The following is a 57,671-nucleotide window of genomic DNA, read 5'->3' on the forward strand; positions in this document are numbered from 1 at the left end:
TCCCGATTGTCAAGTAAAAGTGAAATTATTTTTTAACTTAATTTTTTCACTTTTTCCTGGTAACAGATTGATAGTGAGTGGTTTATTTCTCTTTTTTCAATCTCCCTCATTGTTTGGGAGTGCAAAGATACGAGACGTTAATTAGTTTGTCAAGTAAATCTGAAAATAAATTTTTAGGTTGATTTTCAGGCTGTTGCACGTAACGAGTTGATTGCCAGTGGCTTTCGCTTGTGTTTTCGACTCATTCCCGATGTTTGGGAGTGCAAAGGTAGGTGGATTTTGGCCCGGTGTCAAGCCCTGGTTTGAAAATAATTGGGGCCTTGCCAAACATTATTTGGTAAGGCCCCAATTATCAGCCACTTAACCAATGAAAATTCTTTATACTTTTTTCAACAAATGATTCTTTTTACCCTTTGAGACCAGTATGTAACGGTCTTGAAGCCACTCTAAGTCAACAGTCGCAGCAGGATCTGATACTTTTACTTTATTAATACTGACTGCATTTTGAGTAATTGCCCGTCTTGCCTCACCCTTTGACGCATAAACTTCTCCCAGGCTAGCTACAGATAATAGATCTGTGATGTCTTTACTGTTCGCTAATGCATCAGAAGAAATTTCAGTTTGAGGTACACCTTCAAAGATGACGTCAAATTCATCTACTTGTATGGACCGTAAAGTTTCGAGGGTGGCCTTGCCAAAAAGTACTTCAGACGCTTTAACAGCTAGTTCATATCCAGCTTCTGAGTGTATTCGAGTCGTTACTTCTTTTGCAATTGCCTTCTGAAGGATTCGCAGATGTGGCGCTTCGTTATGCTGCCGCTCCAGTTCTTCAATCTCCTCACGGGTCAACAGGGTGAAAACACGAATTAGGCGGGGACAGTCGGCATCGGTAGTATTAAGCCAGAACTGATAAAATTGGTAGGGTGAAGTAAGTGCAGAGTCTAGCCAGACATTGCCACTTTCAGATTTCCCAAACTTTGTACCGTCCGATTTAGTCACCAGGGGTGTTGTTAGAGCAAAGGCCTGATGCCCGCCCTCCTGACTTTCGGTTCCTCCTTCTTTTCTACGAATGAATTCGGTACCGGTAGTTATGTTGCCCCACTGGTCGGAACCTCCCATTTGAAGGCGCACGTTTTTATGCTTGTAAAGCCAGTAAAAATCGTAGCCCTGCAACAACTGGTACGAGAATTCGGTGAAGGAGATACCCGTTTCAAGGCGCTTTTTGACCGAATCCTTCGCCATCATATAGTTGACGGTAATGTGTTTTCCAGCTTCCCGCAGAAAACCCAGAAAGGAAATTTCCTTAAACCAGTCGTAATTATTAACCATCTCGGCTGAGTTAGCCCCGCAATCGAAGTCAAGGAACTTGGTCAGTTGCTCGCGGATGCCGTTCTGATTACGCTGTAGCGTTTCTTCTGAAAGAAACTCCCGTTCGGCGGATTTACCCGACGGGTCACCAATCATACCGGTGGCCCCCCCAACCAAAGCGAAAGGCTTGTGACCCGCTCGTTGTAAATGAACGAGCAACATAACAGTAGCCAGGTTACCAATATGGAGTGACGCAGCGGTTGGGTCGAAGCCAATGTAAGCCGCTGTCATTTCTTTCTGTAGTTGCTCCTCGGTACCGGGGGTCATGTCGTTTAACATGCCGCGCCAGCGGAGTTCGTCAATAAAATTCATAAGTAATACTAAAGAGTGAACGAGCGAATCTGTGAACAAGTGCAAAGGGATGAACCGGCAACAGGTATGTAAATGTCTGCCTGCTATGCGCTTTCACACTGTGCATTTCGCAAAAATAATGGTTTATGGTATGAGAAGGGACGAGTCCCCATAACTCAGAAAACGATAGTCGTTATTGAGAGCCTCTTCATATACGTATTTCCAGTTGTCGCCAATAAGGGTAGCAATCAGTAAGATGAGGGTTGATCCCGGCTGGTGAAAATTAGTTACCAGCCCTTTACACAACCTGATGCGATAACCAGGCGTTATGTAAATGCCCGTATGCGCTACAACCGACTCTTTGTTAGCGGTTACCAGATAGGTTAAAACAGCGTCAAGCGCAACAGCTACACTTGGCTGTTGATCAACCGGGAGCTGGTATGCATAATGCTGATCGAGTTGAAAGGGATTAGGCTCTTTTTGTACCAGCTTCGCTCCTATCCAGTATAGACTCTCCAGCGCCCGCATAGACGTTGTGCCTACTGCTATTATTGTATCCAGATGATTCAGCAGATTCCTCAAATTAGCCTGAGTGTACACAACTTGCTCCGTATGCATGTGATGCTGCCTGACATCATCCGTTTTTATGGGCTGAAACGTTCCGGCCCCAACGTGTAACGTCAGGTAATCATGATCGATATGCTTATTCGCTAAGGCTTCGAATACAGCCGGTGTGAAATGCAGTCCAGCAGTTGGCGCGGCTACAGCTCCCTCCTGTTTTGAATAGACGGTCTGGTACGTTTCCCGGTCGGTGAAAGTAGCTTCTCGTTTGAGGTAGGGGGGCAATGGGATTTCTCCTGTATACTGAATAAGCTGCGCAAACGTCAATTCGGCGGGTTGCCAGCTTAGCCTAACAGCTGACTGATCATACTCATACCAGGAAGCGGAAAGCGTAACTTCCCCTTCGGGCGTAGAGAACCTCGTTTCCAATGATTCGTTCCGTCTCCAGCGCTTTCTGTTACCGATCATACCCTGCCAAATTGCGGTGCCGGTTGCTTCCATAGCCAGCGAGATTGGCGCAGGCTCCCCACCAGGTTCTGTTGGCAATGGATTCAGCAGGAACAATTCAATAACGGCCCCTGTCGGTTTGGTGAAGTGCAGCCGTGCAGGAATGACTTTTGTATCATTAAATACCAGAAAGCTATTCGACGGCAATAGATCAGGTAAATCCGTAAACCGGTTATGGCTCACGGCTCCCCCCTTACAGAGAAGCAGTTTCGAGGCATCGCGCTGGGGCAGCGGGAATCGGGCAATCCGATGATCGGGTAAGTTGTATTGAAACTCGCTCAACAACAACTCATTCGTATTAGTCATCATCACCGGGTTTCATGAACAAACGGATGGGCAACCACGCCAGTACAGCAATCAGAATAGCCGTACTCAGAGGCAGCAACCAGGCATACTCGACCGCCCGAATCGGACGGTCGGACCGGTTGAGGAAAGAAAGGACCAACAAACCCAGACCAACGATCGTGTTAATAGCCGACATGAGCAAACTGAACCAGTTCTTGAAAATTAAATTCAGTTTTGGTCGGTTGGCTGCCCAGACATCGTGATTAGGCACCGGAAGTTTTTCGGTCGGCACTTTGGCGATCAGCCGCGAAGCCAGATTTATCAGGGTGTTGTTAATGATAAAAATGCCGATGGCCAGATAGAAAATTGTTTCGCGCCCTAGGGTCTGGATAGGTTGATTCTGCTCGTCGAAGCGAACCGCTACCGCATCGGGGTACGAGATATAACTACTGAAAAGAGCGAACAAGAATCCGGCAATGGAGAGAATACGCCATACCCGAATAAAAAAGATACCTGCTTTCATCTAAATACTATACGTGAAACGGGGAACGATTGACTGACAGATTACCCTTCTCGGATACCACGTCATCGTTAGAACCACTTTATGAAATTTACGTCTGACTTTTTCAAATCAGGCCGCAAAGGTAAGGCCCGAACGGGGGAAATCCGTTAGCTTAGCCACTTGTTAAGCATAATGGTTTCGGTAGCGTATGAAGATTTACACAAAAACAGGTGATAAAGGCCAGACGGCGCTAATTGGCGGGCGCAGAGTATCGAAAAGCGATTTACGAATTGATACCTATGGAACCGTCGACGAGTTGAACTCCTGGATAGGCCTGGTTCGTGATCAGCCTGTAAACAATGGTCGTAAGGATTTATTGAAAGAAATACAGGATCGACTGTTTACCATCGGCTCAGAACTGGCCACTGACCCGGAAAAGACCCTCAAGCGGCCGATGCCTGCAATCACCCCCGGGGATGTTACGCTGCTGGAGCAGGGCATGGATAGTATGGATGCGGAGCTACCCGAGCTGCGGGCCTTTGTGCTACCCGGAGGGCATCAGTCCGTTTCCTTCTGCCACCTCGCCCGGACGGTTTGCCGACGTGCCGAACGGCTGATCACTTCCCTCAATGACGAGACGAATGGTAGTGTAGACGAACTCGTTTTACAGTATGTTAACCGTCTATCTGATTACCTTTTTGTGTTGAGCCGTAAAATGGCACAGGAATTGACTGCTGAAGAAGTAACCTGGAAGCCAAGGGTCTGATTTTTAACTGATTGACGTTTTGTATCGATTAACTCAAAAAAAACTTGTCTTGACAACTAAATTTACTCAATCTAATTTTTTAGCTTTGCCTCAGCCAGTTCACAATAGGCTAACTCATTAACCATAAGCAGTTATGACGACGGACGTATTACAAATTGAATTGCGAAAAGCGGAACGCTCTCGTATTCAAGAGGTAGATTTTAACCATCTGCCTTTCGGCAAACACTTTTCTGACCACATGTTTGTGGCCGATTTTATAGATGGTCAGTGGCAGAATCAAATGATTGTGCCGTTCGACAACTTTACACTAAGCCCTGCTCTGTCGTCGCTACATTATGGCCAGTCTATTTTTGAAGGCATGAAAGCGTTCAAGAATGAAGAAGGTCAGGTTTCTCTATTTCGCCCTTACGCGAACTTTGAGCGTATCAACGAATCGGCCCGGCGTATGTGCATGGCCACGCTACCTGAAGAAGTGTTCATTGGTGGGCTGGAAGCGCTCCTGCGCGTGGATGCGGATTGGGTACCCAACACCCCCGAAAGTTCGCTTTACGTACGTCCTTATATGTTTGCAACGGATACGTATCTGGGTGTAGCTCCTTCGAAAACGTACCGCTTTTGCATCTTCACCTGCCCGGTGGGTGCCTATTATTCAAATCCGCCAAAGCTGAAGGTTGAAACCGAATACATTCGTTCGGCACCCGGTGGCGTTGGTTATGCCAAGTGCGCCGGTAACTACGGCGGCTCGCTGTATCCAACCCTGATGGCACAGCAGCAAGGTTATGACCAGTTGATCTGGACCGACGCCCGCGAACACAAATACATCGAAGAATCGGGCACGATGAACATCATGTTTGTTATTGATGGTAAGCTGATAACCCCGGCAACTTCCGATTCGATCCTGAAAGGTGTTACCCGTGATTCCATTCTTCAAATTGCCCGGAGTTGGGGCATGGAGGTAGAAGAGCGGTTGGTATCTATCGACGAAGTGATCGCTGCTATTGAGAATGGCCGTTTAACCGAGGCTTTCGGTGCGGGCACGGCGGTGGGTTCATCACCCTATTCGCTCATCGGTTATAATGGCAAAGATTACATGCTGCCAGAATTTGCACCTGAAGAGTCATTTGCTGTTAAAGTAAAAAACTACCTAGCTGATCTGCGGACCGGCAAAGTAGAAGACACCTTCGGCTGGATGCACCACGTGTAGGCTAGTTGCCAGTATAGAAATACAAAAGCCCCAACCATGCAGTTGGGGCTTTTGTATTTCTATACTACGAGCTCTTACTTTTGATAAACTTTGTGCAGAACGACTTACTGTAAGGATGCCGTTGCCGTGCCGGAAGCTGGCCCAATCTTGATTTTGAGGCCGAAATCTTTCCCTTTCGACACGTCTTTCAACACAATCTTCTCTCCTTGCCGACCTATCCATTGCGTACCACCTTCAGCGGGTTTCGAGGCACCGTAACGTGCCGTAAAATACGTGCCTAATTCTTTCTGGTAATCACTAACCGACTGGCGGCTGTTAAGAAACAGGTCGACATCAATTGCCGATACCTTCGAGTTGGTTTGATAATAAAGTATATCCGCCGATTCGAGATTTTTGAATTCGATAGTGTAACCAACGTGCTCGGCGTCACGCTCAAACGGCTCCCCTTTCTCAGTTGCGTTTACTTTAGTGAACTCATCGCCAAGGTCGACACCCCGCCAATGACTGTCGGGCGTTAAACCCAGATCGGCCAGATGCCCGGTTATAGCAATCGTAGAAGTTGTCTCAGGAGATGATAAGCTTGCTGCCGTGGAATCCACTGCTGTGGAGTCGCTTTTTTTGCGGTCACTGCAAGCCGTAAACACGAGCGTTGACACGCAAACAGCGAGTCCAAGGAAATATCGATTCATATTCGTCTGGTTGGTTGCACAAAAATAAGCATTGAGATGGGTTACTCCTGTTGTATACACAGGCCAGATTTCTGGACAGCAAGGACTTTATTGAGTTTGGTACTTTAGACAGTTGATTTTTGACTTATCTACTCAATAAGTCCTGTAGATGAACCCAAATTATAAAATGTAGTTTTGTAAGTATAACACGCGTTCGCGAAGAGCTACGATTATGCCTATTTCTTTATTTGGTGCCGAGAAAATCCCGTTCGACAGTATACACAATATCGAGAAAAACATTCCCAACATCATTTTATGGGCTGTTCCGGTTATGCTGTTCTTCACAGTTATTGAGATGGCCGTCACCTACTATCAGGAGAAAGAATTCTACGAGAAGAAAGAAACAATTGGTTCGATCCTGGTCGGGCTGGGTAACCTTGTCGTTACGGCCGCGCTGAAACTTGGCTTGCTCTATATGTGCATCTGGATTTACAACCTTATTCCCTGGCGTATGGAGTTGCAGTGGTGGACGCTTATTCCCTGCTACATTATCTATGATTTCTTCAGTTACTGGGCACACCGCGTATCGCACGAACAACGATTCTGGTGGGCCACTCACATCGTCCATCACTCCGGCGAGCATTACAATTTGACGGTTTCCTACCGGCTAAGCTGGATTCAACATTTAAAGATCATTTTTTTTCTACCTGTTGCTTTCATGGGTTTTCACCCGATCATTTTCTTCGTAACCAACCAAATCGCCGTACTTTTCCAGTTTTGGGTGCATACAGAATACATCCGGCGGATGCCCGCCTGGGTTGAGTACATCTTTGCCACGCCATCTAACCACCGCGTACATCACGGCTCACAGGAAAAATATATCGACAAGAACTTTGGCGCGACATTTATTTTCTGGGACCGGATATTTGGCACTTTCCAGCCAGAAGAAGAGCCGGTGATTTACGGCGTTACAACGAATATCACTAATAAGGCGAATCCGTTCTTTATCAATTTTCATGAGATTACCGACATGGTCAGCGATGTAAAAAGGGCAAAGGGATTCCGTAAAAAGTTCTTTTACGTTTTTGGTAGCCCGGTCAAAATTGCGGAAGAGAAAAAAGAAATGGAACGCCAGCAACAGAAAGCAGCGTCTGTGACGGCCTGATTAGCTAACCCGTTTGCCATGCAGCAGCATATCGACCGCATCGTTAAGTGAACCGGCCTGCGTAACCTGTCCCGAGTTGATGAAGAATATTTCGTCTGCGCTCTCAATGGTGTTCAGCCGGTGAGCGATTATAATTCGAGTTGTCCTTTCGGGAAGTTTTTGAAGTATTTCGTCCAGCAATTGCTCCGTAACAGTGTCAATGTTGGCGGTGGCTTCGTCCAGAATGAGGAGGTCCGGGTTACGCAAAACAGCGCGCATAAAGGCGATAAGCTGCTTCTGGCCGAGGCTGATGGCATCCCCGCCGTTCTGCACGGTTGTATCCAGCCCTTTGTCAAATCGCTCGACTAAATCATCCAGATTGGCATTTCGAATTACCTCCACAAGTTGTTCGTTGGAATAATGCTGATACGATTCGTTTCCGTAAAGAATATTTTCGCGCACTGTGCCCGTAAACAGGAAGGGTTCCTGTAAAATGAAGCCAATCTTACGGGTGCGCTCCGCGGTCGTGTACGAGCGAATATCGTTTCCTTCGAGCAGAATAGTTCCGCTTGTTGGGTCGTATAAACGGGCCATAAGCGATGCAGTGGTCGTTTTACCACCCCCGGTTGGTCCAACGAGTGCATAGGTCTTGCCCCGAGCCAACTCGAAACTGATGTCGTGCAATACCTCTTTCCCATCGGGATAACTAAACGTAACGTGCTGAAAGGAAAGCAGGGCTGGTGCTTGTACTGGTTGTTGATTTCCTACCGGTACCAGATCCGTTTGCATGGACAAAAGATGCGAAATACGATCCCAGGCGGCCAGAGCCACCTGAAAGTTGGCCCACAAAGCTGCCAGCTGCCGGAGCGGGTTGTAAAAATTGTTGACGTAAGAGAAAAAGCTGATCAGCAAACCGACCGTAAAATTGCCTGTGGAGATCAAATAGATGCCAAAGGTCAGCACAACAAGCTGACCCAAGTTAGCTGCCATACCAATCACGGGCGTAAACACGTTATTGGCCAACCCCGCCCCAACGGCTGTCTGGTAACTTTGCTGATTGGCTTCATCGAACCGTCTCCGAAAATAATCGCGCCGATTGAACGCAATGATAACCTTGAAGTTGTTCAGATTTTCCTGAATTTCGGCACTCAGATTCCCCACACTCTTGAGGTTAGCGGCATTCTTCTGTTTTACCCAGGCCGACGTTGCCTGCGTGAAAATCCACATTAAAATGGCAGGTGACAGTGCTGCGGCTCCGAGTGGCAATTTGATGAACAATAAAAACAGACTAGCGCCGGTCATGATAAAAATGCTCCCCACAAACTGCATCAGCGACTGCGAAAAGAACTGATTCAGCTTATCGGTGTCATTATTGATCCGGGAAATTAGGTCGCCGGCTTTATTCTGAGTGAAGAAAGCCACAGGCAGTTCCTGCAGTTTATTGAACACCGCGTTCCGGAGTTTGAACAATGTACGCTGCCCAATGCCCCCCATCAGGCGGGTTTGCACGTAATTCGTCACAAAGGCAATAATGTAGATACCCATCAGAATACCCGCGTTCATCAGGATACCCTCATAATCTTTTTTTTGAACGTAGGTATCGATTGTATGCCCAATCAGGACGGGGCTTACCAGCGTCAGGCTTGAGTTTACCAGAATAGCTACCAATGCCAGAATCAGCCGTTGCTGTTCGTCGCTGATCAGTGCCAGCAACTTCCGAAGGGCTTTGTAGGTAGCGTTTTTTTCTTTTTTTGGCCCGATAGCCTGATTAAGATCGTACTTCATACTGGCTGGTGCTGCGTTGGGATTGGTAAATCTGAGCGTACTCGGGGCTGCTCAGCAGAAGTTCGGAATGGGTACCTTTGGCAACAACCTCGCCTTCCATCAGCAAGACTATCTGCTCGTAATCCTCGACAGGAGCGATTTTCTGTGTTACGGACAACAACGTCAGGCCAGGATAATTCTGCTGAACATTGGTCAGGATTTTTTGCTCCGTATTCGTGTCCACGCGAGCTGTAAAATCGTCCAGTAACAGTACTCGGGGGTTAAGTGCCAACGCCCGCGCCAGCATGATCCGCTGCTTCTGCCCACCCGACAGGCTGTTTCCCCGTTCGGAAACAACGGTCTGAAGCTTTTGGGGTAGAGTATCAATGAACTCCGGCAACTCCGCCGTAGTAATCGCCTTTGCCAGCGACTCGTCGGTTGCGGTGTCGCTGAACGCAATGTTTTCGCGGAGACTCAGATTGAAGATGATACTGTCCTGAAAAACGAACCCAACCTGCTGATGAAAGGAGTCTTCATCGTAGTCGGCGATGGGCTTGCCGTCATACAACACGCGGCCTGAACCCGGATTGAGCAGCCCGGTGAGCAGATACAGCAGTTGACTTTTTCCGGCCGCCGTCGGGCCGACGATAGCCGTCCGGCTTCCGGCTTTTACCGAGAACGACACGTTTTTCAACGCCGGTTTTTCACCGTAATAGACCGACACATTTTCCAGATCAATATCGCCCTTCAGTGGGGCAGTCAGTGTTCCGGTTTGGGTGGTTTCTGCGGCCTGTAGTACTTGATTAACGCGCTCATACGAAGCAGAAGCCTGTGCAATGACATTACTCATGAAACCGATTACGACAATCGGGAAAATCAGTAACGCGAGGTAGCTGTTGAAGGCGGCAAAATCGCCCAGCGACATACTGCCCGTTATTACGAAGTGCCCACCAAGAACCAGAATTGTCAGTGCCGCTATATTTGCCGTGAAGCTGATAACCGGAATCAGAGCTGCGAACAGTCGTAAAATGGATAATCCAAGGTCTTTCGCTTCGGTATTTGCCGCCAGAAATTTATCATATTCAAGCTGCTGGGAGTTCAGCACCCGGATAATCGCCGACCCAAGAATACTTTCATTAATGACCCGATTGAGCCAGTCAATCACCTCCCGGCTTCGCTTGAATAACACCCGGACTTTTTTCAGAACCAGATAAAAGGTAACACCAATGATCGGTACAATGGTCAATACCGCCAGTGCCAGTTGCCAGTTGATACTAATCAGTAAAATACTCGCGCCGACAATGATACACAGAGACGAGGCAATGGACACAATGGCCTGCGAAACAAACAGCTTGACCGAATCAACATCCGACGTCAGGTTCGTCAATAACCGCGACGGATTGGTTTGCTGAATGTAGCTGAAACTTTGCCGTGAAATTTTGTCCGCCAGCTTCGTTCTCAAATCCCGCGCAACCCGTTCTGAAGCGTACGTCTGAACAATACTCTGGAGATACGTGAACACAAGAATAAGTACCGAGGCTCCCAGAAACTCGATGAGCATCGTGCGTAGGGCAAACCGCCCGGCGGCATAGTCGTCAATACCGTGCGCAATCAGCATCGGCAGCACCAGGTTGACTCCATTACTGACCAATGCGAGCAGAATCAGCAGGATAATTAGCCGGGAATAGGGCTTGAGCAGAGTCATTAACGGAGACGACGGCTTTTTAGACGGCCCTTTCTTCGACGCAGCGTTATCCATATGAAGTTCTGATGGTGAGGTTCTTTGATGAACAAAGATAGATAATTGCTATTGTAGCGTGTAGTACCATGGCTGAAAAGCCACATACCACACGCTACAACTACGCTTTACACAAAACGGCAATTACTCTTTTTCTGCGGTTGGCTTCGTTATATCGACAATTTTCGTCGGTTTGCCCGTTTTGCGTTCTTCAATCTGTTCAAGCAGTTTCAAGCCCATCAGACCATTAAGTGACCCTTCGGTACCGTTGCCATTGCCGCCATTAATCACAATGTCGGGGATAACGCGAATATGTCCTTTCCCGATCTCTTCGGTGATTTTGAAGCGTGTAAAGTTCTCGTCGCCCATGGCTTTCACCTGTAGCTCGTAAGCTTCGGCCGTGGAGCGACCAATGGCCAGAATTTTCTCGGCTTCGGCGGTACCGGTCTTAGCTATCCGCTCTGCTTCGGCATCGGCTGTCAGTTTAGTAGCTTCCGCATCGGCGGCTGCCTGCCGACGACGAGCTTCGGCATTGGCCTCCGCCCGAACTTTGGTGGCTTCGGACTCGGCGCCAACCTGTAATTTAAGACTACGGGCCTCCCCTTCCGATTTTTTCACGGCGGCATCGGCCGTTCGCTGGGCAATTTCAACACTTTGCTGCGCCTTCACCACTTCGCGCTGAATATCGGCCAGGGCCGTTTCACGTTCCATACCCTGCCGTTTTTCCTGCGCCATCCGTTGCGTTTCGTAGGTCTTTTCTTCCTCCTGCGCAATTTTCCGGTCGGTAAGGGTTTTCATCAGACTATCGGGCGGCACAATGTCGCCGATGAGGGTATCGACGGCATTAACGTTATATACTTCGAGCACCGCACGAATATGTTCGCGAGCCGCTTCCTGCCGTTCTTTTCGGGTACTGAGGAAGGCGATGACGTCTGAATCCTGAGCCGAGTTTCGGAAATAGTTACCGATCGTCGGTTCCAGCACCTGCGACACCAGGTTGGTCATGCTGCCAAAGCGAGCAATCACTTTAGGGGCTTCTACGGATGGAATATGAATGATCTGCGCCACATCGAGATTGAACGGGAAGCCGTCTTTTGACCTTACCGTAATGGTCGAGAGGTTCCGGTCCAGTGCGTGGGCTTCGGTACGGGCGTTGGCCCAGTTCAGCACCAGGTTTGTTGTTGGCACCACCTCTACTTTCATGGTAAAGGTATTGATGGGGTACTTACCCGGCCCGATAGGCTCCATCCAGACGCCCCGAAACCCTTTCTGCACGATATTGCCGTGTTTGAAGGATGCACCGGTAACGTCTTCGCCATCCTCGCCAATGTACGAAATCACGACACCAACGTGGCCAATTGGGACTTCGGTCATAGGAATCTCTTCAATCTGGACCGCCCAGGGATTGATGTAATACGAACCCGCCAGCACCACCTGCGGCTGCAGACCCCGGTTACCTCCGTTCTGCAAAAAATAATCGACATTCTGGAAGTTGTTATGCCCTTCCACATTCTTACCGGCAATCTGGCCGGGTTGAAGGGGAGCACCGTCCAGCGTGGTAATAATGCCCACCATATTTTCCCGAATAACGGTCATATCGGCAACGGTAATCGTAAACGCATAGGGGTTTATCCGATATGTACCCGGCGTCAATACCGATGTCTGCCGACCTTTTTGCCCGCCACTGTTCAGAAACCGCTCGGTATCCTGAAAGTTATCGGATTCAACACGCCGGGCAAGGATGTTACCCGTTGGCAGTTCGGCACCATCGTTGGAGAGAACGAGCCCTATTTTACCTTCAGGAATAACCGTGAACGGCTGCATAGTAATGCCATACTGCCAGGGCCAAAGCCACCAGTATAAGCCCGGTGCCAGGGTTTGCGCCTGGTAACCGGCCTCACCTTTTGTAGCAATGATGCGCCCATCGGGCAAGCCACGGTCGGCACCAACAAGTACATATTTTTTGGTTACCAGACCAATACGGTCTTCGGGCACGATGACCATGCCAAACAGGAAGCGGAGCACTAATTTGTACAGTACAACCGCGAACAGTAACCCGATCAACCAGGACCAGGTAGACATAAAGGATAAAAACTCCATGAATGAAACGGGGTTTTATTGGTTAAGAAATGAGTTAAAGAAACAGTCCGACTATGAGTCGGAAAATGAAGACGGAGCGCCTACATCGGAGTGAGGGATATGTTTGTCAGATTGACGGGTCAAATGTAGAATTCTCTGAATGGGTACGTATCGAAAATTGGATAACCGGTTACTAAATGACTGAATTGTGCAAGGGAATTGATGAGTGGGAAGGCGCTGATACGTTGACAAATACCTTATAGCTCCTGCGCCAGATTGAAGAAGAAACCGGCCTTACCCTGCGCATTTATAGTGCCACTGAAGCGCATGACCAAGTTGTAGAAGGAAACGATATCGAGGCTCATACCAGTACCCATTAAGAGTTTGTTAGCCAGTCGGCTCTGGTATTGTTCAGCTACTGTACTATGCACATAACCGGCATCGCCAAAAGCCGTGATATAAGCGGCTACAGGTACCGTGTTGAATTGCCGTACGTGAAGCCAGTTGAGCTGCTTGCGGACATTGAAAAGCTGATACCGCAAACTATTGCGCCAGATGAACGTCCGTTGTCCATCGACTACGTTGAGTTCATAACCCCGCACCATGTCGTTACCGCTACCCAAACCACGCAGCGTAAAGTAAGGCTGGCGGGCAGGCCAGGTGCTTCGCAGCCGTACACTACCGGCCAGGTAGAATCGTTTGCCCAGTGGCCAGTACCGCGTAGCCGATGTATTCAGATCAAGAAAATGAAAGTTGTCACTAGGCAAAATACCCGATACGCCAATACCTGCCGAAAATAGAGTACCCTGCAAGGGATAAACCACATTATCGCGCCGGTCATATCGGTAAATGTAATTTATGGCCAGAAACTGAAGCCGGGTTTGTCCATCCAGGAAATAGTCGGGGTTTAACCGGGCAATCGTATCGGCGATGGTGTTGCGGACATACCGTGTATCGAGGGTATGGTAATGATAAAGTCCACGCCGGTGCGTCAGAGTTAATGCTGCATACACCCGTTCCCGAAGTACATCTTCCGACTTAACGTAAACCCATTTATCGAACTGGGTACGGTATGGGATTTCTTTGTTTGTTATATACCCAACGTCGGCTCGTAAACCTATTTTCTGTGCCCGGTCGATATACGGTTTGGAATACGACAGAATAGTTCGCTGCAAAAAACCCCTCTCGATAACAACCTGAAGCTTGTCGTTATTGCCCGTTACGTTGCGATAACTCAGGTGTCCGCCGTAAATAACCCGTCGGAAGTCGTGCCCCCGGTCGTACCACCACTCGTTGAAATTGCGGTCGGCCAGGTCGAAGACCGGATAAGCGATGAAATACCACCGCTCTTTCATGGTTACCGTTATGTCCAGTTGGGCCAGTTGAGTCGAGTCCACGGCTGGGGTAAATTCGCTGGTTACGTCGACGGTTACGAATAAGGTCGTGTTATTGATATTGCGCTGATCCCAGGCAATACGGCCGGGCAAATCGGCCAGCCGAACGGAATCCCCCATGTGAAGCGTCATTTCCCGGAGAATGATTCGGTCGCGGGTGCGGTAGTTCCCTTTTAAGTAAACGGCCCGTACAATAGCTTTCTGCGTCGAATCAACAGCCGCGTTGGCTACCACAGCAAAAGAGGGTATCAGAAAAGCCGTGAGCAGTAAAATACGAAGCAGCCACTTTTTCGGAATCATTCTCAAAAGTACGGCTTTTCAAAAAAATAAGACAAGTAAATCTCCGTATGCTGCAAATCAGTACGTATTATTGTTGGCTATTCTCTGAGATCAACAACCATTCTATAAATATAACGCAATCAATGCAAACAGGAAATATTCAAAAGCCGAAAGCAACAGGTAAGCCCAGTTTGAGCTTCTGGCAAATCTGGAATATGAGTTTCGGATTTCTGGGCATTCAATATGGGTTCGGTTTGCAACAAGCTAATATGAGCCCAATATACCGCTATCTGGGAGCCGACGAAGCCTCCATTCCGGGTCTTTGGCTGGCTGGACCATTAACCGGTCTATTGCTCCAGCCTATAGTAGGTGCCATCTCGGACAAGAGCTGGTCGCCACGTTGGGGTCGCCGGAAACCCTTTATCCTGGCGGGCGCATTGGCGGGTAGTATTGCCATGATGCTGATGCCTAATTCGTCCTACATCTGGATGGCTGCCGGACTGATGTGGATGCTCGATGCGGGATTGAATTCGGCCATGGAGCCGTTCCGGGCGTTTGTTGGCGACATGCTCAATGACAAGCAGCGACCTACCGGTTTTGCCATACAATCCTTTATGGTTGGGTTTGGGCAGACCCTGGCGAATCTGATGCCCTATCTGCTGCCCCTGCTGGGTATATCGATGGTTATGTCGGAAGATCAACTGGTGAATGGTATTCCCAACTCCGTGCGTTATCCGTTTTACATTGGGGCAGCGGCAATTCTAATCTCGGTGTTCTGGACAATCCGGACAACGAAAGAATACCCCCCCGTCAACGACAAGTACAAAGAACCACACGTTTTTACCGATGTCGAAAAAAAGTCGATTTCGTTCTGGCACCTGGCGTTAGCCTTGGGAGGGGCTATCCTGGCTTTCTTTTTTGCAGCACGAATTGGCGGTTTAGCGACCGGCTCACTGTGGGGCCTGGGTGTATTTGTGGGTAGCTATCTGTTTCTGATGCTACCTATTTTCAAAGAAGTGCTGGCTTCGCTCTCGGCCATGCCAACGGTTATGAAACAACTGTGGTGGGTTAAATTTTTCACCTGGTATGGACTGCCGCTCATGTGGCAGTACCTATCGCTGGCCGTAGCCCGATACGCTTTCAATGCTCCGGATGCAGTGTCTAATAAAATTGGATTTGAAGAAGGCACAAAATGGGGAGGGCTTTGCTTTGCTATGTTCAGCATTTCCTGTGCCTTTATTTCGTTCTTTATTCCCCGCATTGCCAAAGCCATCGGCAGTGCACGGGCTACCCATGCCCTGTTCCTTACCATTGGAGCGATGGGCTTCTTTCTGACGCTTACCTCTACCGATAAGCTGATTTACCTTGTTGGCATGACAATTATTGGGTTTGCCTGGGGGTCAATTATGTCGATGCCCTATCTGCTACTGGCCAGCGCGGTTCCAAAAGAACGCATGGGCGTTTATATGGGTATTTTCAATGGCTTTATTTGTGTACCACAGTTCATCGGCATGCTCACTGTGCCTCTCTATTACAAACCCATTTTGGGCGACGATCCGCGCAACGCACTGGTATTGGCCGGTATCTGTCTGTTGCTGGCAGCCGCTTCCTGCTTCCTGGTGAAAGAGATCAAAACGACCGACGAAGCAACCGTACCAGTTGAACTAGGTTAAAATAAACGGAATATATTTTCTACGACCCGTAGGCGGCTCTAGTACGATTTTTTTCCACGCCGGGAAAAACCGTAATTCGTACATCGTAACGAAGCCGCCCGCGCGGTCGTAATTCATTTACATGACAACCTCACCCCGCCCCTACGCCCTTCTTTCGGTCGGCGAACTTCTGGCTGATCTGATTGGCCACCATGTTTCGAACAGTTTACTGGACGCGCAGGATTTTCGCCGTTATCAGGGCGGAAGCCCGGCCAACATGGCCACCAACATGGCCCGGCTGGGTAATCCTACAGCCCTGGTTTCCTGCGTTGGTAACGACAACATCGGGCGCTACCTGACCCGCCAGATCGAAGAATCGGGGGTAGATACCCAGTTTATCAGCTACGACCCACTGGCACCCACCAGCATCGTACTGGTTTCCCGAACGGCCGGCACACCCGATTTCGTAGCCTACCGTCATGCCGACTGCCGCATTCATCCCGAACAGCTACCCGATTCGTTGCTGGTACAAGCTCAGTTGTTTCATACGACCTGCTTCGCTTTGAGCCAGCAACCGGCACAGGACGCCATTGTTGATGCCGCCAAACGGGCGAAAGCCGCCGGTTGTCAGGTAACAATCGATACAAATTATGCGCCCAGCATATGGCCCGATCGTGACCAAGCCTGGCGCGTGATTAGTGAGTACTGTTCAGCGGGTGCATTGGTAAAAATCAGCGAAGACGACGCCGAGCGACTTTATGGAGGCCCACAAGCGCCAGATCGGATATTGACTGATTTTCATAAAATGGGGGCCATACTCATTTGTCTGACCCTGGGCCCCAACGGGAGCCTGGTTTCGTACGATGGTGGAGCCAAACAATCACGGATACCGGGCAAAAAGATCGATGTTGTCGATGTTACCGGTGCTGGTGATGCATATTGGGCAGGCTTTCTGACAGCTTATCTGGATGGCTATGCCCCCGGCAACTGCGCCCATGCCGGAGCAGCCTTAGCCAAAATGAAACTTACCCGACAGGGGCCATTGCCGGATAAAGTTGATAGAAAGTTGCTATACGATCAATTTGAGTAAAGTTTACACACAGTCAACTAAACGGGTGAGATTCTTTAAGGATCTCACCCGTTTATCGTTTAATAGTAAAAATTTTAGGCATTTGTATCATATAAGTTAATTGATTACTTTTATTTATAACTCCAACTAATAGTTTATATGAAAAAAAATAATAGAGTGTGGGTTGCTCAGGCAGCCGCTATTACAATTTTAGCCTCAATGTCGATCATTAGCTGTCAGCCGGTAGACGTTGATTCATCAACAAATAAACTAATTTCAAGTGCCAATGCCCGTTTAAGTGCCGGACAGGATTATGTAGACGGTGAATTACTTTTGCAGTTCGAAGAGGGTACGAGTGAGGACGTCAAACAAAAAGCATTTGACAAAGTCAAAGGCATACCCGCCGAAAAGATTCTGACCAAGGCTATGGAGCGGGCCAGTAAAAAAGAAGGACTTCTGGTGGTAAAAGTGAACAAGAATGTGCTGGAAGCCATCGCCGATTTAAATAGTACGCCCGGTGTTGCCTTCGCTGAGCCTAACTTCATCTATACCCACGCGGCAGTGTCCACTGATCCTTATTTTACCAATGGTTCGCTTTGGGGTATGGATGCGAAAAATGTATATGGTAGCCAGGCGTCTACGGCCTGGGCGGCAGGTAGAACAGGATCAGCCTCTGTTGTCGTAGGAGTTATTGATGAAGGCATACAGTTCGACCACCCGGATTTAGCGGGTCAGGTCTGGACAAACCCATTCGACCCTGTCGATGGACGGGACAACGACGGAAATGGCTACGTTGATGATATTCATGGCTGGGACTTTGACGGCAACAATAATACCATCTACGACGGTACCAGCCGCGGTAGTTCAGACGACCATGGCACGCACGTTTCGGGCACGATTGGGGCTAAAGCCAATAATGGTCAGGGCGTAGTTGGTATGAACTGGAACATCACCATTATTTCCTGTAAGTTTCTCGGAAAAAGAGGTGGCAATACGGCCAACGCCGTAAAAGCCGTTGACTACCTGAATGATTTGAAAACACGTCATGGATTAAATATTGTGGCGAGCAACAACTCCTGGGGTGGCGGTGGATTCTCACAGGCGCTTTATGATGCCGTGAACCGGGCAAACACCAAAAACATATTGTTTGTGGCCGCTGCGGGCAACGGTGGAAGCGATGGTGTAGGTGATAACAACGATGTTGTTGCCAGCTATCCGTCGAACATGGATTTACCGAACGTTATAGCCGTAGCAGCCATAACCTCAACGGGAGCTATATCGTCTTTTTCAAATTACGGCGCAAAAACGGTTGATCTGGGCGCTCCCGGTCAGGCGATCTGGTCATCTACTGCGTATAACATCTACGAATCGTACAGCGGCACGTCGATGGCCACACCGCACGTAACCGGGGCTGTTGCGTTGTATGCATCGGTCAAGCCGGGTTCAACAGCCGCTCAAATTAAAGCGGCTATTTTAAACAGCGCCGTGCCAACCTCATCCCTAAGCGGCAAAACCGTAACAGGTGGCCGATTGAATGTCAACGCAGCCCTTTCGTTGTAAGACGGCGGCAAGGCATATTTCTATAAAAGAATAAGCGGAGGTCCATCCTCCGCTTATTCTTTTATACACCTGTCAGTAGTAGCTACAATGAGGACGGCATTAAACGATCAATAGCTGCCAATATACCAACTACGGCATCAGCTTGCTTAACACATAATAATTAGCATCAATGGTTAACGTAGTTTCATTTTTGGCGGGCAGCGTTTTCCATTGAGTTGTTGGCTGGATGCTACTGTAAGGGCCCGACTCGCCCAGACAGACCTTAACGGGCATTGCAAAGCCGGAAACACAATTGGCCCAGCGGTATTGAAAACCACCCGCAACCGGCCGATATTCCAGTACCGGAATTTTAGCAGTCCGCAGATACTGGTCAAATACGGACTTTAAGTTGATCCCTGCCTGCTGGCTCACGTACTGTTCGATCTGGGCCGACGTAACGGTCTTATGGTAAAACGTCTTGTTCAAACCACGCAGAATTTGCCGCCACTTTGTATCATCATTTACCAGTTGCCGAATGGTGTGCAGCATATTGCCTCCTTTGTAGTACATGTCCGATGACCCTTCATGATTCACATTGTACACCCCAATAATTGGGCGGTCGTTGCGGATGTTGGCCCGGCAGCCGATCACGTACTGCGCCCCCGCATCTTTGCCATAGTAATATTCCGTAAAGAGGCATTCCGAGTAGTTGGTAAAACTCTCGTGAATCCACATGTCGGCCACGTCCTTATACGTAATGTTGTTGGCGAACCACTCGTGACCCGATTCATGGACGATGATAAAATCCCAGAGCAGCCCCCAGCCCGTTCGGGAAAGGTCACGGCCCAGATAGCCATTTCGAAAATGGTTGCCGTACGTCACCGAGCTTTGGTGCTCCATGCCCAGGTAAGGCGTCTCGACCAGCTTATAGCCATCCTCGTAAAACGGATACGGTCCAAACCAATACTCAAACGCCTTCAGCATTTTCGGCACCTGTTTAAATTGAGTCCGGGCAGAATCACCATGCTCGGGCAGGGCATAATAGTTTAGTGCAAGCGGACCTTTTTCGCCGGTGTACGTTTCTGACCAATGTTCGTAGCGACCAATATTAAGATTGACGCCGTAATTATTGATTGGATTGACCACATACCAGTCAAATGTGCGGGTATGATCGTTGTTCGTCGTTACCCGTCGAAGTCGACCATTCGAAACGTCGGTCAGATCTTCGGGAACCGTCACGCTGATCGCCATTGAATCCGGCTCGTCGTACATGTGATCTTTACAGGGCCACCACGCGCTGGCCCCCAGCCCCTGGCAGGCAGTGGCAATGAACCAGTTTCCCGACTTATCCCGCGACCAGACTAGCCCGCCATCCCAGGGTGGTCGTTTGGCAACCCGGGGTTTACCCCCGTAAAACACCGTTATTGACTCTGTCTGACCGATTTTTTGCGGCTTTGTCAGCGTTACGAAATACGCATTACCGTCCTGCCGAACGGCCATTGACTGCCCATCCTGCTCAACACGCAGCACTTTTAACGGCCGTTGTAAGTCGACCTGCATGGTCTGACCCGGTTTTAGCACCCGGTATCGAATTAGGGTCGAGCCGGTCAGAGTGCTGTCTGTCGGTTGCACGCGGACGGTTAAGTGATAGAACGCCAGATCCCACCAGGCCCGTTCGGGTGTGATGGAGCCACGAAGCGTATCGTCGTGGGTAAACTCATAACGCTGCGCCGATGCCAGAAGAGGAAGGAGCAGCATAAGGGCGGTCAGGCGGAAAACGAAGATTGGTTTCAGGGTATGTTTTCGCATTGTCGTTCAGTATCGGGTGTTGGGCGATCGGTTGGTATTACCCAGATCACCCGACAGATCATCATTAGCGTGGTCCCGGAGGGCAGTTTTTGAGGAGATAATTCGTATACAAGGTGCGCAGATGCTGGGTTGTCCCTTCCCCTTCGCTGATACCGTGCGAGCGGTTTGGATACGGCATTACCTGAAACTGCTTATTGTATTTGATCAACTCGTTGATAAGTACCTCGGCGTTGTCGTAATGCACGTTGTCATCGCCGGTACCGTGAATATACAGCAGGTTACCCCGCAGATTTTTGGCGTACGTGATCGGCGAACCGGCTACAAAATCCTCCCGGTTTTCCTGCGGAATACCCATGTACCGCTCCTGATAAATGTTGTCGTAAAACAATTGATTACCAACAGCGGCAATAGAAATGCCCGTTTTATAAATGTCAGGGTACTGAAACAACAGGTGTAAGGTCGTGGACCCGCCCCCACTCCACCCCCAAACGGCAACACGGCTGGTATCAATAAAGGCATGTTGAGAAAATAGTTTCTTAGCCCCCATCGCCTGATCGCGGATGTTAATGCGCCCAATTTGGCGGTAGATGGACTTGCGCCAGGCAGCTCCTTTCAGATTGGGTGTGCCGCGGTTATCGAGGGCTACGTAAATGTAACCCGACTTGGCCATGTCGCCCTGGAAAAGCCGGTTCTGGCCAATGGAAAAGTCATCATTTACGGTGCTGCCTGCCGGTTCGCCATAGACGTAAAAGACGATCGGGTACTTCTTTGTACTATCGAAATCAGTAGGTTTAGCCATCCAGCCGTCGAGCGACACACCGTCTTCTGTCTTTAACGTAAAGAAATTAACGTTCGATTTGGCAACGGGCTTCACGCGGGCGGCAATACTTTCGGCTTCGTTGATCGCTTTATGGTCGGGCAGACTTACCCATTCGCGGGCGGGTGGCGTTTGGTAGTTCGTGAACGTATGCTGGCTAAACTTCCCGTTAGGTGAGATCGTATAATTATGCGTTCCAGACTGCCCGGCCGGGGTTATCCGCTCTGCTTTGCCTTTTCCATCCAGACTAGTTCGGTACAGATACCGCTGGTTGGTGTTCTCCGGCGACGCAATAAAGTAAATTTTATTAGTGGGTTCGTCGATGTGGCTAATGGTAGCAATATCGTACCCGCCCGGTGTCAGCAGCGTTTCTTTCTTACCATCCGTTGTCATTCGGTACAGGTGCCGCCAGCCGTCTTTCTCCGAAACCCAGACAAACGATTTACCGTTATCGAGCCACTCCCAGCCGCTTGGATCATCGCGGCTCCAACGGGCTTTACCGTCAATCCAGGCCTTATCCGTTTCGGTATAGATTGGTGTTGCAGACGAACTCCCTGCCTTACAGATGAACAGCTTGCTTTCATTCTGCTTTCGATTCAACTGCTGCACAATAACACTGCCCCCCGCAGGCAACCACTCCATACGGATCAGGTAATGCTGCTGCGAATCGCCGGGGATGTTGAGCCAGGCCGTTGGTGGTACGGCATTCCGGCCGTCCGTTACCGAAACGATCCCTACACGCGTGGGGGAAGGACTTTCGCCTACTTTTGGGTATTCGACCGGAACCACGTGCGAATAGGCCGAATCCGTGGTGTTCAGCATCAGGTAATCCCTGATTTTGGTGGCGTCTACCTGCCAGTAGGCAATCTGTTTACTGTCGGGGCTCCACCGAAATCCGTCTCGGCAACCAAACTCTTCTTCGTATACCCAGTCGAACGTGCCGTTAATGCGTTTACGAGTGCCATCCGTCGTTAGCTGGGTTATTTTTCCGCTGGCTACGTCCTCAACAAACAAATTATGCTCACTTACGTAACCCACCATCCGGCCATCCGGCGACAGTTTGGCGTACATCAGTGATTGGCCGGGGCGTTTTCCGACAGTTCCGGCTGTTTGACCTAGTTGCCGGGCCTGTCCGCTCGCCCGGTTTATCAGGTAGTAGTCGCCTTTGGTGTTGTATCGCCAAACGCGGGCCGTATTCGTGAAGACCAGAACCGACGCACTGTCGGGCGTAAAGTCAAAATCAGCCACCGGCATAGGCTGGTCACTGCCGGGTCGGCGGAGTTTATCTTTTCCCAGCAGAACGGTTTTGCGGCCCGTTTTGATGTCCGTTTTTACGAGATCGCCCTGCTCAACGGCGGCATAGGCAGTGCCATCGGTGGTCCAGTGCATCTGACGGCCGGGCACCTGAGCGGTTGCCTGACCTGTAATAAAGCCAATGAGTAGAGCTGGCAGTACGTTTCGTAACCTAAAAAAATATGGGTTCACAGAATGAAGTGTATGATTGAGGTAAGACACCGTCAAAAATACACCATTTCTGTGAACCCGTCTTATTGAGCGTTTAGGTTTCTCACCTATAAGAAATGGACGCTATTACGACTGCACTGTTTTCTGTTCTTCCGAAACAGAGGCCGGAACAGGCAAGCGATAGCTGCGAACAAGGAAATAAATACCAAGTAATACAGCCGGAATACTTAGGAGTTGTCCAACATTAAGTGGTAAACTATCTTCGAATGGAACCTGGTTTTCTTTCAGGTATTCGTAGAAGAAACGGAGTCCGAAAATACAGATCAGAAAAATGCCGAGCATACTTCCCCGGGGTGTCCGCTCTTTATGCCGGTTCCAGAACCATAACAGGCCGAAGAATAGAACCAGACACGACAGCGACTCGTACAACTGAGCCGGATGGCGGGGTATTTTATCGTACTCATTGTTATTCATAAACACAAACGCCCAGGGCACATCCGTCGGACGACCCACAATCTCGGAGTTCATCAGGTTTCCAAATCGGATGCAGGCTCCGGCCAGTGCCACCACGATAGCGATCCGGTCAGTTACCCACAAAAATGTCTGATTCGTCAGGCGGCTTTCTTTTCGGCGGGAATAGAGCCATAGACCCAGCAAAATACCAATTAACGCACCGTGACTGGCCAAACCCGCGAAGGGCGGGGTGATAACGGTCAATGGGTGATGAAACAACACCTCCGGTTCATAAAACAGGAAATGGCCAAAACGCGCCCCCAGAATGGTAGAAGCAACCATGTAAATCAATAATGAATCGGTATCGGCCAGAGGCTTATTTTCTTTCTTGAAAACATAGCTCATGATTTGCATACCAATCAAAAAACCCAGTGCGAATAGTAACCCGTACCAGCGCACCGAGAATGAGCCAATGTGGAAAATTTCGGGATTAACCTCCCAGATAACGTATTGAAGCATGAGAAAAGAGTGTATTACACGGGATATTGGCAAAGATACAGATTGCGGGAAAGTTTTTGGCTGTTTTCGTGTTTACGTGTTCATGATGAAGTCAATTCTGATTGGGCTGGTCAAAATTTACCAGGCTGCAGTATCTCCTTACTTTCCAAATGCCTGCCGGTATACACCCACCTGTTCGCAATACATGGTGGAGGCCATTCAAAAACATGGGTCCATACGCGGTGGCTGGATGGGCCTGAAGCGAATAAGCCGCTGCCACCCCTGGGGCGGTCATGGCTACGACCCGGTTCCTTAAGAAAAGTTGTCAGTGAGCCGTCAGCCATTCACAGTGCCCTTTCGCTGACATTTTGACCTGTTGTCGAGATTTGCCCGATTTTTGTCTACTCCTCTCCAACGTAGGACGAATGACTTACTCCTCTTTATCACTATGATTGGCATTACTCCCGATAATAAACTGAAACGCCTGATTATAGTAGGCGACCGGGTTTTGATCAAACCCAAAGACCCGTCCGACCGCACCTCCAGCGGCTTGTATTTACCGCCAACGGTTCAGGAAAAAGAACAAGTCCAGTCCGGGTATGTTATTAAGGTAGGTCCGGGCTATCCTATTCCTTCACCAGCCGAAGATGAACCCTGGAAGGAAACCGAAGAGAAAGTAAAATACATGCCGCTTCAGGCGCAGGAAGGCGATGTGGCGCTTTACTTACAACGCAACGCCATCGAATTGCAGTACGAAGGCGAGCAGTATGTCATCGTTCCACAGGGGTCAATACTCATGCTGGAGCGACTGGAAGATTTATAAGAGGTTGTTTGAGTTATCGCTTTGGCCACAACGTGATTAACTCAACCAATTTCTAATAAAGCGGCCGGGAAGCCGCTGGCGTACATATAAACCAGCGGCTTCCCGGCCGCTTTACAGCAAACACTATGCGAGGCTATTGGTTGATATCGTTGACAATCCTGCTAATGGGATTAACCTTTGTTATGGAAAGTGTAGCTAATCAGCAAAAATCGCTCAAAGCGATATTGACCGAGAAGAAAGATCATCGGCGCATTCTATTGGTTTACGGCCGCGACGATGCCCAGCATTATAGCCTCGAACAGCAGGAGGCACTGAACGAAGAGCGAGCTGGTGTTGATGAGCGTGATCTGGACGTGATTGTTCTGGTAGCGTCGCTGGTTCCCGAGCCGGATCGCCAGTTTCTGATGCACGATTACAAACTCAATCCCTCCGATAACTTTGTCGCCTGGCTGATCGGAAAAGACGGCGGTGTTAAGCAGACTTACCACAAACCCGTTGATGTAAAAGAGCTGTTCAGAACCATCGACAGCATGCCGATGCGCAAGCAGGAGAGTAAACAATGACCAGTATTTATGCCAGATTTAAAAGATTAAACAAGCTTGCTGCCAACAACACTTCCGAACGACAACTTTGTCCTCAACTGACCTTTTTTCAGTAGCAATCTTGTTTAATCTTTAAATCTTCTTAGAATCCCGCAGAGCCGCCCGTGGGGTTCTGGCTACTGATCCCCAAACTTGGCGGCTTCTGTAATTCCTTTCCAGGTATCGGTACGGAAAGGTACCGCCGGGAAGTTCTCCTGATTATACAGGTTCACATCGCCATTATCATCTGCCCAACCATACCGAACGGCTACCGGTGCCGCCACTGAATCGGCGTGAACGACCACCGAGTTTCCCTGAATTTCAGCTTTAGCGTAATAAAATTTCCTGTCGGCACCCGCTACTTCAAAGCCCTTCAGATACCCATATTTATCTTTGGCGACAAGGCCACTTCCCACACTGCGAAACGACAGTATCGCACGATTACTATCAATGCTCATTTTCTCGAACATAGGGCCGCGCGAGGCATCACCTTCTTTGGCATAGACAACCCGCATGGCTTCGGCAGCTAAGCGGTTACCAACGTCTAGTTTATTTCTCGGGTGAATATCCGAACGCTCACCAATATCTGACGTTACAGCCATGCCCGTATTGGGCAGTTGAAGAGTCATTGTCTGCGCTTCCCGAAGTTCGGCCCAGTTACTTCCATGCCGGCTATCTCCATTGGCTGCATTGTAACTAGCCAGTTGAACAAACAGGAATGGGAAATCATACCCCCAATGCTGACGCCAATCCTGAATCATGAGCGGAAACGTTTTCCGATACTGGTACGCCCGACCTGCGTTTGACTCGCCCTGATACCAGATCGCACCTTGAACAGCATACGGAATAAGCGGGTTAAGCATGGCGTTGAAAAGCTGGGTGGCATACGTATTTGGTCCCGGTTTATAAGAAGAAGCAAACACATTAGCGACCCGGTACTTCCATTTACCGGCCAGCGGAATCAGAAGTCCATCGCCTGATAGGTTAAGCTTTTGGGGCTCACCCATAAGGCCGCCACTTCCACCTGTGTCTGTTACGCGGACGGCTACTACATTCCGGCCCGGTTTCAGCAATCCTTCGGGTAGTACATACGCGCGGGCACCTCTCCCCTTGGTACTGCCCACCAACTGCCCATTAACAAAAGTCGAATCGTTATCGTCGACTGAGTCCATATGCAGCGTTACTTTTTGCAGTTTACTGCCCTCAGGAACCATAATCTCCTGCCGAAACCACACCACGCCATCCAGCGTCGGTAAGCCGCCCCACTCCCAGTCGCCGGGCATGTTCATGGCTTTCCAGTCACTATCATTAAAGGTGGCACTGGCCCACGTTTGCTCTTCAGTGGCGGTTGGTAACCCACCCTGCTGCGTTTTCAACAAGGCCTGCGTGCGAGCAGCACCACTTTTTATGACCTCTTCGTCTGTAGCGGGTAATTTGGCGGCTACTACCTTCAGTTCGTCATGCTGGTTCATGGCCTCCCGGCTGGTCCAGGTTTCGGAGTGCGTGCCGCCCCAAGAGGTGTTGATCAACCCGATCGGAACGTTCAGTTCTTTCTGCAGTTGTTTGGCAAAAAAGTACCCAACAGCCGTAAACTGGGGAGCGGTTGCCGGTGTACATACACTCCAACTGCCTTCGATATTTTCTTTGGGTGTCAGGCTGAGGTCTTTTTTAACCAATAGCTGCCGGATGTTGGGGTAGTTGGCCAGCGGGATTTCCGTTTTGGCGTTGGCTGCTGCCGCCAACGGCCACTCCATGTTCGACTGCCCGGAGCAAATCCAGACCTCACCCGCCAGTACATCATCAAACGTAACAATATTCTTCTTACCCTTAACCAGCAGTTGATACGGACCACCTGCTTCCATAGGATCGAGGGCAACACGCCATTTTCCATCCTTACCTGCTTTTGTTGCCCTGGTCTGATTGGCAAGGGTTACGGTTACTTTTTCACCGGCGTCGGCCCAGCCCCACACCGGCACCGGCTTTCGACGCTGCAAGACCATATGGGAACCGAAGACGTTTGGCAAACGAACATCCGCAAAGCCCGTTTGTGCGGCTAAAAGACATAAAAAGAGGAAACGTCCTGTTAAACGATTCATTTGTAATAGGCAGTTAAAATAAGTAATGGCACAGACCACAAGTATAGTGCTAACTTAAAAGACAAAGTTTTACTTTTATCCTTATTGCCGAATAAAACTTCCGCTCAGGCATGACACCCGAACGCATACTCATTACCGGAGCTACCGGCAATGTGGGTCAGGCAACACTGACCGAGCTTATGAAACACCCGGACAAGCAAAAATTTACGGTTGTAGCCGGGTTACGTTCGCCAGGCCAGTCAACGGAAAGGTCGAACCTGGAGGCTGACGAAATCGTTGCCCTCGACTTCGAGAAGCCAGCCACGTTCCATACAGCCCTGGCGGGTATAAGTCGTATCTTGCTGGTTCGCCCCCCTCAATTGGCCGACGTCGACAAGTACTTCAGCCCCTTTATCGACGCTGTGAGACGGGTTAACATCAGGCAGGTAGTCTTTTTATCGCTGCAAGGGGTTGAAACTAATCCGGTAACCCCCCACCACAAAATTGAGAAGCTGATTCGAGAAGCGGGGGTACCGTACACGTTTTTACGGCCGAGCTTTTTTATGCAGAATCTGAGCACAACGCATCGGGAGGAAATCAGGTTGGGGCATGAAATTTTTGTACCCGCTGGTCACGGCCGAACCAGTTTCATTGATGTGCGGGATATTAGTGCTATTGCGGCTTTGGTATTGACGGGAGAGCCGAGCGAGTTTACCAACAGGGGCTATGAGCTCACCGGCTCCGAAGCGTTGACATACAGCGAAATAGCGCGGATTTTGACAGATATCCTCGGAAGAAAGATTACGTACGCCAACCCATCAATTCTGGGTTTTATCTGGCAGAAATGGCAGAAAGAAAAGCTCCCCCTAGGCTTTACCCTGATTATGACGGCCCTGTATACCGTAGCGAAACTAGGCAAGGCGGGCGGGCTCACCTCCGAAACAGAGAATTTGCTTAAACGCCCGCCAATAACCTTCCGGCAGTTTGCCAGCGATTTTCGCGATGTATGGATCTAGCGAATGAATCAATTAAAGTCGCGACGCTTTCCCGCGAACGTCCAGCGCATTTCCCAGCTTTCGTTTTGTTGAAAATGTATACCGGAGCGTCATGCCATAACTCATACCCGTACCAGAGCCGGAAAGCTGCGCCTGTTGAACAGCCGTACGATTAATACTATACGTAACGTCGGTTGTTAAAGCGCTTCCAAGTCCCCAGAACCGGCGAACCGAAAAGCCCAGGTCGACAACTTTGCTCAAGCGTACGTTGTATTCGGCACCCACTTCGGCCAGAGCCGTTAAATTCATATTGGTGTTCGTCTGGCTGGTCAGGCGGAGGGTATCGGGAGTTTCGCGACGCCCATAATAACTATAGCCTAGCAAGGAGAAGCGGCCTTCCTGCTGGCCCGTGTTGGGGACAACCCACAACCCGCCACTCAACCAGAAACCCGACCGAAGCCAGGGCTTATTTGTCGATAAAACAAGTCGCTTTCCGCGTAAAACAAAGGCGTTACGAGCGTTGCTATAGCGGAATACCAACGGGGAGTTGGCACTCGTTACCGAAACCTGCGTGTGAATGGGCATCCGGGCGTATCCGGCTTCCACAGCCCATCGCTCACGATAGACCCAACCAACCACCGCACCCCAACCCGGCTTGCCTACTAAATCACTTTCAATAAGTCCGTTTAAGGTATTATCGAGTTTGGCACGGTCTGTCCGGATAAATCCTTCCACAGAAGCATACCAGCGGCTTTTTATGTAGGGGCCGCCGTAACGGGTGAGCAACCGGTCATATTGATGACTTCGCTCCGGCAATCGGTAATAGTCCGTTACACCCTGCCCAAAAGCAGGCATAACAGCTAAGCCGAGCAGTATATACAGCAAGTAGCGTTTCATCATCTGGTATCCGTTAGAGCGTTTTACAAATAACGTGATAAACGTTTGTTTGTTAATCACTTAGGCGCAATTTAATTAACAAAAGGTTATTAAATGGAGTAAAGGAGATACGCAAAGTGAAGATTTAGCGTTTAGAGGACATATCGCAAAAATTAACTAGCTGTTTTATAGCTAGTTAACAAAAAAAACGGGTCTCACTTAAAAGTGAGACCCGTTTTTTTGTTACTCGTTTATTCCTGACCGTTTTCTCAGCCATGCTTCATAACAGGCACCGAAATAGTCATGTTATCCCAGGCAATGGAAATACTACTGTTCGCAGGGGTGATCGTCAGTTTTTCGATGGGCGTTTTGTTCATCGAAACAGGTACTTTAACCATGGCGACATCCGTACCTTTAACTTTGTCATAATCGTACGCTCCCCACTGGCCCAGAGTGCCGTTTAGAATCACACTCCACTCTTTTTCGCCGGGAATAGTGAACAGTGTGTAAGTGCCCGCTTTGACCATCTTGCCACCAAACATAACATCGCTCTTGAAGGTCACTTCTGTTGCGTCGTTTGCGCCGGTGCGCCATACTTTACCATATTTCTCCAGGCTGTTCGAGCCATCGGCTCCAAAAATAACCCGACCTTTCTTAGAGGGTTGACCATAAACCACTTTGATGTTTTTGTCTGGACTTTCGACCGTCACTTTTGGGCTTGCAGGTGCTTTATTGTCTTGTGCCTGTACAACCGATACCATGGCAAACAGGAAAGTAAAAAGGGCAAGTAGATTCTTCATGTGCTAATGAATTGGATTGATTTATCGTTTATTACTCCATAAACGTTACAAAGTAAACGATAGTTTTCTGAGATCGGTACATCTACTACCAGAACGTTGAGGCCGGATACACGTATTGTTTGCCTATGATTTAGAAGCTATACTTAAGCTACGGGCTGTGTTTTGGTAGTGATTGAACTCTTAAAAAGCATAAAATTCAACCCACTATTACTAATCCAATCCAAAAGCAGGTAATTTTAAGGGTATAATCGTATGTAAGCATACTTTTTTCAACTTGTTTAGCCCTTATGGCAACGACCTACTTTAGTAAACGCAACCTTCAGTTTCTCCTGCACGATGTCTTCAAAGCCGAGGAGCTAGCCAAATACGACTATTTCAGCGCGCACGACCGCGAAACATTCAACCTGGTGCTCGACTCGGCCACGTACATCGCCGATACGCTCATGCACCCTTACCTGAAGGATGTCGATAAAAATCAGCCCGAATTAAAAAATGGGCAGGTTACGGTACACCCCAAGGTAAAAGAGTACTTAAAAGCCGTGGGCGAAGCCGGACTCATTGGGGCAGGTTTTCCCTTTGAGCACGGTGGGCAGCAACTGCCGGAGATGATCAGTTCCTGCGTTGGGTTCATTCTGATGGCAGCTAACAACGGTATGATGTATACGGGGCTGACGTCCGGTGCGGCTCACCTCATCACGTCCTTTGGCTCACCCGAACTCAGCGAAACGTATGTACCCAATATGCTCGCCGGTACCTGGCAGGGAACTATGGCTCTGACCGAACCACAGGCAGGTTCGTCGCTTTCCGACGTAACGACGTCTGCTACTCCACTGCCCGATGACCTGTTCGGGCAGGGAGCCTATAAAATTAAAGGGCAGAAAGTGTTTATTTCCGCGGGTGATCACGATGCCGTCGATAATATCATTCATCTGATGCTGGCTCGAATTGACGGTGCACCCAAAGGCACGAAAGGGATCTCGCTGTTCGTGGTGCCCAAATACCGGCCCGACGGCAACGGTGGCTTCGTCGATAACGACGTGACCTCAACGGGCGTATACCATAAAATGGGACAGAAAGGCGTACCCGCCATGCACCTGACCATGGGTACCAACGACGATACCATCGGCTATATCGTTGGCCAGCCGCACCAGGGTTTGCCGTATATGTTCCAGATGATGAACGAAGCACGCATTGGGGTTGGAATGACGGCTGCCGCCATTGCCACAGCCGCTTACCATGCCGCACTGGAATACGCTAAAGAGCGTCCACAAAGTCGGCGTCTTAATCAGAAGAACCTGCTCGATGCGCCCCAGACGCCCATTATCAACCACCCCGATGTTCGGCGGATGCTGCTTTTCCAAAAAGCTGTAACGGAGGGTTCGCTTTCATTGCTCATTGAAGCGGCCCGTTTGTATGACCTCAGCGAGGTTGCGGAGGGCGAGGAAAAAGAAAACGCCTTTCTGCTGCTTGATTTGCTGATGCCGGTAGCAAAATCCTACCCATCTGAAATGGGCGTACAATCGGTAAGCCAGAGTTTGCAGACGTTTGGCGGCTATGGCTTTACGGAAGACTTCCCCGTCGAGCAGTTGTATCGCGACATCCGCATTACGCCCATTTACGAAGGTACAACGGGCATTCAGGCCCAGGATTTATTAGGCCGGAAGATGACCATAAAAGGCGGCAAGGCGCCCCAGCTTCTATTTGCCGAAATAAGCAAGCTAATTGCCGAAGCCAGCACCTTCGACGACCTGAAACCCTACGCCGACCAACTAACGGCCGAACTCAAACGCACGCAGGAGGTCCTGGGTAGCCTGATGCCCCACGCTCTGAACGGTGATATAGAACGCTACCTGTCTGACGCTACTCTGTTCCTTGAACTGTTCGGGATTGTGGTCGTTGCCTGGCAGTGGCTAAAGCAAGCCGTGGTAGCCAAGCAGCTGTTACTCACGCAGAATCCGCAGGGCGATGATCTGGTCTTCTACGAAGGGAAGATTCATACGATGAAGTTCTTCTTTCACTACGAAGTCCCCAAAACGCTGGGTTTAGCCGTACGGCTTAAAGACCCGGAAGTCCTTACCATTGTTACCGAGAAGGAATTAGCGCTGTAAAGCTAATGGTCCAGGTACAAGCTCATCCGTTACATTCCTTTAGACGGCAGGAAATGTAACGGATGGTTTTTTTATAATAATACCGGGCAAAACTATGTTTTTTATCATTTTACAAACGTCTGCGTTTTAGAACCTTTACCTTTGCGGCTTCAATCGCCCGCGTTCGTAATGCCGCTGATTGCCCCATCAAGTTATGAGCCGCCTACCCGATTGTGGAACGGCCACCTGCAAACCATCATTCCCTCGCTCTTTCGCAAGGTACAGGTTACCTACGTCCGCGAACGCATCGAAACACCGGATGATGATTTTCTGGATCTGGACTGGGGTTTTTCTTCAGGAGTTGGGAGTGAGGAGCAAAAAGTGAGGAGGGCTGACGCGTCAGAAACTGCTCATTTTTCGCTCCTCACTCCCAACTCCTCTCTTGTCATTCTTTCCCACGGGCTTGAGGGTAGTTCGGGTAGTGGGTATCTGGCGGGCATGGTTCGGCATCTGACGAAACATGGGTTCGACTGCCTGGCCTGGCATTACCGCTCCTGTAGTGGTGAACTGAACCGTCAGCAACGGTTTTACCACATTGGCGAAACGGGCGATTTACACTTCATCATTCAGCACGCTATCGCAAAAGGCTACCAGACAATTTACCTCATGGGGTTTAGTGCTGGTGGTAATGTCACCTTGAAATACGTTGGTGAACAGGGACAGGCACTGCATCCAGCCGTTAAAAAGGCAGTTGTATTTTCCGTACCAGTTCACCTGCTGGGCTCGGCCCGGCGGCTCGAACAATGGGATAGCCTCGTGTACAATTACCGGTTTAACCGAACGCTTAAACGGAAAGTATTGCAGAAAGCATCGCTAATGCCGGGCGTTTTCCCGATTGACGCAGTGACCAAAGCCCGTAGTATTCGCGAATTTGATAACCTGTTTACTGCGCCCATGCACGGTTTCAGGGACGTAACCGATTACTACACCCGCAGCAGTTCATTACAATTTATACCCACCATTGCCATTCCGACGTTGCTCGTAAATGCCAAAAATGACCCGTTTCTGTCACCCGAATGTTTCCCGGAAGCATTGGGCCGGGAACTCCCCAACGTATGGATGGAGTTTCCAGAGCAAGGTGGTCACTGCGGCTTCCCATCCCGAAAGCAAGGTATTCAGGGAACGTACTGGTCGGAAGAGCGGGCGTTGCAATTTTTGACAATCACGAACTAAAGACCATACTTGTTGTATTCGTTACACCCATTGCCCCACGTTTAGTTGGGGATAGCTAATTCATCTGATGCTCACCAAACCACTCGAACAGACGTACTACATCATCGATTTTGACAGCACTTTTACAAAGGTTGAAGCGCTTGACGTGCTGGGCGAAATCTCACTCACCGGTCGTCCGGACCGTGATGATGTGTTGAATGAAATTAAGGTAATAACCGACCGCGGCATGTCGGGCGAAATTTCGTTTACCGACTCTCTCAAGTTACGGCTGCACCTGCTGAAAGCCCACAAAAGTCAATTGCCCGTTCTGATCGAAACATTGATGGGAAAAATTTCGGATTCCTTTCAGCGGAACAAGCAATTTCTGTCCGAAAATGCCGACTCGATTTACATCGTTTCCAACGGATTTAAAGAGTTTATCGTACCGATAGTTACCTCGCTGGGCATTCGGGCGGAGAATGTATTTGCCAATACGTTTGAGTTTGATGAAAGTGGGGCGATTGTTGGCTTCGACCCGCAAAATCCACTATCGGCAAACGGTGGAAAGTCGCAGGTAATTCGGAACTTGAATCTCGATGGTGAAGTGTATGTCATTGGGGATGGCTACACTGATTATGAAATTAAAGCATCCGGGCTGGCAAATCGCTTTTATGCCTTCACGGAAAATGTACTGCGCCCGCGTGTTGTCGAACATGCCGACCACGTGGCACCTTCACTCGATGAGTTTCTGTACCACAACAACTTGAGCCGCAGCCAGTCATACCCGAAGAGCCGCATTAAAGTGCTGCTCCTCGAAAACGTTCATCCAAACGCTATTCAACTCTTTGAGCAGGAAGGATTTAACGTCGAAATTCGCAAAGGAGCACTGGATGAAGATGAACTGATCGAAGCCATTCGTGACGTATCGATCCTGGGCATCCGCTCCAAGACCAACGTAACAGCCCGCGTGCTGGAGCATGCCAACAAGCTGATGACCGTTGGTGCGTTCTGCATCGGTACCAATCAGATCGACCTCGATGCCTGCACAGATAAAGGTATTGCGGTGTTCAACGCCCCTTATAGCAACACCCGCTCGGTGGTGGAGCTGGCCATCGGCGAGATCATCATGCTGATTCGGAGCATTGTGCCCAAGAGCAACATGATGCACAAAGGCGGCTGGGATAAATCGGCGAAGAATAGCTTTGAAGTACGGGGTAAAAAACTCGGCCTGGTGGGCTACGGCAACATTGGAACGCAGCTATCGGTGGTGGCCGAAGCCCTGGGCATGGAAGTGTATTTCTACGACGCCGTCGATAAGCTGGCGCTGGGTAATGCCCGCAAATGCAAATCGCTGGACGAGCTGCTGTCTATCGCCGATATTATCAGCCTGCACACCGACGGCCGGAAGGAAAATAAAAATTTGATCAGCTACCGGGAGTTCGGGCTGATGAAAAACGGCGTTATCTTCCTGAACCTGTCGCGCGGCCATATCGTGGATATACCGGCACTGGTCGACGCCATTGAACGGGGTAAAGTTGCCGGTGCAGGTGTGGACGTATTCCCGCAGGAGCCAAAGACGAACAACGAAGAATTTATGAGTGCGCTGCGTAACCAGCCCAACGTTATTCTGACGCCCCACATTGGCGGCAGTACAGAAGAAGCGCAGGCCAATATCGGCAACTTCGTACCGGGAAAACTGCTCGAATACATTAACAATGGCAGTACGTACGGCAGTATAAACTTCCCGGAGCTGCAACTTCCACTGTTAAAAGGCGCCCACCGCCTGCTGCACATTCACGCCAACGTTCCGGGTATTCTGGCAAAAATGAACACCATCTTCGCCAAGTATCACATCAACATTCACGGCCAGTACCTCAAAACCAACGAGAAAATCGGATACGTGATTACCGATGTGGCCAAGGAATACGCCGACGAAGTTGTGGAAGAACTCAAAGGCATCGACAACACAATCAAGTTCCGACTATTATACTAAAAGAGCGAACGAGTGAAAGAGCGAACGAGTGCTCTTTCACTCGTTCGCTCTTTCACTCGTTCAAAAATGAAAAATACCTACTTTACGCCTGGCCCGGCCGAGTTATACCCAACGTTTTATCAACACCTGCAAACGGCTATGGACGAACAGATTGGCTCGATTTCGCATCGAAGTCAGCAGTTTCGGGACATTTATAAGTTTGCGGATGAACAACTGCGGACGTTACTGAGCATTCCCTCAACGCATGGTATCTTCTTTACCGGCTCGGCTTCGGAAGTATGGGAACGGGTATTGCTCAACTGCGTGGAGCACGAGAGTTTTCACCTCGTGAATGGATCGTTCTCTCAGAAATTCTACGATTATGCCAACGCGCTGCACAAACACGCGCATGTGCTGGAAAAACCCTTCGGCGAAGGATTCGATGCCGCTGATGTAGACGTTCCTGCCTATGCGGAACTGGTTTGCCTGACCCATAACGAAACGTCGTCGGGTGTGCAGATGCGAACGAGCGAAATGCATAAACTGAAGCGGAAGTATCCAAAGAAGTTATTTTGCATAGACACCGTTTCATCAGCCCCCTACCCCGACCTTGATTTTAACCTGATCGACTCGGCGTTTTTCTCGGTTCAGAAAGCATTTGGTATGCCCGCCGGTCTGGGCGTCTGGATTGCCAGCCAGAACTGTCTGGCCAAAGCTGAGCGTCTGGAAAAGAACGAGTCACTTACGATTGGTGCGCACCACACGCTGCCCACGCTCTGGAAGCACTACAAAACGTTCGAAACACCCGCCACACCCAACGTTCTGTACATTTACATTCTGGGCAAGATTGCGGAAGATTTTAACCGGATTGGTATAGACACCATGCGGAAGCAGACGGAAGAGAAGGCCCGGATGCTTTATAAATTCCTGGAAACTTCTGACACCTTGTCTCCTTTTGTGAGTCAGGAACGCCATCGCTCGCAGACGGTTATCGTGGCAACCACCGGAACACCCGACAAGCCGAAATCATCAGCCGATCTTATGGCTGCCACAAAAGCGGTTAATATGATTGTGGGCAGTGGGTACGGTAAATTCAAGGATTCTCAAATTCGGATTGCCAACTTCCCGGCGATTTCCATCGAACAGGTAGCAGCATTAATTGAGGAGTTGAAGAAATAGTACTACTGGCGCCCGGCAGCTTTATAAAACGCCTTTTCCGGATTGGGAAGGGCGTTCTTTTTTTGCGCGCTATTCCTAAATGGCAAACTGTATAAACAAACCTTATGGGGGTTGTATGGTTAATAGGACAGTATTGAAAGGATTATTAACTCAACGACGATGAAGAAACTACTTACAACCTCAACACTCCTGATGGGCCTGATGATTACGGGCATGGCTCAGAATAGGCCCGACTCATCCAAGGAAGAAAAACCGCTGGTTGACGACAAAACGAAACAGGAAGTTCGTGAGAAAGCCAACGAAGCGGGTGAGAAAATGGAGGAAGAAATCGACAAATCCATTAGTTATCAGCAGGCGAATCAGTTAAGCTGGTTCCAGCCAAACAACCTTTTTCTGGGTGGTGGCCTAGGCATGGGTGCTACCGACGGGAAGGTTTATCTGGCCTTCAATTCACGGATCGGCTATTTCTTCCAGCCGGGCTTCGCAGCAGGACTACGCTATGATGCCGACCGGCTGGTGGGCAACAAATACCATGCTCGTCAGGTGGGCGCGTTTGCACGATACTATCCTTTCCGTACGCGGATCAGCAGCTTCGTTGGTGCCAGCTTAAACAGTGGTCGGGAGTTTTCGGAAAACGTTCCTGCCGATACCAAGTACAAGTACACGAGCGTTGGCCTTGAAATTGGTGTGATGGCCTGGATTCTGCACCGCCTGGGTGCCGAGGTTTCGTACGAAAGCAGCTTTTACAACAAAATTGACCCAACCGTTAGCCGGGGTAAAGGGGGCCGCCTGAAAATTGGTGTAAACTACTATTTCGGGCGTGTAGCCGGAAAAGGTGTTAAGCTAGCGCGGTAAAAAACACTAAAAAGCCATATCGGCAGGTTTATCAGCATTTCATTTTACGAAAAAGGACAGGTTATCAGTCGACAAAAACGGACTGATAACCTGTCCTTTTTTTGTACGCTCGAGTCGGTACAAAACGGCTTTCCAACACATAAACACGGAATGCGTTCCCTGCCTGTATATCAGTCAAATCTCGTATAAAGTAAAGCTACCGGGGTTGTTTCTTTAGTGGCCATGAAGAATCTGAAAAAACGACTTAAACAAGGCGAAACGCTCAACGGCTGCTGGCTGAATCTGGGCAGTCCGCTCACCGCCGAAATCGTTGGACAAGCCGGTTTTGACTGGGTACTCATCGACCTCGAACACGGAGCCGGTTCTGAGAAAGATGCCCTGTATCAGCTACAGGCCCTTGAGCATACCAAGGCCGGGGTTATTGTTCGGGTAGAAAGTGCCGAAAGCCAGCGGATTCATCGGGTACTCGACATGGGCGCTGAGGGAATTATGTGCCCCAAAATCTCCTGCCCGGCCGAAGCACAAAAAGTCGTAAATGGGCTTCACTATCCCCCGTATGGCAGCCGTGGAGTGGCCAAAATGGTACGGGCAACGGGTTTTGCCCAAAACTTTAACCAGTATTATGAAGAGTCGCGGGATACGATTCTGGGGGTGGTGCAAATTGAAACGGTCGAAGTGCTGAATCACCTCGATGAAGTGGCAGCTATGGACGGCGTCGACGTGCTGTTCATCGGCCCCGCCGACCTATCGATGGAACTGGGCATTTTCGGACAATTCGATCACCCCCGGTTCAAGGAAGCTTTGCAGGAAACGGTCAATGCCGCCCAGAAAGCGGGCAAAGCCACCGGTATTCTGTTCTTTAATCCTGACGATTACCAGCGATACCATGACCTCGGCATCCGGCTGATCGCCTGCGGAGCCGATGCCACCTTTGTTGCCGACGGTGCCCGGAACCTGGCTAAAAAGCTGGACGGGTTCAGAGCCGTTTACAGATAAGAATTTGAGTAGACTACCCCCTCCTAACTTTTACCTTTTCCTGAATGACTGACCCCTTACTTATCCTGGTCTTAGGCGTAATCATTGTCGTTGGCGGCATCATTGGCCTGAAGCTCCACCCCTTTCTGGCGCTCTTACTCGGCGCTTTCGTCGTGGCGTTATTAACCCCGGCTTCCGCCATCGAACAATTCGCGCTGGCCAAGGGTACCGCGCCTGCAGCCGCGCTGGCCCTGTCTAAAAAAGGCATTGGCGAACGCATCGCCACCGAATTTGGCAACACCTGCGCTAAAATAGGCATCCTTATTGCCATGGCCGCTATCATCGGCAAATGCATGCTGGAGAGCGGTGCCGCCGAACGGATAATCCGTTCAGTACTGCGGCTGACGGGTATTGAAAAGGCCCCCATTGCATTTCTGGTGAGCAGTTTCTTTCTGGGAATACCTGTATTTTTCGACACCGTCATTTTCCTGATGATGCCCCTGGCCAAAGCCATGACCCTCCGAATCGGCAAAAATTACCTGTTGCTCGTCCTCTGCGTCATGGCGGGTGCCGCTATGGCCAATTCGCTGGTCCCCCCCGCACCGGGGCCCTTATTTCTGGTCGGCGAAATGCACATTCCCATCGGCATGATGATGGTTGGCGGCACCATCGTTGGCCTGTTTACCATTACCGCCGGGTATTTCTTTGCCCTTTGGGCGAACAAAAAATGGCCGATTCCGCTGCGTGATTCGCTGGATGCCCGGCTGGTCGATATTGAAGCTATCGCGGCTAAAGAGACAATGCATCTGCCCGGGCTGGGATTATCCCTGCTGCCGGTCTTGATTCCACTGGTGTTTATCTGTGCCGACACTGCCCTCACCGCCATGGCAACGCCCGGCACACCGCTGACGACCTCGCCTTTGGGCATGAAGGTGGTGAACCTGATCAAATTTTTCGGGGATAAGAACATCGCCATTATAACCGGTGGCATTGCCGCCCTGCTTGTGCTGGCCCGAGAGAAAAAGGGGAGCAAAGAGGGGCTTTCTCCGTTTGTTCAGGCAGCGTTACTCAGTGGGGGCGGTATTATCCTGATTACAGCTGCGGGGGGTGCCTTTGGCGGTATGCTCCAGCAAACGGGCATCAGCGCCCGCATTGCCGATATGACCAAAGAGTATCAGATGGCGCTGATTCCAATGGCCTTTTTCATCGCGGCCGTCGTCCGAACGGCGCAGGGATCGGCTACGGTGGCCCTGATTACGGCATCGGGTATTCTGTCGGGGATGGCCGGTAATGCGAACCTTGAATTTCATCCCCTCTACCTCGGTCTGGCCATTGGCTGCGGCTCGAAACTGGTGCCGTGGATGAACGATGCCGGCTTCTGGATTATCTGTAAGCTCAGCAACTTAACGGAGCAGGAAGCGCTCAAAACCATCTCGCCCCTGCTGGTGGTCATGGGAATTACGGGCCTCTTCATTATTATGATTGGAGCCCAACTGTTTCCACTTGTTTGACAAAGCTTCTATCTGCCGAACCTATTTTTTTCACGAGCAAGTCAGTCTAAACCTGTTTACGCCAATGAAACGTAAAAGCTTTATTAAAGCCCTGACGGCCGGTTCCGTGGGTGCTGCCACGTTCGGTGCCGAGTCGGTAACGGCCGGACACGCGGGTCAAAAACCTGAACGTCCGAAAAAAGTATTGATGAAAGCGGGTTGCCAGTCGGGTGGTACGACCATCGAGAATCTGGAGTTTAAAGCCAGGCATGGTATTTTCAATATCGACGGGGGCGCACCCAAAACCATTGCCGGGAAAGGCTGGGATCTCGATGACTCCATGCGCAAGCGGGACACCTGCGAGAAATACGGCATTAGCCTTGACGCCTATCACTTTCCGCTGGCATCTTCGGGCATCGATAAGGCCGAGTACCCGAATATCATGCTGGGCAAAAGCCCCGAACGCGACCGGGAAATCGAGATTCTTCAGCAGATGATTCAGGTGGCCGGAAAGACGGGCATCAAGGTACTGAACTATAATACAACCATACTACCGGTATTGCGTACGGGTAAAACGGTTGATCCGAAGCGGGGCAATGCCATTTACAGCACATGGAATTACGAAGAAGCGTTGAAGCAAAATGCGCCCAAAACTGTAGCCGGTGACGTATCCATCGAGCAGATGTTCGAGCGTATCACCTACCTCCTGGACCGCCTTCTGCCGGTCGCTAAAGAGTATAAGGTCAAGCTGGCCAACCACATTGCCGATCCGCCAACACCCATCGGCTACCGGGGTATCAGCCGCTGGAACAGCCCGGACGTGTTTAAGGGTATTCAGCGGTTTGCGAAACTGTACGATAGCGAATACCACGGTTTCAATTTCTGTATCGGCTCCATTGCCGAAGGGCTGAAAGACCCGAAAACCGAAATTATGCCGATTATTAAATGGGTGGGTGAGCGAAACCAGATTTTCAACGTTCATTTGCGGAACATTAAAGGCGGCTGGAACAACTTTCAGGAAGTGTACCCTGACAATGGCGACATGAATTTCCTGCACGTTGTTCGTGCCCTGCGCGATGTGGGCTATTCCGGCATGGTTATGCCCGACCACGTACCGCACCACGCCGATCAAGCCGCCGATTTACAGGCTTTTTCTTTCTGTTACGGCTACATTAAAGGGCTGTTGCAAACCATTACCGACGAAGCACTCTAACACGTTACTCAAAAATGCATACCAGAACGGGTCCAAAAATTAATCAGATCACCATTACCCCCATTGCCATTGTCGACCCTCCCCTGCTGAACGCGGCCGGGCTGCACGCACCCTATGCCCTGCGAACTATTGTCGAGATTATTACGGACGACAACATTTCGGGGATCAGTGAAATACCAGGAAATGCCGCCATTGATGCCTCCCTGAACGAATCCAGAGAACTGCTCATTGGCCGGGATGTCTTTCAACTCAACGAAATCAGGCAGGTGCTTATAAACCGGTTCGGGACGGAGAGTGCCGCCCAACGCGGAGAAGCCCCCTGGGACCAGCGAAAACTGGTGCATATTTTCAGTGCCATTGAGGTGGCCTGCCTCGACATTATCGGGAAAGTTACGGGGCGTCCGGTTGTGGATTTGCTGGGCGGGAAGATGCGGGACCGGGTTCCTTTTTCGGCCTATCTCTTTTACAAATACGAAGGTGCTGGCGGGCCGCTGGAATTTGGTACGGACCCGGCCGCGCAGGGATGGGCAGCCGCCCGGCAGGCCAGTGCCCTCAACCCCACCGAAATTGTGGCGCAAGCCAAAGCAATGTGTGCGGAGTTCGGGTTCCAGTCTATCAAACTTAAAGGCGGGGTGTTCGAACCGCAGCAGGAAGTCAATGCGATGTTTGCTCTGTACGAGGCTTTTGGCCCGGACGTTCCCCTGCGCGTGGACCCCAATGCCCTTTGGACCGTTGAAACCGCCATTAAGCATGGGCGTCAGATGGAGCCGATTCTCGAATACCTTGAAGATCCGGTTCGGGGGCAAAAAAACATGGCGGAAGTCCGAAAAGCGGTAAAAACGCCCCTGGCAACGAACATGTGTACAACCTCATTCGAGGATATTCCCGACAGCATCGCCCTCGGCTCCGAAGATATTATTTTGAGCGACCACCATTTCTGGGGTGGCCTTCGGTCGTCTATGACACTTTCGGGAATTTGCGAGACGTTCGGGCGCGGCATGTCGATGCACTCCAATAGCCATCTGGGCATTTCACTGGCGGCAATGGTTCATCTCGGCGCAGCCCTCCCCCGGGTACCCTATGCGCTCGACACACATTACCCCTGGCAATCCGATGAAGTTATCACCGCCGGACGCTTTACGTTTGAGGAAGGGGCCGTGCCTGTCCCCCAGGAACCGGGTCTGGGCGTCGAGCTGGACCGCGAAGCATTGGCCCGACTGCACAAGAACTATCTAACTTGCGGGCTAACCAAAAGGGACGATGAAATAGAAATGCAGAAAGTACAGCCGGGTTGGAAATTTCAGTCAGTACGCTGGTGAAGTTGTAGTACCGACCGTCGAACCGTCGAACCGTCCCGGTCGGTACTACTGGGCTTTCAAAAACTCCAAATGGTGCTGCGTGTGGATGCTCGTGAAATAAAGCATTTCCCGCACCGATAATTTGCCAAGAACGGGATGTGGAATACAGTAATCGTCCTGTTCGTGAGTGGACCAGCTTTCAGCGGCCCGAATCAAGTCAATGTAAATTCCCTCAAATCGCTTTACCATATCCCTGCGCCCGATCTGAACATCTTCTAATCGGGGCGACATACTCCCGGGCGCTTTCACTCCCGTACGCAATATAGTCTTATACCTTAATGCAACTTCGTCATAGCCTTTGGGTGACGTTTCCGGCTTTCCCCATTGCCTGAATACGTCACGCGGCCCCGCCAGAAGCCGGGCTACCGGACGGGCCGACAAATACAGGTGCTGCATGACTTCAGCCACAGACCATTTCCCATTGGCTTGTGCCATAAACTGCTCGTCGGAGAGTGAATCAGCCCACTTTATAAACGCTGCGTAATCCTCTCGCAGTTAATCCTGAATATTGATTTCCGGTGCTTCCATACGGTATTTTCAAATAGCGGAGTGATCGGTTATTGAACAACGGGCGTAGCCACCCGTCACACAAAAACAAATATATAAACACTTACTTATCAGGCGATTAACGATCAAATTAATTCACTTATCAGGGATTCATCCTGCTCATTTATCTGTTATAAATGCAGATGGTTGAGTTTGTTTAAAACGTGCCATTTTACCCTTTCTACTCCGTTATGATACCTGAACTAACCGCAACGCCCGTATCCACTTCCATTCCTGAACCACTGACAAGATCGGCCCGCCTTTGGATGCCCAAGCGGGTCATCTTCACTGCCGATGCTCTTACTGAACCCTTTGGTCAGGCGATGTACGAGCGAATCTCAGCCATCGATCTTCCTATCGAAATTGCCAAAAATAACCGGATTACAGGCTTGCGGGGCGCCGACGAACGCGAGACGTACCGTAACGCCAAGAACACCCTGGCTATTGTTAATGCCCCTCCCGGCGCATTTAAACTTCAGCCCATTCCGCCCTCTGCCGACTGGCAGATGAATCTGGCCGAAGGGTGTCCGGCCCATTGTCAGTATTGTTATCTGGCCGGTAGCCTTTCCGGACCGCCTGTTGTGCGGGCCTACGCCAATCTGCCTAAAATGCTGGCTCATACGGCCACGTACGAAGGTACTTATCCACCTAATCGCACCTGGCAGAGTTCGGCAACGGGCTCCGATGGTGCAAGCCGCCCGACTACCTTCGAAGTGAGCTGCTATACTGATGTTTTAGGGATCGAGCACCTGACCGGGAGCATGGCCGAGTGCATCCGGTACTATGGCACACGGGAAATGGCGGAATTACGTTTCGTCACGAAGTACGACCAGGTAGATAGTTTGTTAAGCCTGCCCCATAACGGCCATACCCGCGCCCGCGTCAGTCTCAACGCCGACGCGATTGCACGTCGTCTCGAAGGGGGAACAGCCTCCGTCGAAGCCCGACTTCAGGGTATCCGCAAGCTGGCAATGCCTAAAGAACAGGGTGGTGGCGGCTACCCCATCGGGCTGGTCATTGCGCCCATCATGCCCATTCCGGCCTGGCGCGAACATTACACCGCCCTACTTGATCGAATAGCCGAAGTACTGGACTTTGCTCAGGGTGGCGAAGCGGTCGATATGAATGTTGAGTTCATCAGCCACCGTTTCACCCCCGGCTCGAAAGACATACTGTTACAGTGGTACCCAAACACCTCGCTGGATATGGACGAGGCCACGCGCTCCGAGAAGCGGAATAAATTCGGGGGCACTAAGTACGTGTACCGGCCCGAAGAGATGAAGGAAATGAAAGCCTTTTTCTACGCCCAATGGACGAAGCGTTTCCCCAAAGCGCCGATTTTGTATTGGACCTGAATACTGAGCTTGTTCGTAGAACTGGGGACTAGGTTTTAAACGCCACATCTTGGAGATATGGCGAGACTGTTTGAACTTTTATTTTTCAAGATGATTTAGGCGTTTTTTGTCATTCCGACGCAGGAGGAATCTTTAGTAGGGACAAAAAACTAACCTACTACCGAAGATTCCTCCTGCGTCGGAATGACAAAAGCCCTTATTACCAACCATCTATAAAAGTTTAAACAGATTTGTAGTTTAAACTACTGTTCTTTGATCTTTCATTACCAAACTTTTGCCTGCTGTACTTCCGGCTTGAATAACTTTTGTCCCGGCTTCACGTTGAAAGCCGCGTAGAACGGGGCGAAGTTAGTGAGTGGTCCATTTACCCGAAACTTATCCGGCGAGTGCGGATCGGTAGCCACCCGAACACGTAACGATTCGTCACGAACTTTGGTCCGCCAGACCTGCGCAAAGCCCAAAAAGAACCGCTGATCGGGTGTAAAACCGTCGATTTTTTCGTTGCCCTGGCCTTGCTTGGTCAGTTTGAATGCCTGATAAGCAAGCGTGATACCGCCTAAATCAGCGAGGTTCTCCCCCAGGGTCAGGCGACCGTTCAGGTGCAGGTTATCCAGCACCGTGAAGTTGTTGTATTGATTGACAACGGCCTGCGTTTTTGTATTGAATCGCTCGGCGTCGGCTTTGGTCCACCAGTCGCGCAGATTACCGTTGGCATCGTACTGGCGTCCCTGATCGTCGAAAAGGTGCGTCATTTCGTGGCCGATGACCATTCCAATAGCACCGTAATTGATCGCGTCGTCGGCGTCTTTATCGAAGAACGGGAATTGCAGAATACCCGCCGGAAAAACGATCTCGTTGTTTGTGGGATTGGCGTAGGCGTTTACCGTTGGCGGTGTCATCATCCACTCGGCCCGGTCGACGGGTTTGTTGATTTTGGCAAAATCCTCCTTTACCTGATGGATGTATGTTTGTTGTACGTTGTTGTAAAAATCATCGCGTTTTATCGTCACGTCGGAATAATCTTTCCATTTATCCGGGTAGCCGATTTTCTTTACAAACCGGTCCAGTTTAACCAGCGCTACTTTTTTAGTTTCCGGTGCCATCCAGTCCAGCTTTTCGATCCGCTCCCGATAGACTTTTTGCAGGTTGTTCACCAGGGTGAGCATGCGCTCTTTGGCTTCGGCCGGGAAGTACTTCTTCACCCATAACTGGCCCAGCGCTTCGCCCAGACCGCGGTCAACAAATTGGGTAACCCGTTTCCAGCGGTCTGCCTGTTTAGGTTGACCATAGAGCGTACGGCCATAAAACTCATACTTGGCCTGTTCGAAGGGCTGGCTGAGCAGTCGGGCATTCTCGTCCAGCAGATCAAAAACCAGTTTGTCTTTCAGTTCACTGATAGGCAACGTTGGCAAGGCTTTATCCAGCGCTTTATAGTAGCCGGGCTGGCCCACCAGCACCGTATCAACGCTGGTCAGTTTCATGGCATTCAGCAGCGTCCTCCAGTTGAGGTTCGGCATTTGTTTTGTCAGATCAGCAACGGCAAGTTTGTTATAATTCGCCACCGGATCACGTAAATCGGCCTGCTCCTTATGCGACTGGGCAAGGGCCGTTTCAAGAGCTAAAATTGTGTTGGCTTTCGTTTTGGCCGAAACCGAATCTACACCCACGAGCGTAAACAATTTGGCCACGTAGTTAAGAAAGGCCGCCCGGATCTTCTTCGTCGACTCATCGGTTTTGGTGTAGTAGTCTTTTTCGGGTAAACTGAGCCCCGCCTGACCAAAGTTGATTCGGTTCATGTCGCTCTGCCGGTCGTCGGCACCTACATAATACCCGATGAACTTCCCTCCCGGATTACTCGGGCTGGACGCCAGGTAATTCAATGCTTCTTTATAATCTTTTAACGACTCAATTTTAGCCAGTTCGGCTTTCAGCGGCTCGTAGCCGAGTTTATCAATTGTTGTTGTATCCAGTCCACTGGCATAAAAATCACCCACCTGCTGTTCTATGCTTCCAGCCTTGGCGCCTGCCTCGGCGGCTTCGGTCAGGATGGATTTCGTTTTTTGCAGATTCTCCTCATACAAGGTATTGAAAGAGCCCCAACCAGTCTGATCGTCAGGTATTTTCGTTTCTTTCACCCACTTCCCATTGGCATAGGTAAAAAAATCATCGCCGGGGCTAACGGTGGTGTCCATTCCAGACTTGTCGAAAAATGATGTCCGGCTCGTGGTTTCTTCTTTGTGCTGACAGGCGGCCACAGCGACTATAGAGAGCGCCGTCAACAGAATTTTTGGGATGGTGTTCATACAGGGTTTGTAAATGCAGTGGAATTGGTAATTTTGAGTGTAAATATAACTATCTCGTACAGGTCGACTCCACTCATCAACGTAAATACGGTTATCAATTATACACGCGTAAACAACGAATAAACTATGAAGACCATTCTGCTTACCAGTCTACTCGTCGCTGTCTCTTTTGGCGTATTTGCCCAATCGGAGGTCAGTTACCACGGTAAAAAAATTACAGCATCGGGTGCCCTCCCCGCCACGGAATTGGCCACCAAAATGGCGGATAAGAAAGAAATGCCGGCCAAAGTGGAAGGCACTGTCGAATCGGTTTGTAAAGTAAAAGGCTGCTGGATGAAGGTTAAAACCGGCGACGGACAAACGATGCGTGTAACCTTTAAAGATTACGGTTTCTTCGTTCCCAAAGATATTGTCGGCAAAACCGTTGTTGTAGAAGGCACTGCCGAAAATACGACAACCCCCGTTGCCGATCTCCGTCACTTCGCCCTGGACGCGGGTAAATCCAAAGAAGAAATTGCGAAGATCACCGAGCCTGAAAAAGCCCTGACGTTCGTGGCCGACGGGGTCATTGTAAAAAAATAAGAAAAAATAACGGTCGGTTTCCAACCCTTCTTGAGAGCATGGCGTCTTTGTCTTAAAAATTGCAAGGAATATGCTACACTCAATGAAATGGTTTTCTGGCTTTCTCGTGGCTGGAACAATTCTCTTTTCGGCCTGTAAATCCAACGAAACAACCCCGACGGATTCTATTTCGCTGGCTCTGCATCAATCAGGCCGCCTTGGCTCTGATATCGTTGTGCGGGCCGACTCGATTCAGGATAGCCGCTGCCCCGCAGATGTTAATTGCATCTGGGCCGGGCAGGCAAAAGTTAAATTACTACTAAAAAAAGACTCAGATTCAACTGCCGTCCGGCTCTCTCTGGGAGCCGACCCCGGTAATGCCAATAAACGGCCTGACTCAACAACGGTGTCGTTAAAGAGCGAAACCTACAAAGTGATTTTACGAGAAGTAAACCCTGCTCCAACGCTGAGTAATGAAAACCAGCCTAAAACAGCCGTTGTGCAGGTGACAAAAATTTAAGTGTTCTCGGGGCGTTTTCGTACTTTAAGGGCTGCAACCTATCGTTGCAGCTTTTTTTGTACCCTACTAACTTCATTTATGAAAAAAATGTACCTGCTGGCTGGCTTGTCGCTGCTGGCCGCTCCCCTTTTTGCCCAACGCACCCTGATCCACTGCGGAAACCTGTTTGATGGCATCAACAACAACCTCCAGCCGCAGATGACCGTTGTCGTTGAAGGCAACAAGATCACAGCCGTTCAGAAAGGCTATACATCCCCTGCCGGGCAGGATCGGGTGCTGGACATGAAATCGAAAACGGTGTTGCCCGGCCTGATCGACATGCACGTACACCTCGAAAGCCAAACCCGGCGCGGTGGGGCTATTGACGGATTTACGAAAAATCAGGCCGATATTGCCTATCAGGCCGCTCAGTATGCCAAAACCACGCTGATGGCCGGTTTTACCACGGTTCGTGACCTGGGTGGGTCTGGCGTAAACGTGTCCCTGCGCAATGCCATCAATGCCGGACTGGTGGATGGCCCGCGCGTACTAACCGTTGGCAAATCCATTGCCACCACGGGCGGCCATGCCGATCCAACGAACGGCTACCGCAAAGACCTGATGGGCGATCCCGGTCCGATGGAAGGTGTCATTAATGGTCCTGAAGATGCTCGCAAAGCCGTTCGGCAACGGTATAAAGATGGGTCCGACCTGATCAAAATAACCGCTACCGGGGGCGTCTTGAGCAATGCCAAAGATGGCTCCGGTGCCCAGTTTACGGAAGAAGAGGTGAAAGCCGTTGTCGATGCGGCTAAAGATTACGGCTTTCCGGTGGCGGCTCACGCCCACGGTGCAGAAGGTATGAAACGCGCTATCCGGGCGGGTGTCCAGACTATTGAGCACGGCACACTGATGGATGACGAAGCGATCGAGTTATTCAAAAAATACGGCACCTATTACGTTCCAACCATCATCGCCGGGAAGACAGCGGCCGATTCAGCTCGTCATTTTGGTTATTACCCGGCGCTGGTAACGCCCAAAGCACTGGCCATTGGACCGAAAATTCAGGCGACGTTTGCCAAAGCGTACAAAGCGGGTGTCAAAATTGCCTTTGGTACGGATGCTGGCGTCTATATCCACGGCTACAACGCCAAGGAGTTTGAGTACATGGTTGAAGCGGGGATGCCCCCCATCGAAGCAATCAAAGCGGCCCTAATGACCAACGCCAAACTGCTCGGAATGGACGCCCAGATTGGCTCCATCGAAACCGGCAAAATGGCCGATATCATTGCGGTGAGCGAAAACCCCATCCAGAATATCAAAACCCTTCAAACCGTCCAGTTCGTTATGAAAGACGGCAAGGTGTATAAGCAGTAGAGAGGAAAGGAACAAAGGGGAGAAAGGATTTTTATGCTTTTCTCCCCTTTGTTCCTTTCCTCCTTTATCCCTTTCGAATCAATTCGCTCACCCGTTCGGCTTCTTCATGCTGGACCCAGTGGGAAGCCTTTTCGAGGAAGACCAGTCGACCGTTATCGCAGAGGTCGATGCTGGGCTGAGCCATTTCCCGTTTCAGGAACTTGTCGCGGGTGCCCCAGATGAGCAGGGTTGGGACAGTGACCCGGATGGATGGGCGACGGGCGGGTGGTTTTCGGAGAGACGCCCGGTACCAATTGATCATGGCCGTAACGGCTCCCGGCTGCGACCAGGCCGCTTTATACTGCTGCAAGTCGGCCCTTCGAAACGTACCCGGCCGACTGCTGCTCAGCAAGGTACGTGCAAACATAGACCAGTTTCCGGCGCTTGAGAGCGTTTCGGGCAACCAGGGCAGTTGAAAAAAACCAATGTACCAGCTGCGCATCATTTGCCCGAGGTTGCTACTGGCGTACCGCTTCATCACAATGGGATGCGGTACGTTCAATACCACCAGCCGTTCGACGCGCTCCGGATGCGAAACGGCGGTCCACCAGGCTACGGCAGCTCCCCAATCGTGCCCGACAACTACCCCTTTTTGCCGACCAGCGGCATCAATCAGACCGATTACATCGGCCACCAGCGTATCCAGGCCGTAGGCGTCGATACCGTTTGGTTTTTCACTCAGGTTATAGCCGCGCTGGTCAGGTACCCAGACACAGTAACCCGCTTCGGCCAGCGCATCGATCTGATGTTTCCAGCCATACCAGAATTCCGGAAAGCCGTGTAACAGAATGATGAGCGGCCCATCGTCCGGTCCGGCCTGCACCACATGCAACCGAACCGGCGAAGCACCCTTGATATCGACAAATGTGTGCGTCATTGATTGTCGTTAAAACCCAAAGTACTGCTCCGCATTGCGGTAGCAGATGTCCTGCACGATCTGGCCTACCCAGCCAACGTCGTTCGGCAGTTCTCCATTTTCGATGTCGTTGCCGAAGATGTTGCAGAGAATGCGACGGAAATATTCGTGACGGCTGTACGACACAAAACTGCGCGAATCAGTAAGCATCCCTACAAACGCGCTGATGAGGCCCATATTCGACAGGGTATTGATCTGCTTCTCCATCCCATCTTTCTGATCCAGGAACCACCAGCCGGAGCCAAACTGTACTTTGCCCCGCACCGACCCGTCGTTGAAATTGCCGATCATAGTCGCCATCACTTCATTGTCGGCCGGGTTCAGGTTGTACAAAATCGTTTTAGCGAGTTGATTGCGATCGTCCAGCCCACCCAGAAACCGGGACAGGGAGGCCGCCTGTGGGAAATCGCCGATACTGTCCCAACCGGTATCCGGGCCAAGCTCGCGCAGCCGACGAACGTTGTTGTTGCGAAGTGCCCCGAGGTGAAACTGTTGGGTCCAGCCTTTAGCGTGGTCCCACTCGGCAAACTGCACCAGCATGAACGACTTAAATTTCAGTACGTCAATCGGTGAAACATCGACCCCGCGCAACAAGTGATCGAATATTCGCTGCACATCGCCCTCTTTGTAAGGTTCGGCGTAGACCATTTCCAGGCCGTGGTCGGACAGGCGGCAACCCATCTCCCCAAAATAATCATGCCGCGACTTGAGCGCGTCGAGGTAGTGCGTCAGGTTCTGAATCTCCCGGTTTGTAACGACAGCCAGCTTCTGGATATAGCCCCGCAACGATGACGGGTCATCAGCAGCCATGGCTTTGTCGGGCCGGAAAGTGGGCAGCAATTTTACATTAAAGTCACTCTGCGCAATTACTTTATGGTGTTCGAGGGAATCGAGCGGGTCGTCGGTCGTACATACAACGCGTACGTCGAAGTGCTTAAGCAGCGCACGGGCCGAGAGGTTGGGTAACTGTTCGTTACACGAATCGTAAATTGACCGGGCCGATGCCGGATTCAGCACCTCATTGATGCCAAACGGGTTTTTCAACTCCAGATGCGACCAGTGATAGAGCGGGTTACGAAGGGTGTACGGAATCGTTTCAGCCCATTTTTCAAACTTCTCCCAATCAGAAGCCTCACCGGTGCAGTACTGCTCAGGGATGCCGTGGGTACGCATGGCCCGCCACTTATAATGGTCGCCATGCAGCCAAAGCTGGGTCATGTTCTCAAATTGCCGATCAGCAGCAATCTGGTCGGGAGGCAGGTGGCAATGGTAGTCGATTATCGGCATTTGCCGGGCATACTCATGATAAAGCCGACGTGCTGTTTCGGTTTGAAGCAGAAAGTCGTCGGACAGGAACGTAGGAGCGGGAGCGAGCGTGTACATAGTTACCAAAGTAAAAGCCGGGTCGTTTCTCCCGGCTTTGCGTTATTATTTTGTGATTTAAAAGCCACGTTTGGGCTTGTTGGTGGCTACCGTCGGCTCCTGCAAGGTAAATAAAATATTTATGTCACCGTCAGTTCACGGATTACTCTCCCGCCGATAAGCCGAGCATAAGTCCCCGAATCTCAGCCAGTCCGCGCAGGCGTCCGATAGCCGTGTAACCCGGATTCGTTCGCTTCCCGGAGGTCAGGTCGTCGAGCATGCGGTGGCCATGGTCGGGCCGGAAAGGCATCCGGGTATCCTGCCGGCCTTCGGCAGCACGTCGTCTCTGTTCGGCGAGCAGCGCCCGCGTTACGCCCACCATCGGTACATCGCCTTCGAGGTGATTAGCTTCCTGGAAACTATGCCGACCGGGTTGATTGTCTGCGTCGCGCTGGGTACTGCGCAGGTGAACAAAATGAATGCTGGGTCCCAGCCGCTCAACCATCCCCACCAGGTCGTTATCAGCCCTGACGCCGTATGAGCCGGTGCAAAAGCAAAGCCCGTTGGCGGGTGAATCGGTAGCGGCCAGCAACGCACGGGCGTCGGCCTCGGTACTCACAACGCGGGGCAGCCCTAAAATCGGATACGGCGGATCGTCGGGGTGGATGGCCAGCCGGACGCCCGCCGATTCGGCCACGGGTACGATCTCGCGCAGGAAAGCGTACAGATTCTGGCGCAACTCCTGATCACTAATGTCTTTGTAGGCATCCAGCGCATCACGAAACTGCTCGACGGTGTAACTCTCCTCCGAACCGGGCAACCCGGCAATGATGGTACGCACCAGACGCTTCACCTGAGCATCGGTCATGCCATCGAGTTTAGCACGCGCCTGTTTTTTCTGCTCGTCATTGTACAGATATTGGGCACCCGGCCGCTGAAGGATGAACAGTTCGAAAGCCGCAAACTCAATAGCATCGAAACGAAGCCCCGTTGAGCCATCAGGCATGGGAAAGTCGAGGTCCGTACGTGTCCAGTCGAGTACGGGCATAAAGTTGTAACAGACCGTGTCGATTCCAGCCTTTGCCAGGTTGACGATAGACTCTTTGTAGTTTTCGATGTACTGCCGATAGTCGCCGGTGCGGGTTTTAATCCCCTCATGCACCGGAATGCTTTCGACAACCGACCAGGTAAGTCCCTTTTCTTCGATAATCGCTTTCCGGTCCAGAATGTCTTCCAGCGACCATACTTTTCCATTCGAAATTTGGTGGAGGGCAGTAACGATACCGGTAGCACCGGCCTGTCGGACATCATTGAGCGATACGGGGTCATTCGGACCGAACCATCGCCAGGTTTGTTCAAGCATTATTTTGGTAGTAAAGTTAATAGTGTTCCTGTAGTAAGGGTAAGTTGTTCGCTGGTGAACAGGTCACATAAATCGACACGAATAGCTGATTTTATTACTTATTACCTGTCAACTTCTTACTTACTACTTTACCACTTACCGACTAAGTAAGGTAAAAAAGCACTTCCCTCGCCTTTTCTCCCCAAAACTCCTGGTTGTTTTGCAAATGCCAACCCCTTCCGGCCGCTTTCGCTGGCGTATTGTAGCCTTACTGTTTCTGGCAACGACGATCAACTACATTGATCGGCAAGTGTTGTCTTTTACCATGACAGACGAAGTCTTTCGGAAGGATATGCTGGATATTGCGCCCGATGCTGTCCTGACCAAAGAGGCAACCGATCGATTTAAAATACTTTACGGTGACATTGATGCAGCGTTCAAATTTGCCTACGCAATTGGATTTCTGCTGGCGGGCTGGCTTGTTGACCGCATCGGTACGAAACGGGGATTCTCGCTCGGCATACTGGTCTGGAGCATTGCCGGCGTTCTCACGGCTTCCGTCAATACCATTGCCGGATTAAGCTGGATGCGGGCGTTGCTGGGTCTGGGTGAGTCTGCGAATTTCCCTGCGGCCATAAAAACCATTGCCGAGTGGTTTCCCCGACGCGAACGCTCCTTCGCCAATGGCCTTTTCAATGCGGGTACCAACGTGGGCATCATTCTAACGGCCCTCGCCGTTCCTTACCTTATTTTGCAGTTTGGCTGGCGCAGCTCTTTTTTGGTGACGGGTGTGCTGGGCTTCGGCCTGCTGGTGTTCTGGTGGCTGATCTACAGCAAACCCGAGCGGCATCCGAAGCTCTCCGCCGAAGAACTGGCTTACATCCGGGCAGATGCCGAGAAAACCCCGCCCCTCAAAGTCTCCTGGAGCCGTTTGCTGAGCTATAAACAAACCTGGGCTTTCGCCGTCGGGAAACTTATGGCCGATCCCATCTGGTGGTTCTATATGTCGTGGTTGCCCGATTTCTTTAACTCCAACGACGCCCTCGATGAAAAGCTCGACCTCAAAAGTTTCGGGTTACCTTTCCTGATCATTTACGTCGTCTCCGACGCTGGCAGCGTTTTTTTCGGCTGGCTCAGTACTCAGTTTATGCGTTGGGGGTGGTCGGCGAACCGGGCCCGTAAAACGACCCTGCTTATTTGTGCCCTGTGTGTTGTCCCAATTTTCTTTGCCGCTCAAACCAATAGCCTGACTACCGCCATTGCGCTGATTGCACTGGCAACGGCTGCTCATCAGGGTTGGTCGGCAAATATGTATACCTTCGCGTCGGATCTATTTCCAAGGAACGTCGTGGCATCGGTAACCGGTATTGGTGGTATGTTCGGAACCGTTGGCGGAATTCTGCTGGCGTTACTGGCGGGCCGAATCATTACCGCTTTTGGTTACCTGCCCATGTTTATCATTGCCAGTTGCTCCTATCTGATAGCCCTTGTTATTATTCATTTGGTTTTGCCCAAATTAGAGCCTGTAAAAACCGAGGAATTGATGGGCGATTACATGATCGACAGCAAACGATAACCCTGACCCATTCTTTGGTTGCTTTATCTTTTTAACTAGCACGCATGAAAATAATCACCTTTGGCGAAGTCATGCTTCGGCTAAGTCCTCCCGGCGTTGACCGTTTTGCCCAAACAGACAGACTGAACATGCATTTTGGGGGTACGGAGGCCAATGTGGCTGTTTCGCTGGCACAGTTTGGTATGCAATCGGCGCATGTCACCCGTTTCCCTGACCACGCCCTGGGCCGGTCTGCGGCAGGCTATCTCCGTAAGTATGGCGTTGATACGCAGCACATCCAGTATGGCGACGGCCGCCTTGGCCTGTATTTCCTTGAAACAGGGGCCGGAAGCCGGGCGAGCCAGATCATTTACGACCGGGTAGACTCTGCTTTCGCCCGTATTGGGGCGACGGCAATTGACTGGGAAACCGTTCTGAGTGGTGCGTCGTGGTTTCACTGGACGGGCATCACCCCGGCCTTGTCGCAAGGGGCAGCAGATTGCCTGCTCTCCGGAATTCAGACCGCTAACCGAATGGGGATTCCTGTTTCGGCCGATATCGTTTACCGCAGCAACCTGTGGCAGTATGGCAAAACACCCCAGGAAATTATGCCCGCCCTAACCCAGGGCTGTACGCTGATTCTGGGCAGCAAGAGCCTTTTTTCGGACCTCTACGGGGTTGTCGGCAGCACATTCCAGGAATCAGGCCGGGCGTTGATGGAGCACTTTCCCAAAGTGAAGTACATCACCGATACCAAACGACGGTCCATTAGTGCATCACACAACCAGTTGGCAGCCAAGCTATTCGATGGCGAAACCGTTTACAAATCCAGAAACCACGACATCCGGTCTATCATCGACCGTATTGGAACGGGCGATGCGTACATGGCAGGGTTAATTTATGGCTTGCTGACCTTCAATGACCTGCAGCGTTCCGTTGAGTTCGGCGCAGCTGCCTCCGCGTTGAAACACACCATTCCGGGCGATGCCAATCTGGCTACTGTTTCGGAAGTTGAGACATTGGCCAATGGCGACAGTTCTGGAAAATTAAAACGATAAGCAGTCATTTCGTGCTTTCGATAAATTACCGCCTGCGGTTAACGATGTAGTTCGTATTATTGCTGAATTATGATGAGTCAAGTAAAAAAAGTCAACTTAAGTTAACAGTAAATCCGTCTGACTGATGACCGCAGACCAGATTGCAGCACGTCCAACCATGGCTAAATTAACCCGTTCAACCCATCCAGCACCTGTTTACCCAGAAAAAATTCTTCAGTTTGGTACGGGCGTACTCCTCCGGGGCTTACCTGATTACTTAATACAAAAGGCAAATAGCGAAGGTCGATTCGAAGGATCTATCGTAGTCGTGAAGTCGACCGATAGCCAGACGAATGAGTTTTCGGATCAGGATAACCTCTACACGGTAGCAGTTCGGGGTGTTCAAAAGGGGCAGACAGTGGCCGAAAACACCATTGTCTCGGCCATCAGCCGGGTGCTTGCCGCGCAAACCCAGTGGAACGATGTGCTGGTACTGGCTCGGAATCCAAAACTACAGATCATCATTTCCAACACGACTGAAATTGGTCTCAATTACGTCGAGGAAAGTATTTTTCAGCATCCCCCCCAGTCGTTTCCGGCCAAGTTAACGGCGTTTCTGTACGAAAGATTTCGCAGCGTTGGCGGCTCAAAAGCGAAGGGGCTGGTTGTTATCCCGACAGAGCTGGTTACCGATAACGGGCTAAAACTGCGGGAGGCCGTCGAAAAGCTGGCTCAGTTCAACGAGTTAGGCAAGCTCTTTACCAAATGGCTTAAATTCCACGTTCGGTTCTGTAACTCGCTCGTCGACCGGATCGTTACGCGCCCTACGGAAGAAGATAAACTGGCTCTTGAAAAGGAAACTGGCTACGAAGACGACCTGCTCACCTTCACGGAACCTTATCACCTCTGGGCTATTGAAGGTGATGACCGCGTTCGGCAGACGTTGTCGTTTGCGGGTCCGTCAACTCCACAGATTATCATTGACGAGGATATCAATTTTTATAAAGAACGGAAGCTTCGGGTGCTGAACGGTACCCATACGTTAACCATGCCGTTGGGGTATCTGCTCGGGCTGGAAACGGTAGCCGATGAAATGCGCCACCCGGCCATGAGCAAATTCGTTGACCAGTTGATGCTCAGCGAAATTGTGCCAACCGTTCCTGACTACGACATTCCGGGTATGGACAAAGCGGCCGTCGCTCAGTTCGCCCACGACGTTCTGGACCGATTCCGCAACCCGAATCTGGACCATTTACTGTTGAATATTTCGCTTCAGCAAACAGCCAAGATGCAGGCCCGTAATGTGGCTACGCTGCAACGCTATTATGAGCAGTTCAACACCGTGCCAAAACTCATGGCCTTTGGCTTCGCGGCCTATCTACTGTTCATGAAAGCAGTTCGGGAAGAGAAAGGGCAATTCTTCGGGGAAGTCCCTCTACCGGGCGGTGGCGTACTCAACTACCCGATTCGGGATGATAAAGCGGGTTATTTCTACGGCGACTGGAAAACTGTAAAAGAAGACGATTCGGCCACGGTAGACGCCTTTGTGAAGAGTGTATTGTCTGATACTACTCTTTGGCAGGCTGATCTGACCACACTGTCTGGTTTCAGTGAAGCCGTTGCCAACGACCTTAACGCGCTACTTACGGATGGTGTCGAAAAAAGCCTGGACCAACTGATCGCCTAGCGATCAGTTAATTCTTGGACGCAAAAATGCCCGCCGGACAAAAGCGTCCGGCGGGCATTTTTGCGTAAGTTGTTTTTTTCTGATCGCGCTACAAAAACGCCCGAATCTTTTCAGCCGTTGCGGCTAGCTCATCCTGGGTCGGTTTGAGTTTATTATGAAAATTCATGTCGGCCATGGAGTTGAGCGGAATCAGGTGGACGTGTGCGTGCGGCACTTCCAGACCTACTACTGCGACTCCAATGCGGAGACAAGGAACTGCCTTCTCAAGAGCAGGAGCTATTTTTTTAGCAAACGCCATAAGTCCGGCATACAGATCATCGTCCAGATCGAAAAGATAGTCGACCTCTTTCTTTGGAATAACCAGCGTATGGCCCGTGGTGGTAGGCATCACATCCAGAAACGCCAGATAGTCGTCTGTTTCGGCAATTTTGTGCGCCGGAATTTCACCAGCCACAATTCGGGAAAAGATAGAAGGCATACGTACGGAATACTATACAATGAAGATGCTGGATGAATAATGCAAAGTACGGGTTAGCCGGTATTCTTCATTACTCATTTTACATTATCCATTAATTTACCGGGCTATTTCCATTACTTCAAATTCCAGCACGCCAGCGGGGACTTTAATCTCGGCGGTGTCGCCAACCCGTTTTCCCAGCAAGCCTTTGCCAATGGGCGACCCCACCGAGATGCGGCCAGTTTTCAGGTCTGCCTCTTCTTCCGAGACGAGGGTGTAGAGCATTTCAGCAC

The 57,671-nt window shown here is 50.5% G+C and carries 47 protein-coding genes (1 of these 47 running past the window's edge); 26 read left to right on the top strand and 21 right to left on the bottom strand.

Annotated elements, in window-relative coordinates; translation table 11 throughout:
* Positions 1-378 precede the first annotated feature (378 nt).
* The 3 genes from tyrS to ACYVJM_RS27335 form a co-directional block, all read right to left on the bottom strand.
* Entirely contained in the window at positions 379-1,680 is a 1,302-nt protein-coding gene (gene tyrS, locus ACYVJM_RS27325) for a tyrosine--tRNA ligase (RefSeq protein ID WP_461151398.1), read from the bottom strand.
* A 123-nt stretch (positions 1,681-1,803) separates the two neighbouring features.
* Positions 1,804-3,033 (bottom strand): S-adenosylmethionine:tRNA ribosyltransferase-isomerase, encoded by a 1,230-nt coding sequence (locus ACYVJM_RS27330; protein WP_461151485.1) that lies wholly within the window; start codon positions 3,031-3,033, stop codon positions 1,804-1,806.
* Complete coding sequence (locus ACYVJM_RS27335; protein ID WP_461151399.1) at positions 3,026-3,535, bottom strand: hypothetical protein; 510 nt, start codon at positions 3,533-3,535, stop codon at positions 3,026-3,028. The genes ACYVJM_RS27330 and ACYVJM_RS27335 overlap by 8 nt, the downstream gene beginning before the upstream one ends.
* 187 nt (positions 3,536-3,722) lie before the next feature.
* Here ACYVJM_RS27335 and ACYVJM_RS27340 point away from each other — a divergent pair, with 187 nt between their 5' ends.
* Both ACYVJM_RS27340 and ACYVJM_RS27345 read left to right on the top strand, forming a co-directional pair.
* On the top strand, positions 3,723-4,280 hold the full coding sequence (locus ACYVJM_RS27340) for a cob(I)yrinic acid a,c-diamide adenosyltransferase (protein ID WP_461151400.1): 558 nt from the start codon (positions 3,723-3,725) through the stop codon (positions 4,278-4,280).
* A 133-nt stretch (positions 4,281-4,413) separates the two neighbouring features.
* Positions 4,414-5,484, top strand: coding sequence for a branched-chain amino acid aminotransferase (locus tag ACYVJM_RS27345; protein WP_461151401.1), 1,071 nt, complete (start codon positions 4,414-4,416; stop codon positions 5,482-5,484).
* Between the two features lie 104 nt (positions 5,485-5,588).
* Here ACYVJM_RS27345 and ACYVJM_RS27350 read toward each other — a convergent pair whose 3' ends face one another.
* Complete coding sequence (locus ACYVJM_RS27350; protein ID WP_461151402.1) at positions 5,589-6,173, bottom strand: hypothetical protein; 585 nt, start codon at positions 6,171-6,173, stop codon at positions 5,589-5,591.
* A 211-nt stretch (positions 6,174-6,384) separates the two neighbouring features.
* Here ACYVJM_RS27350 and ACYVJM_RS27355 point away from each other — a divergent pair, with 211 nt between their 5' ends.
* Positions 6,385-7,317, top strand: coding sequence for a sterol desaturase family protein (locus ACYVJM_RS27355; RefSeq protein ID WP_461151403.1), 933 nt, complete (start codon positions 6,385-6,387; stop codon positions 7,315-7,317).
* Here ACYVJM_RS27355 and ACYVJM_RS27360 read toward each other — a convergent pair whose 3' ends face one another.
* The 4 genes from ACYVJM_RS27360 to ACYVJM_RS27375 form a co-directional block, all read right to left on the bottom strand.
* Positions 7,318-9,081 (bottom strand): ABC transporter ATP-binding protein, encoded by a 1,764-nt coding sequence (locus ACYVJM_RS27360; protein ID WP_461151404.1) that lies wholly within the window; start codon positions 9,079-9,081, stop codon positions 7,318-7,320.
* The gene (locus ACYVJM_RS27365; protein WP_461151405.1) at positions 9,065-10,819 is read right to left on the bottom strand and encodes an ABC transporter ATP-binding protein; all 1,755 of its coding nucleotides are present in this window, start codon (positions 10,817-10,819) and stop codon (positions 9,065-9,067) included. The genes ACYVJM_RS27360 and ACYVJM_RS27365 overlap by 17 nt, the downstream gene beginning before the upstream one ends.
* A 123-nt stretch (positions 10,820-10,942) precedes the next feature.
* On the bottom strand, positions 10,943-12,898 hold the full coding sequence (locus ACYVJM_RS27370) for an SPFH domain-containing protein (RefSeq protein WP_461151406.1): 1,956 nt from the start codon (positions 12,896-12,898) through the stop codon (positions 10,943-10,945).
* A 236-nt stretch (positions 12,899-13,134) separates the two neighbouring features.
* Positions 13,135-14,571 (bottom strand): BamA/TamA family outer membrane protein, encoded by a 1,437-nt coding sequence (locus ACYVJM_RS27375; RefSeq protein WP_461151407.1) that lies wholly within the window; start codon positions 14,569-14,571, stop codon positions 13,135-13,137.
* Positions 14,572-14,693: 122 nt separating this feature from the next.
* Here ACYVJM_RS27375 and ACYVJM_RS27380 point away from each other — a divergent pair, with 122 nt between their 5' ends.
* The 3 genes from ACYVJM_RS27380 to ACYVJM_RS27390 all read left to right on the top strand — a co-directional run bounded on the left by ACYVJM_RS27380 (position 14,694) and on the right by ACYVJM_RS27390 (position 18,831).
* Complete coding sequence (locus ACYVJM_RS27380; RefSeq protein WP_461151408.1) at positions 14,694-16,223, top strand: MFS transporter; 1,530 nt, start codon at positions 14,694-14,696, stop codon at positions 16,221-16,223.
* A 121-nt stretch (positions 16,224-16,344) separates the two neighbouring features.
* Positions 16,345-17,292 (top strand): carbohydrate kinase family protein, encoded by a 948-nt coding sequence (locus tag ACYVJM_RS27385; RefSeq protein ID WP_461151409.1) that lies wholly within the window; start codon positions 16,345-16,347, stop codon positions 17,290-17,292.
* A gap of 138 nt (positions 17,293-17,430) precedes the next feature.
* The gene (locus ACYVJM_RS27390) at positions 17,431-18,831 is read left to right on the top strand and encodes a S8 family peptidase (RefSeq protein WP_461151410.1); all 1,401 of its coding nucleotides are present in this window, start codon (positions 17,431-17,433) and stop codon (positions 18,829-18,831) included.
* 129 nt (positions 18,832-18,960) lie between these two features.
* Here ACYVJM_RS27390 and ACYVJM_RS27395 read toward each other — a convergent pair whose 3' ends face one another.
* From ACYVJM_RS27395 to lgt, 3 genes are all read right to left on the bottom strand, one after another.
* Complete coding sequence (locus ACYVJM_RS27395; protein WP_461151411.1) at positions 18,961-20,619, bottom strand: M1 family metallopeptidase; 1,659 nt, start codon at positions 20,617-20,619, stop codon at positions 18,961-18,963.
* Between the two features lie 64 nt (positions 20,620-20,683).
* The gene (locus ACYVJM_RS27400) at positions 20,684-22,825 is read right to left on the bottom strand and encodes a S9 family peptidase (RefSeq protein WP_461151486.1); all 2,142 of its coding nucleotides are present in this window, start codon (positions 22,823-22,825) and stop codon (positions 20,684-20,686) included.
* A gap of 201 nt (positions 22,826-23,026) precedes the next feature.
* The gene (gene lgt, locus ACYVJM_RS27405; RefSeq protein WP_461151412.1) at positions 23,027-23,872 is read right to left on the bottom strand and encodes a prolipoprotein diacylglyceryl transferase; all 846 of its coding nucleotides are present in this window, start codon (positions 23,870-23,872) and stop codon (positions 23,027-23,029) included.
* 85 nt (positions 23,873-23,957) lie between these two features.
* Between lgt and yidD the strand changes: the two genes are divergently transcribed.
* From yidD to ACYVJM_RS27420, 3 genes are all read left to right on the top strand, one after another.
* Positions 23,958-24,167 (top strand): membrane protein insertion efficiency factor YidD, encoded by a 210-nt coding sequence (gene yidD, locus ACYVJM_RS27410; protein WP_461151487.1) that lies wholly within the window; start codon positions 23,958-23,960, stop codon positions 24,165-24,167.
* A 132-nt stretch (positions 24,168-24,299) separates the two neighbouring features.
* On the top strand, positions 24,300-24,674 hold the full coding sequence (locus ACYVJM_RS27415; protein ID WP_461151413.1) for a co-chaperone GroES: 375 nt from the start codon (positions 24,300-24,302) through the stop codon (positions 24,672-24,674).
* 182 nt (positions 24,675-24,856) lie between these two features.
* Positions 24,857-25,237 carry a DUF4174 domain-containing protein gene (locus tag ACYVJM_RS27420; RefSeq protein ID WP_461151414.1) on the top strand — a complete coding sequence of 127 codons (381 nt, stop codon included), beginning with the start codon at positions 24,857-24,859 and terminating at the stop codon, positions 25,235-25,237.
* Positions 25,238-25,392: 155 nt separating this feature from the next.
* Here ACYVJM_RS27420 and ACYVJM_RS27425 read toward each other — a convergent pair whose 3' ends face one another.
* Entirely contained in the window at positions 25,393-27,351 is a 1,959-nt protein-coding gene (locus ACYVJM_RS27425; protein ID WP_461151415.1) for a sialate O-acetylesterase, read from the bottom strand.
* A gap of 110 nt (positions 27,352-27,461) precedes the next feature.
* Between ACYVJM_RS27425 and ACYVJM_RS27430 the strand changes: the two genes are divergently transcribed.
* The gene (locus ACYVJM_RS27430) at positions 27,462-28,346 is read left to right on the top strand and encodes an SDR family oxidoreductase (RefSeq protein WP_461151416.1); all 885 of its coding nucleotides are present in this window, start codon (positions 27,462-27,464) and stop codon (positions 28,344-28,346) included.
* Positions 28,347-28,358: 12 nt separating this feature from the next.
* On the opposite strand, the gene ACYVJM_RS27435 is transcribed toward ACYVJM_RS27430, so the two are convergent.
* Both ACYVJM_RS27435 and ACYVJM_RS27440 read right to left on the bottom strand, forming a co-directional pair.
* Positions 28,359-29,225 (bottom strand): hypothetical protein, encoded by an 867-nt coding sequence (locus ACYVJM_RS27435; RefSeq protein WP_461151417.1) that lies wholly within the window; start codon positions 29,223-29,225, stop codon positions 28,359-28,361.
* A 245-nt stretch (positions 29,226-29,470) separates the two neighbouring features.
* The gene (locus ACYVJM_RS27440; protein ID WP_461151418.1) at positions 29,471-30,001 is read right to left on the bottom strand and encodes a DUF2911 domain-containing protein; all 531 of its coding nucleotides are present in this window, start codon (positions 29,999-30,001) and stop codon (positions 29,471-29,473) included.
* Between the two features lie 287 nt (positions 30,002-30,288).
* Here ACYVJM_RS27440 and ACYVJM_RS27445 point away from each other — a divergent pair, with 287 nt between their 5' ends.
* The 9 genes from ACYVJM_RS27445 (at position 30,289) to ACYVJM_RS27485 (ending at position 42,303) form a co-directional block, all read left to right on the top strand.
* Entirely contained in the window at positions 30,289-32,109 is a 1,821-nt protein-coding gene (locus tag ACYVJM_RS27445; RefSeq protein ID WP_461151419.1) for an acyl-CoA dehydrogenase, read from the top strand.
* 168 nt (positions 32,110-32,277) lie between these two features.
* On the top strand, positions 32,278-33,321 hold the full coding sequence (locus tag ACYVJM_RS27450; RefSeq protein ID WP_461151488.1) for a YheT family hydrolase: 1,044 nt from the start codon (positions 32,278-32,280) through the stop codon (positions 33,319-33,321).
* A 67-nt stretch (positions 33,322-33,388) separates the two neighbouring features.
* The gene (gene serA / locus ACYVJM_RS27455; protein WP_461151420.1) at positions 33,389-35,293 is read left to right on the top strand and encodes a phosphoglycerate dehydrogenase; all 1,905 of its coding nucleotides are present in this window, start codon (positions 33,389-33,391) and stop codon (positions 35,291-35,293) included.
* 66 nt (positions 35,294-35,359) lie between these two features.
* Positions 35,360-36,451 carry an aminotransferase class V-fold PLP-dependent enzyme gene (locus tag ACYVJM_RS27460; protein WP_461151421.1) on the top strand — a complete coding sequence of 364 codons (1,092 nt, stop codon included), beginning with the start codon at positions 35,360-35,362 and terminating at the stop codon, positions 36,449-36,451.
* A 159-nt stretch (positions 36,452-36,610) separates the two neighbouring features.
* Positions 36,611-37,306 carry a hypothetical protein gene (locus ACYVJM_RS27465; RefSeq protein WP_461151422.1) on the top strand — a complete coding sequence of 232 codons (696 nt, stop codon included), beginning with the start codon at positions 36,611-36,613 and terminating at the stop codon, positions 37,304-37,306.
* Between the two features lie 222 nt (positions 37,307-37,528).
* Positions 37,529-38,302, top strand: a complete 774-nt coding sequence (locus ACYVJM_RS27470; protein ID WP_461151423.1) for an HpcH/HpaI aldolase family protein — start codon at positions 37,529-37,531, stop codon at positions 38,300-38,302.
* Between the two features lie 44 nt (positions 38,303-38,346).
* The gene (locus ACYVJM_RS27475) at positions 38,347-39,792 is read left to right on the top strand and encodes a GntP family permease (protein WP_461151424.1); all 1,446 of its coding nucleotides are present in this window, start codon (positions 38,347-38,349) and stop codon (positions 39,790-39,792) included.
* 64 nt (positions 39,793-39,856) lie between these two features.
* A complete protein-coding gene (locus tag ACYVJM_RS27480) occupies positions 39,857-40,984 on the top strand; it encodes a mannonate dehydratase (protein ID WP_461151425.1) in 1,128 nt (375 codons plus the stop codon).
* Positions 40,985-40,998: 14 nt separating this feature from the next.
* Positions 40,999-42,303, top strand: coding sequence for an enolase C-terminal domain-like protein (locus ACYVJM_RS27485; protein WP_461151426.1), 1,305 nt, complete (start codon positions 40,999-41,001; stop codon positions 42,301-42,303).
* Between the two features lie 45 nt (positions 42,304-42,348).
* On the opposite strand, the gene ACYVJM_RS27490 is transcribed toward ACYVJM_RS27485, so the two are convergent.
* Positions 42,349-42,837: a DinB family protein gene (locus ACYVJM_RS27490; RefSeq protein ID WP_461151489.1), complete on the bottom strand. Its 489-nt coding sequence runs from the start codon at positions 42,835-42,837 to the stop codon at positions 42,349-42,351.
* 242 nt (positions 42,838-43,079) lie between these two features.
* Between ACYVJM_RS27490 and ACYVJM_RS27495 the strand changes: the two genes are divergently transcribed.
* A complete protein-coding gene (locus ACYVJM_RS27495) occupies positions 43,080-44,243 on the top strand; it encodes a spore photoproduct lyase family protein (protein ID WP_461151427.1) in 1,164 nt (387 codons plus the stop codon).
* Between the two features lie 263 nt (positions 44,244-44,506).
* Here ACYVJM_RS27495 and ACYVJM_RS27500 read toward each other — a convergent pair whose 3' ends face one another.
* On the bottom strand, positions 44,507-46,546 hold the full coding sequence (locus tag ACYVJM_RS27500; protein ID WP_461151428.1) for a M13 family metallopeptidase: 2,040 nt from the start codon (positions 46,544-46,546) through the stop codon (positions 44,507-44,509).
* A gap of 126 nt (positions 46,547-46,672) precedes the next feature.
* Here ACYVJM_RS27500 and ACYVJM_RS27505 point away from each other — a divergent pair, with 126 nt between their 5' ends.
* From ACYVJM_RS27505 to ACYVJM_RS27515, 3 genes are all read left to right on the top strand, one after another.
* On the top strand, positions 46,673-47,128 hold the full coding sequence (locus ACYVJM_RS27505) for a DUF4920 domain-containing protein (RefSeq protein ID WP_461151429.1): 456 nt from the start codon (positions 46,673-46,675) through the stop codon (positions 47,126-47,128).
* A gap of 82 nt (positions 47,129-47,210) precedes the next feature.
* A complete protein-coding gene (locus ACYVJM_RS27510; protein WP_461151430.1) occupies positions 47,211-47,627 on the top strand; it encodes a hypothetical protein in 417 nt (138 codons plus the stop codon).
* A 78-nt stretch (positions 47,628-47,705) separates the two neighbouring features.
* Positions 47,706-48,983: a metal-dependent hydrolase family protein gene (locus ACYVJM_RS27515; protein ID WP_461151431.1), complete on the top strand. Its 1,278-nt coding sequence runs from the start codon at positions 47,706-47,708 to the stop codon at positions 48,981-48,983.
* Positions 48,984-49,047: 64 nt separating this feature from the next.
* On the opposite strand, the gene ACYVJM_RS27520 is transcribed toward ACYVJM_RS27515, so the two are convergent.
* The 3 genes from ACYVJM_RS27520 to uxuA form a co-directional block, all read right to left on the bottom strand.
* Positions 49,048-49,899: an alpha/beta fold hydrolase gene (locus ACYVJM_RS27520; protein ID WP_461151432.1), complete on the bottom strand. Its 852-nt coding sequence runs from the start codon at positions 49,897-49,899 to the stop codon at positions 49,048-49,050.
* A gap of 9 nt (positions 49,900-49,908) precedes the next feature.
* Positions 49,909-51,321 carry a glucuronate isomerase gene (gene uxaC / locus ACYVJM_RS27525; protein WP_461151433.1) on the bottom strand — a complete coding sequence of 471 codons (1,413 nt, stop codon included), beginning with the start codon at positions 51,319-51,321 and terminating at the stop codon, positions 49,909-49,911.
* Between the two features lie 142 nt (positions 51,322-51,463).
* Positions 51,464-52,663: a mannonate dehydratase gene (uxuA, locus tag ACYVJM_RS27530; RefSeq protein ID WP_461151434.1), complete on the bottom strand. Its 1,200-nt coding sequence runs from the start codon at positions 52,661-52,663 to the stop codon at positions 51,464-51,466.
* Positions 52,664-52,868: 205 nt separating this feature from the next.
* Here uxuA and ACYVJM_RS27535 point away from each other — a divergent pair, with 205 nt between their 5' ends.
* The 3 genes from ACYVJM_RS27535 to ACYVJM_RS27545 all read left to right on the top strand — a co-directional run bounded on the left by ACYVJM_RS27535 (position 52,869) and on the right by ACYVJM_RS27545 (position 56,921).
* Positions 52,869-54,218 (top strand): MFS transporter, encoded by a 1,350-nt coding sequence (locus ACYVJM_RS27535; protein ID WP_461151435.1) that lies wholly within the window; start codon positions 52,869-52,871, stop codon positions 54,216-54,218.
* A gap of 44 nt (positions 54,219-54,262) precedes the next feature.
* Positions 54,263-55,255, top strand: coding sequence for a PfkB family carbohydrate kinase (locus tag ACYVJM_RS27540; RefSeq protein WP_461151436.1), 993 nt, complete (start codon positions 54,263-54,265; stop codon positions 55,253-55,255).
* Between the two features lie 157 nt (positions 55,256-55,412).
* Positions 55,413-56,921 (top strand): tagaturonate reductase, encoded by a 1,509-nt coding sequence (locus ACYVJM_RS27545; protein WP_461151437.1) that lies wholly within the window; start codon positions 55,413-55,415, stop codon positions 56,919-56,921.
* 88 nt (positions 56,922-57,009) lie between these two features.
* Here ACYVJM_RS27545 and ACYVJM_RS27550 read toward each other — a convergent pair whose 3' ends face one another.
* Both ACYVJM_RS27550 and greA read right to left on the bottom strand, forming a co-directional pair.
* Entirely contained in the window at positions 57,010-57,399 is a 390-nt protein-coding gene (locus tag ACYVJM_RS27550; protein WP_461151438.1) for an HIT family protein, read from the bottom strand.
* 96 nt (positions 57,400-57,495) lie between these two features.
* Positions 57,496-57,671: the 3' end of a transcription elongation factor GreA gene (gene greA, locus ACYVJM_RS27555; protein ID WP_461151439.1), read on the bottom strand. The gene runs 298 nt beyond the window's last position; 176 of the gene's 474 nt are visible here — the last part of the coding sequence; its start codon lies off the right edge, out of view; its stop codon occupies positions 57,496-57,498.

Source organism: Spirosoma pulveris (assembly GCF_054781875.1).

What these genes read in the sequence shown, in the direction of transcription:
- ACYVJM_RS27415 (WP_461151413.1), top strand. Translation starts at nt 24,300, where the DNA reads ATGATTGGCATTACTCCCGATAATAAACTGAAACGCCTGATTATAGTA.
- ACYVJM_RS27520 (WP_461151432.1), bottom strand. Translation starts at nt 49,899, where the DNA reads ATGACGCACACATTTGTCGATATCAAGGGTGCTTCGCCGGTTCGGTTG.
- ACYVJM_RS27335 (WP_461151399.1), bottom strand. Translation starts at nt 3,535, where the DNA reads ATGAAAGCAGGTATCTTTTTTATTCGGGTATGGCGTATTCTCTCCATT.
- ACYVJM_RS27495 (WP_461151427.1), top strand. Translation starts at nt 43,080, where the DNA reads ATGATACCTGAACTAACCGCAACGCCCGTATCCACTTCCATTCCTGAA.
- uxaC (WP_461151433.1), bottom strand. Translation starts at nt 51,321, where the DNA reads ATGTACACGCTCGCTCCCGCTCCTACGTTCCTGTCCGACGACTTTCTG.
- ACYVJM_RS27420 (WP_461151414.1), top strand. Translation starts at nt 24,857, where the DNA reads ATGGAAAGTGTAGCTAATCAGCAAAAATCGCTCAAAGCGATATTGACC.
- ACYVJM_RS27440 (WP_461151418.1), bottom strand. Translation starts at nt 30,001, where the DNA reads ATGAAGAATCTACTTGCCCTTTTTACTTTCCTGTTTGCCATGGTATCG.
- ACYVJM_RS27425 (WP_461151415.1), bottom strand. Translation starts at nt 27,351, where the DNA reads ATGAATCGTTTAACAGGACGTTTCCTCTTTTTATGTCTTTTAGCCGCA.
- ACYVJM_RS27500 (WP_461151428.1), bottom strand. Translation starts at nt 46,546, where the DNA reads ATGAACACCATCCCAAAAATTCTGTTGACGGCGCTCTCTATAGTCGCT.
- ACYVJM_RS27390 (WP_461151410.1), top strand. Translation starts at nt 17,431, where the DNA reads ATGAAAAAAAATAATAGAGTGTGGGTTGCTCAGGCAGCCGCTATTACA.
- ACYVJM_RS27470 (WP_461151423.1), top strand. Translation starts at nt 37,529, where the DNA reads ATGAAGAATCTGAAAAAACGACTTAAACAAGGCGAAACGCTCAACGGC.
- lgt (WP_461151412.1), bottom strand. Translation starts at nt 23,872, where the DNA reads ATGCTTCAATACGTTATCTGGGAGGTTAATCCCGAAATTTTCCACATT.
- ACYVJM_RS27365 (WP_461151405.1), bottom strand. Translation starts at nt 10,819, where the DNA reads ATGGATAACGCTGCGTCGAAGAAAGGGCCGTCTAAAAAGCCGTCGTCT.
- ACYVJM_RS27340 (WP_461151400.1), top strand. Translation starts at nt 3,723, where the DNA reads ATGAAGATTTACACAAAAACAGGTGATAAAGGCCAGACGGCGCTAATT.
- ACYVJM_RS27430 (WP_461151416.1), top strand. Translation starts at nt 27,462, where the DNA reads ATGACACCCGAACGCATACTCATTACCGGAGCTACCGGCAATGTGGGT.
- ACYVJM_RS27435 (WP_461151417.1), bottom strand. Translation starts at nt 29,225, where the DNA reads ATGATGAAACGCTACTTGCTGTATATACTGCTCGGCTTAGCTGTTATG.
- ACYVJM_RS27355 (WP_461151403.1), top strand. Translation starts at nt 6,385, where the DNA reads ATGCCTATTTCTTTATTTGGTGCCGAGAAAATCCCGTTCGACAGTATA.
- ACYVJM_RS27350 (WP_461151402.1), bottom strand. Translation starts at nt 6,173, where the DNA reads ATGAATCGATATTTCCTTGGACTCGCTGTTTGCGTGTCAACGCTCGTG.
- ACYVJM_RS27540 (WP_461151436.1), top strand. Translation starts at nt 54,263, where the DNA reads ATGAAAATAATCACCTTTGGCGAAGTCATGCTTCGGCTAAGTCCTCCC.
- ACYVJM_RS27385 (WP_461151409.1), top strand. Translation starts at nt 16,345, where the DNA reads ATGACAACCTCACCCCGCCCCTACGCCCTTCTTTCGGTCGGCGAACTT.
- ACYVJM_RS27370 (WP_461151406.1), bottom strand. Translation starts at nt 12,898, where the DNA reads ATGGAGTTTTTATCCTTTATGTCTACCTGGTCCTGGTTGATCGGGTTA.
- ACYVJM_RS27465 (WP_461151422.1), top strand. Translation starts at nt 36,611, where the DNA reads ATGAAGAAACTACTTACAACCTCAACACTCCTGATGGGCCTGATGATT.
- ACYVJM_RS27480 (WP_461151425.1), top strand. Translation starts at nt 39,857, where the DNA reads ATGAAACGTAAAAGCTTTATTAAAGCCCTGACGGCCGGTTCCGTGGGT.
- ACYVJM_RS27395 (WP_461151411.1), bottom strand. Translation starts at nt 20,619, where the DNA reads ATGCGAAAACATACCCTGAAACCAATCTTCGTTTTCCGCCTGACCGCC.
- serA (WP_461151420.1), top strand. Translation starts at nt 33,389, where the DNA reads ATGCTCACCAAACCACTCGAACAGACGTACTACATCATCGATTTTGAC.
- ACYVJM_RS27400 (WP_461151486.1), bottom strand. Translation starts at nt 22,825, where the DNA reads ATGCACTGGACCACCGATGGCACTGCCTATGCCGCCGTTGAGCAGGGC.
- ACYVJM_RS27330 (WP_461151485.1), bottom strand. Translation starts at nt 3,033, where the DNA reads ATGACTAATACGAATGAGTTGTTGTTGAGCGAGTTTCAATACAACTTA.
- ACYVJM_RS27380 (WP_461151408.1), top strand. Translation starts at nt 14,694, where the DNA reads ATGCAAACAGGAAATATTCAAAAGCCGAAAGCAACAGGTAAGCCCAGT.
- ACYVJM_RS27515 (WP_461151431.1), top strand. Translation starts at nt 47,706, where the DNA reads ATGAAAAAAATGTACCTGCTGGCTGGCTTGTCGCTGCTGGCCGCTCCC.
- ACYVJM_RS27345 (WP_461151401.1), top strand. Translation starts at nt 4,414, where the DNA reads ATGACGACGGACGTATTACAAATTGAATTGCGAAAAGCGGAACGCTCT.
- ACYVJM_RS27450 (WP_461151488.1), top strand. Translation starts at nt 32,278, where the DNA reads ATGCCGCTGATTGCCCCATCAAGTTATGAGCCGCCTACCCGATTGTGG.
- yidD (WP_461151487.1), top strand. Translation starts at nt 23,958, where the DNA reads ATGAAGTCAATTCTGATTGGGCTGGTCAAAATTTACCAGGCTGCAGTA.
- ACYVJM_RS27375 (WP_461151407.1), bottom strand. Translation starts at nt 14,571, where the DNA reads ATGATTCCGAAAAAGTGGCTGCTTCGTATTTTACTGCTCACGGCTTTT.
- ACYVJM_RS27485 (WP_461151426.1), top strand. Translation starts at nt 40,999, where the DNA reads ATGCATACCAGAACGGGTCCAAAAATTAATCAGATCACCATTACCCCC.
- ACYVJM_RS27445 (WP_461151419.1), top strand. Translation starts at nt 30,289, where the DNA reads ATGGCAACGACCTACTTTAGTAAACGCAACCTTCAGTTTCTCCTGCAC.
- ACYVJM_RS27360 (WP_461151404.1), bottom strand. Translation starts at nt 9,081, where the DNA reads ATGAAGTACGATCTTAATCAGGCTATCGGGCCAAAAAAAGAAAAAAAC.
- ACYVJM_RS27550 (WP_461151438.1), bottom strand. Translation starts at nt 57,399, where the DNA reads ATGCCTTCTATCTTTTCCCGAATTGTGGCTGGTGAAATTCCGGCGCAC.
- ACYVJM_RS27510 (WP_461151430.1), top strand. Translation starts at nt 47,211, where the DNA reads ATGAAATGGTTTTCTGGCTTTCTCGTGGCTGGAACAATTCTCTTTTCG.
- ACYVJM_RS27545 (WP_461151437.1), top strand. Translation starts at nt 55,413, where the DNA reads ATGGCTAAATTAACCCGTTCAACCCATCCAGCACCTGTTTACCCAGAA.
- uxuA (WP_461151434.1), bottom strand. Translation starts at nt 52,663, where the DNA reads ATGCTTGAACAAACCTGGCGATGGTTCGGTCCGAATGACCCCGTATCG.
- ACYVJM_RS27505 (WP_461151429.1), top strand. Translation starts at nt 46,673, where the DNA reads ATGAAGACCATTCTGCTTACCAGTCTACTCGTCGCTGTCTCTTTTGGC.
- ACYVJM_RS27475 (WP_461151424.1), top strand. Translation starts at nt 38,347, where the DNA reads ATGACTGACCCCTTACTTATCCTGGTCTTAGGCGTAATCATTGTCGTT.
- tyrS (WP_461151398.1), bottom strand. Translation starts at nt 1,680, where the DNA reads ATGAATTTTATTGACGAACTCCGCTGGCGCGGCATGTTAAACGACATG.
- ACYVJM_RS27460 (WP_461151421.1), top strand. Translation starts at nt 35,360, where the DNA reads ATGAAAAATACCTACTTTACGCCTGGCCCGGCCGAGTTATACCCAACG.
- ACYVJM_RS27535 (WP_461151435.1), top strand. Translation starts at nt 52,869, where the DNA reads ATGCCAACCCCTTCCGGCCGCTTTCGCTGGCGTATTGTAGCCTTACTG.